Here is a 57,671-nt window from a genome sequence, read left to right as displayed (position 1 = left end):
CTTATGCTGTCGCCGCAAAAGCTTCGTCAGTAAAATCTACCGGCAATACATGTTGCTGGGTAGCAGCATAGTGCAAGCCTTGTACTACCTGGTCATTCAACGAAGTTGCAAAAAAACCACTTGACATTGCCAATAAAGCAACATCTGGATAATGCTGAATGATGGTACGATGGTTTTGCTCCCAAGCATCACGCGCTTGCTTATCCGGCACCAGGAAGCCGCCCGGAACGCGTTTGATTTGCGCAATCTCAGGAACTGCATCTGCGGTGATGAGTCGCATCTGCGCTAATTCAACCAATAACTTTTCGATAATGAACTTGTCATCCGTAGAGTCACCGTACAAGCGACGAAAGTAATCAGCATTAAACTCGGCAGCAATATTCATAAAATCACCACGATCATCAGCACATGCGGATTGATTGGTAATGCGGTACAAACTGTAATTCAAATCCACGATATTCAGGAAAGTATATACATGACGGATATCCGACTTTCTGATACGGAAGAAAGCAATCGCAATGGCCGATTTGGTTTCCTGTACCGTTATCGGTTGTAGCCCAAGACATTTGAGCAATTGCATTGGTTGATACGTCCACACCAGATCAGTCGCAAGTAATTTAGATTCGGTACAGCATACTTGCCACCCCTCTTCTGTTTTTTTGACTTGTTGCACCGCTTGTGTCACATAACGAATATTAGGATGCACCAGTATTTCTGTTTTTACCTTGCCGACCAATGATCCCACGCCACCTCGTTTTGGATAATGAAATACGGTGGGCGATAAACGACAAGGTTTACCTTGATAGCTTTCCAATAAGGTTTCTGGATAAAACAACGGTAACCACGCCACACGATGGTAGCGCGCCAGTATACGGTCCGCGCTCACACCCTGTGATTTCAGCAAATAAGAGGCTATCAGTCTTTCATGCATGGTTTTGCCGTGGTTAGCGACGGAAGCAGTGGCGTAATCCATGATTTCATAAGCGTCTCCTTTCGCTTTCTGCCTTGCATGGGTGGCAGCATTAGCTTGGAATTGTTGCAACTCCGCAATACAATCCCGTGCAAATGGTAACTGACCAAAACTATGGTAGGCGTTACTGAGCAACACATCGTCATAAACCGCGTCATCCACCATCATCTTGGGCATCTCAATCTGGTGTAATGGGGTATATTTCTGTACCCATTCATGTACGATTTTCAAGAATCGACCAACATCATTGCGCAATGTTGGGTCATAGCTTGCAAGCTCAGACCACTTGGCTTGGTTCAAATACCCATCCAACTCAAACTTCACTAGGCCAGCGTCAAACATCACACCATCAATCTGCAAACCTGCGAAATAACCTCCCAATGGACCTCCGGGGTTTATCAGCGTGACTTGTTTGCCCTGCTTTGCCAGTTCCAATGCGGCAATCATGCCAGCCAATGCATTCCCTACAATAACAGTGTGGTGTGTAGTCATGGTAAAAACTCCTTTCGTTGAAGATTAATGTAGATTTCTGATCCATGTTCAGGGAAGTGCTTAGTCAAAGACCATAAACCATCCAGCATGGCTTGCGTGGCAAACCCTGTTTGCATCAGTGTGTGCATTTGTGCGTGACTGAAAGGCTTCACAAAAAAAGAGCCTTCCGACATGACATCAAAACCTGTTAATACGGCTAAAGCTTTTAAGCTTTGCAAATCAAAAATACGTGGCTGTTTAAAGGTTTTTTGTAATCCTGACGGGACACATAGACTATTGATCAAACCCATTTCTAACGCCAATAAGCGATGTAGGGATTTTGCGTTAGGCACATTCACATGAATCAACGTATGGTCAGAACAAAGGGCTCTAGCACTTAATAACAAAGCTTCAGCATCGGGTACTTCATGCAACAAACTACTCAACAAAATCAGGTCGTAATTATCTTTCAATACGTCTATGGCATTTTCTAAAAATTCCCGCACCACCTTTACATTGCTATTGTGAGCCACATCATTTTTAGCTTTTTCGGCAAATTTACTGCCCGGCTCGACAATACATAGGTGCTCGAACCCCTGCCAGGCATTGGCGATGGTGTCCCAGCCACAGCCAACTTCCAGAATACGTTTGGGTTGACGCTGTTCCAATAATTCCAGCAACAAACGTTTGCGATACCGGGCCTGCATCTCCTCAAAACTACTGGCAGAGTACGCACTCTGATACGCTTCAATTTCCTGCTGTCTTGTCGTCGGATTACTCATACTCACGCAAACTCCAGTTCCAGCCATTGCAAAATGGTGGTTCTGCCACCGAACATCTCTTTTTGTGCAGCCAGTCCTTCGTTGAGTGATAAACCGTGGTTGTAGGTTGAAGCACCAAAATTGAAATAAGGTTTATGCACAAATACTTCTGAAATCAGGTGCTCTAATAACATATCGAGCGCACCTGTTTCACGCGCATCATCATTTAGCCCAATATATTGGGTGTGTGCCACCTGGTCATAGTCATAAACCACGACACCAGCAACGGGTCGTTTTGCAAGATATGCAAGATATAATTGAATTTGCGGAAAACGTGATGCCAGAAATTGCATCTCTTCCAGACTGTGCGTAGGTTTAGCTGCATACTTGTCGGCCAAGTTTTGTGTCAGTATTTTCCAGAAACTGACGTAATCATCACTTTTTTGCACACTGACCCCTGCCTTCCTGGCTCTGCCAGTAGCATACTTTCTGCCCTTTGCAAGCGGTAAGCGTGTTGCTTGTCTTATCGTGGTGGATACATCTACGCGAATCGTTTTCGCCCCCAGGCAATACAACGCATACAAATCTTCTTCACAGAAAATGCGATGATAAATATGAGGGATGGGTTTGTAGATTAGTTTGCGGACCCCGGAAGATACCAACCAATCTCTGAGCTGCTCAAAGATGATCTTGACATCCGCAGCACCTGTTTTATCGGCAAGTATCAAGCCACCAAATGTCAATCCAGCATGGGATACGACAGCATTACCATCACGATTGGCTGGTAGCACTGCAACCAGTCGACCGTTTTTTTCTATCATCAGGGAACAGTCACTGAAACGGTTTGCGTGATAATCCATGTAACATCGGTTCAGCAAAAATGTTCCATTTCTACTAACCGCAACCATGTTGTTCCACAGCATTCTCTGTTGTTGATAAGGAACAATTTTCATATACCTGATTGCATCATCCGTCCTTATTGACCGAGTACACGCAATGTTTCTTGCAATTTTTTAACTGTACAATTTGAGGCATAAAATGCTTTGGCTGCATTTGAATAATATGCATGATTCACCATCACCTTCCATAACCCTTCACGAAGGGACTCGATATTCGACCAATACACCGTATCAGAATTATGACCACCTATATTCAGGTGCCGCGGTCTATTCTCCTGGTTGTAAGCTAACAACGCATAGCCAACACCTTGCGCCTCAATAGCAGATTTAGCACCAATTATTGGCGCTGATCCGATGTAAATATGTGCATCTATTTCCAACAATGCTTGCCATAAGGAAGCAACGTTACCTTTATAAATAAATTGATGTGGATTACAGCCAGCACTCTCTATTGCCTGAGAAATATGTGCTAATTGCTCATCAGGAATATCACCGAAATGATAATGCCGACCATCAGTTACTTTGAGGGACTCAATAATGATGTCCGGCAAACTCAACGGGCCAGTCATTGAAAACTTTCCAAAAGAACCTGCCGTGACTGTCGAGTAACCTTGGACCGGATATTCGAATAATTTCTGACCTTGATCTGTCGCAGTTGTTGGCAGAAGTTGCGTATCGACTTGTAGATCCTCATAACAAAGTTTTGCCCTTTCCTCAAATAAATCAACGTGCCGTAAATGCTTTATATGACTGCCCAAAGCGGGATTATGGTCTGCATGGTGTATGAAATAATAGTTCACATCCAAGTTTTTCTGGCAGGCAGCTATCGCCACGCTATCATCATGATGTGACAGTAAAAATACGTTCTTCGCATAACTATTGATCAGTTTGGCTATTCTGAGCGCATTATTAATATAGTTATCTGTCGGTAAAATGAATATTGGGCATTGGCTGAACTGTGATGCTACTTTGGTAAACATATTGTTTCGTGCAAAGCGATTATAGATATCCGTGATAATTACAATCGGATTTTCAACCGTCTCAACAATTTCTTTAATAACTTTAGTGTGACCCCCAAAGTCATACATCTCGGTTGCAATAACTACATTGGCGGATTTGTTAGAGCGTGGCACGATATCTTTTATCTCCAGATCAAGCTCCTGTAAAATCTGATCAAAATACGGTATGTAAATTTTATGCCCAACAAAATCTGACATTAATTTGATACTGGCAGTGACTTTAAAAATCAGTGCCAATATTTCATCCTTAAGACCCGCACACTCAAATTTTGAAATTATCCCTTCAAACGACGCTGCATCTACATGTGGCGAGATCGGTTGGCCAGTTTGTATACTCATCTGAATATCGTCCATATTACACTTGAGCATTTGCTCAAAAGCGCGAGCAAGTTCATTGTTAGACTCAGAATACCGAATATCCGCCACATTCAATGCTTGCTCTTTTTTCGTAAATTCTGCTGTGAGCTTTTCAGCGGTCTCAGCTGTCAGCCCACTCTGTAATCCGCGTTTAATTGCAGAATGTCCTTCATCAATTCTGCCCGCCATCATCAAGGCATCGATATAGCTCACCCAGAACTGTTCAACACCCGGTTTTGCCATCACCGCCACTTCGAAACGTGGCAATGCAGTTTCAGCACCCAAGGTATGGGCCTCTATGAAACCCAGTCTATGATTCACTTCCGGGTGCCGAGGCCGATGTTCCAAGATAACGTGGTATAAGCGCGCTGCCGCGACGATCTCGCCTTGCTGTTCATACGCATGTGCTTGCTCATACATTGCATCGAAATCGTCTGCTTCATCCCATTTCTCGAGATATTGTTGGTATTTTTTCTGCCAGGCAGGAGTACCAAATGCGCCACCACTTTGATGGGTTAACTGAATAGGCCAGGTGCCCAATCTCAAACCAGCATTTCTGGCGGTTCTGCAAAAATCAAGGTCGTAAAAATGGAAATCGAACTGTGGATCAAAGGTGACTTGCCTGGCAATCAAGGTTTGTTTCCTGGCTGCCAGGAACAAGCCATCTATCAGTTCGCACTCTGCTGGCACGTCACCATATTCGGAGACTTTTCCGTAAGCAGATTGGCCATGCGCAACTTTACCGCTCAAATTGTCATGCGTATCACAAGTAAACTGAGTATCGAGAAAACACCATGCAGGCTGTCTGGGCAGTCTGCGTTTATTACCAGCTACACCGATAACATCGAATTTATCCAGGCCATTTAAAATTGCCTGGGCTATATCCGCCTCATCCAGCCAAACGTCATCATGCACGAATACCAGAACGGCATCGTCTTCTGCCTGTGCAATGGCGGCATTGAACACTTCGGATAAACCAAGCGTGTTTTCATATGCCACATTAATTTTGAATTTTGCGCCTTGTGTCAGATGACGGGCAAGGGACTGCCCCAATGCCGACTGCTGCCAGAAATCTTGTTCGCTCATGCGCGTAGCGCTCACGATTTCAATAGCCGTTGCTACGTTTCGCTGATTTCCATTTTGGGCAGGGTTTTGTGCATCCGTGGAGGATTGCGTATCCTTAACAAATTTTTTTGCAAGAATCGTACATTTTTCCTGCCACATTTCCTGCAAAGCAGTCTCAAAATGACGGGCAAATCTCGCACCATCGAATAAAGGTGATGTTTTTAGACGCGCTCTTAAGTCAGATCTCAATGCGGCAAGTCCAGTCAAATCTGTACTGAGCGAGATCGCTTTTTCTACATATTCCGCCTGGTTCATGGCAACCCAGTCGGGCAAGCCAGCTGCCGTCATCAGGCTTGCGCCCTGTCTTGCGATCATGGTGTTGCCAATCAGGGTCAGGGTCGGCACGCCCATCCATAATGCATCACACGTGGTCGTGCCACCGGTAAACGGAAAACTGTCCAGGTTCATGTCGACTTCTGCATAGGAAACAAAGTAAGCCTCGCGCGATGCCTGCCCCAGCAGTCTGATGCGTTCGATTTCAACACCATTTTTCTGCAGGCGCCTTTTTACTTCGGCAATAATGGCTTCATCGATGAACGATTTACATTGCCAGCGCAATCGTGCATTGGGGATTGCCTGCATCACCCGGCCCCACAATTGCATCACCGTATCGCCCACCTTGGCCAGCTGCTGATAGCAGCCGAACGTTACAAATCCATTTCTCATCGCGGGCAATGGCGCGACCTCAGCTGCAATCTCAGGCTCACTGAAGCACAGGCGTGTGTTTGGCAGGTATCTTATTTTTTCGGTAAATTGTGTCTGGCATGATGGGGGTAAGCTTATTTCATCTGTCAGACAATAGTCGATTTCTGCCACGCCGGTAGTCGACCAGTAACCGAGCCAGGTGGCCTGCACGGGCGCTGGTTGCCACGCAAAAATTGACAATCTGTTGCCGGCCGTATGGCCAGACAGATCCAGCAAAACATGAATACCATCGGCATGGATCATCTCCGCAGTGGATTGGTCATTCTGTCCAGCCAGCGATTTCCATTCCGCAAAATAGGGTCTTAATTCTCCGCTAACAGAATCGACACGCCCATCCGTCAAGTAGGCAACGAGCGTAATTTTCGAGGAATTAATGTGTTGGATTACATTTTTAAGAAAATACGCAACCGGGTGCTGGCGTAAATCACCTGAAACCACGCCAACACGTAAACGTTTATCTTTAGGACTGACCAGCCAGGTGTTAAATTTTTGATCTGCCTTTTGTGAAACAATGCATCCGAATTCGCGAGCAAATTTCAGCTGAAATTCTGGGCAATATTGTTCAGAACAGGTGGTTGAATATAATAAATTACTATAGGCACCCAGACGCTCCGGAGCTAGCATCATGCCCTGTTTGGCCGCTTCAATTGCCTTTTCAACCAACCCCTGATCAAGGTACACGTTACCCAGATTCAAATACGCATTGGCATGGCCATCATCCAGCTTGGTTGCCTTTCTCAAGACTGCTTCAGCCTCGCTTGACTTACCGACCATCCTTAACGTCACACTATAATTTGACAGCATGCCGGGATTATCAGGTTGCAGAGCCAGAGCCTCTTCAAAAGCCTCCTGTGATTCTTCACCCAGCTTCCTGGCTTGCAAGATCAGGCCCAGATTATTCCAGACGTCACTGCGGGTGGTATCCAGTGCCAATGCCTGTCTACAATAGGTTTCCGCTTCGACATAACGATATTGACTGAGTAACAACGCAGCCATGCTGCTCAAGGTTTCCACGCTCGATGGCTGAATACTGAGTGCTTTCCTGTAACAGGCTTCTGCTTCTTTTGGCTTTTCCATATCCCTGTACAGCAGCCCCAGGTTATTGTGAGCTGCAACATAGCCCGCGTCCAGCTCTATGGCCCTTAAACATGCAGCTTCCGCTTCCTGCAAATGGCCTTGCTCACTTAATATGATGGCCAGGTGGCTATAAGCACCCGCATGCTGCGGATCGATTACCAACGCTTTACGGCAAGATTGCTCAGCCTGCCCCAGATCGCCCAGTGCTCTATGACTTAGCGCCAGATGCAGATATAAATCCACATCATTTACACCCATTTGAAGCGATTTTTGGTACGACTTGAGTCCCTCTTTGAATCGTTTCTGTGCATACTGACACTGACCCAAATGAAAATGGATCTTTGCGTGTCGCGGTTCGATTTTCAGCCCTTTTTTGAAACTTGCTTCTGCTGACGCAAACCGCTTCAGATCTTTCAATACATACGCCAGGTTAAAATGTGCCTTGGCCAAATCTGGCGCCAACCTGATTGATTTTTGATAGCTGGCTTTCGCAGCTTCCAAGTGATCGATATCACAATAAAAATTGGCCAGGTTATAGTGCACCTCGGCATCTTTTCGCATAAGTGTTACCGCTTTTTTAAGTGCTTCACCCGCTTTCGCCATATGCTGTTCGTGATGATAAATAACACCCAGCACTTTCCAGGCCATGCCGTGTTTGGGAAAGGTTTGCGTGAGATTGGTTGCCAGTGCTTTTGCCTCCGTCAATAACCCTTGATTGAAGTCATTGGTGAGCTGTTTGAGCGCTGCGGCATTTGGGCTATTCTTTTTTTTGTTTGATTGCACTGGTTTTTTGGCATGTGATACTGCAGGACTGTTTTTTTCTTGCTGATCCGAATGTTCCTGCTCTGTAATAATCATGCCGATTCCTGTTTGTTATCCAATGAATAAATGCGGGCTATATCACGCCTTACTATTATTAAAAAACTTATAGCTAAAGCACTGCTTGATAAAAGGGATAAAGCAGGCTTAATTTGATTGACCGGACTAATTGACTACCTCATATGTTTTATGAAAAACGAGGTCTCCAGTGCGCCAAGCCAATAACCCGACATATCAACAGTCACATGGAGTAAAATAGCGCTCGGCGGGCCTCCCCGCATTGTAAGGTAGTGAACCTGGTCAGATCCGGAAGGAAGCAGCCACAGCTATTTTTACAAGTGCCGGGGGTTTGGCTCGCCACTTATTGTTGACTGTCGTACTTGCAGCCACAGTCTTTTGTTTTTATGCTAAAAACCCTCCTGCTTGCTGACACGAAGTAACTATCATCCGGAACATTATCTGTATCCGATAAGCTCGACACAAAACCTTGGCTCATTCACTCGTTCTTGCCCGAAAATGGCGTCCTAAAACATTTACTGAGCTCGTTGGACAAGCGCATGTCGTGCGCGCATTGTCGAACGCCTTGACACAGAACCGGTTGCACCATGCCTATTTATTCACGGGCACTCGTGGCGTCGGTAAAACGACTATCGCGCGCATTCTGGCTAAGGCGCTGAATTGTGCTGATGGGGTAACTGCCACTCCTTGTGGGCACTGCGCCGCCTGCCAGGCGATCGATAGCGGTAACTTTGCCGACCTGATCGAACTGGATGCCGCCTCCAACACACAGGTAGATGCCATGCGCGACCTGATGGACAATCTGCAATATTCACCGGTATACGGGCGCTACAAGGTGTATTTGATCGATGAAGTGCACATGCTGTCCAAATCAGCCTTCAACGCCATGCTTAAAACGCTGGAAGAACCACCCGCACATGTCAAATTTATTCTAGCGACCACTGATCCGCAAAAAATTCCTGTGACTGTGCTATCCCGTTGCCTGCAATTCTGTCTCAAGCAAATTACAACTACCCTGATCATTGCGCGATTGACGGATATACTGGCTGCTGAGCAGATCAGGGCAGATCAAACAGCATTGAAACTGCTGGCACACGCAGCCAAGGGCAGTATGCGTGATGCTTTAAGTCTGTTGGATCAGGCGATTGCCTTTTGCAATAATTGCGTGGAAGAAGCCGGTACCCGAGCCATGCTGGGCGTAGTCAATCAGGATTATCTGTTCGCTTTGCTGCAAGGATTGGTTCAGAAAGATGGTATCAAGCTGCTTGCCATCACCGATGAGCTCGAAGCTACAGGCGTATCCTTTGATTCTGTACTGCAGGATCTAGCTGCCTGGTTGCATCAGATTGCGCTGGCACAAACCGTGCCGCAGGCAATCGATGAAGCCCTTCCGCAATGCGACCAGCTGTTTGCACTGGCGGGCCAGTTTAGCCGCGAGGATGTTCAGCTTTTTTACCAGATCGCGCTGCATGGTCGGCAGGATCTAGGCCTGGCACCTGATGAATACAGCGGTTTCAGCATGACGTTGTTGCGAATGCTGGCTTTTTTACCCGATATGGGCGAAAAAACTGAACGAGTAGCGGAAAATACTGGCAAGTATTGCAAAACTCTCGTGCTGTGTGCAGATCAGCAGATACCCAGTAAGCCACAGACCACACAGACCATATCGCTTACACCCAACGAAGCCTGGTTGACGCTTGTCAAACAACTTAAATTGACGGGCATGACACGAATGCTGGCACAATACTGCGAAGCCAGTACATTCTCACCTGACAAGATAACGCTGTGCCTTGCACCGGAGCACCGGCATCTGCTGGAGAAAACCTACCAGGAGAAGCTGAAGGGGCAGCTGGAAGCACATTTTGGCAATTCCGTTGAGCTGGCCATCTCATTGGCAAGTATTAGCGGCGATACTCTCGCGACCCGCCAGGAAAATGAGAAGCGTACCAGACAGGCTGAGGCAACCAATGCCATAGAATCAGAGCCCTTTGTGCAGGAACTGATCGAGATGTTTGACGGCACTTTGGATGTGACTTCAATAAAACCAAACCCTTAATGGAGATTAAGCATGATGAAAGGAAATCTGGCCAATTTAATGAAACAGGCCCAGCAAATGCAGGAAAACATGAAAACCATGCAGGAAAAACTGGCAACAATCGAAGTGGAAGGGCAATCTGGCGCCGGGATGGTAAAAGTTATCATGACCTGTCGCCACGACGTCAAGCGTATCAGTATTGACAGTAGCTTGATAAGTGACGATAAGGAAATGCTGGAGGATTTGATTGCTGCGGCTGTCAACGATGCTGTGCGCCGCGTGGAATCAACCACACAGGAGCATATGGCAAGCATGACGGGTGGACTTGGTTTGCCACCTGGCATGAAGCTCCCTTTCTAACAACCACCTCCATTGCTAAATCAAGGAATTCAACCTATGCCGGATTATCGATTATCTGGGCAAAAAACTCGGCACAAGCGTGCAATTCCTCCTGGGCGAAAATCTTCCGCCCCTACATCAGAGCCTGGTGAGAGCATCCGTCTACAAAAATTGCTGGCACAACACGGGATTGGTTCGCGACGCGACATGGAAGCGATAATCGCTGCTGGCAGAACCAGTATCAATGGCATGATTGCGAAACTGGGAGATCGAGTTGCTCCTGGCGATGTGGTACGTATCGATAACAAGATTATCCGGCTAAGGCAGCACAACCGTTTGCCACGCATCATGCTTTATCACAAACCCGAAGGTGAAATCGTCAGTCTTGATGATCCTGAAGGGCGTCCCTCGGTATTTGACAAATTGCCGCAAATGAAAACTTCCAAGTGGATTGCCGTTGGCCGACTGGATTTCAATACCAGTGGATTACTGATCTTCACGACAGACGGCACACTGGCCAATCGTTTGATGCATCCCCGGTTCGAGATGGCGCGTGAATATGCGGTCCGGATTGTTGGCGAACTTACCCCTGAGCAAATAGTCCGTTTAAAGGATGGGGTTGAGTTGGCGGATGGTCTCGCAAAATTTGAACAACTACGGGATGAAGGCGGGATTGGCACCAATCACTGGTACCGAGTCGTGTTGAAGGAAGGCAGAAACCGTGAGGTACGACGCATGTTCGAGGTAATAGGATTGACGGTCAGCCGCCTGATGCGAGTGAGATTTGGTCCGATCGATTTACCGCCGCGACTGAAACGCGGTATGTTACTGGAACTGGACGATATCGAAGTCGAACGGCTATTGAAACTGGTTGATTTACCCAAACCACAATCGACATAAGGGCACCTCTAAACTGACTATCAATCGCCCTATCCTGCCGGAAAATCGCCACGCTTGATCATCACCACAAACTGATCTCCGCCACTGGTTTCCAGCCAAGTACAGGGCAACTTTGGAAAGGTCTCTTCGAATGCGTCACGATTGTGACCTATTTCCAGTATCAATAGCCCGTGTTTTGTCAGATGACGCGCCGCATGACTGATGATGTTACGAATGACGTCCAGGCCATCAACTCCACCAGCCAGTGCGATTTCTGGCTCATGTAGATATTCCTCAGGCAGACTGGCCATGGATTCGGTTTTGACGTAAGGTGGATTGCTGATGATGAGGTCATAGCGCTTTCCATTCAGCTGCGCAAAGAGATTCGAGTAGACCAGGTTGACTCTGTTAGTCAAATCATAGTTGGCAACGTTTCTGTGCGCCACTTCCAGCGCAGGTAAAGAGATATCACAGGCATCCACTACTGCGTTCTCGAAAGCATGTGCCAGCAATATCGCCAGGCAGGCCGATCCGGTACAAAGATCCAGCGCCTGATAAATGTCATCCGGATCCGTTACCCACGGTGACAGGCCGGTCTGCAACAATTCGGCGATGAACGAGCGTGGAATAATGACTCGCTCATCCACATAAAAATTAAAATCGCCCAGCCACGCCTCATGCGTCAGATACGCTGCCGGTATTTTCTCGTGTACACGCCGCTCTATCAGATGCAGAATCCGGGTACGCTCCTGTCGGGTCAGGCGTGCATCCATAAATAACTCCATTTGATCAGGCACTAGACATAAGGCGTGCAAAATCAGATGCGAGGCTTCATCGTAAGCAGATGGCAAACCATGCCCCAAGAACAGATCGGACTGGTTGAAGTAACTGACAGAAAAGCGCAACAGGTCACGTACTGTGCACAACTCTGCTGCCGCTTGTTCAAGTGTATCATCGGGTACTGTTGGCTGAATCAAATTCATTTTAATCGTCATGGTTTTTTGTGGGGTAAATTTAGCACAATATAACAGGCAGGAAGGAACAAGCAAATCAATGACTGAAACAGTAGATCATTATTTCATGCGACAGGCACTCGCCCTTGCCGTCGCAGCCCAAGCACGGGATGAAATTCCGGTGGGTGCGGTCGTAACCTGGCAAGGTGAAATTATAGGCCATGGACATAACCACCCGTTGGCACTAGCCGATCCGACTGCCCACGCCGAGATCATAGCTTTGCGCAATGCCGCACTGCGGTTGAATAATTATCGTTTGCCAGGCTGCACCCTTTATGTGACACTGGAACCCTGCGTCATGTGTATCGGAGCAATCTTCCATGCCAGAATTGCGCGACTAGTTTACGCGGCCAATGACCCCAAAACAGGTGCCTGCGGCAGCATAATCAATCTACCGGCCGACACACGTCTCAACCATCACCTAGCAGTGGAACGTGGCATACTTGCAGATGAAGCAAGCCTCCTGCTGAAACAGTTTTTTATCTCCAGACGCAAACACCAAGCTCATGCACATCAAAATCAGCATTGCCCATCAGCAATTGACCCTATTCGATGAACAGGCCCAGCCAGCTAAGAAATATCTGATTTCATCAGCAAAAAAAGGGATCGGACAGGAGTATGGCAGTTTCTGTACTCCCTTGGGCATGCATATCATTCGCGCCAGGATCGGTGAGCATCAGCCCGTCAATACCGTATTTGTGCGGCGGCGGCCTACCGGTGAAATCTACACACCAGAACTCGCAGCGCGCTTTCTCGAACGTGACTGGATACTGACGCGCATTTTGTGGCTATCTGGTTGTGAACGGGGTTTCAATCGCCTCGGCAGTGTAGATACTATGCGGCGTTATATCTATATTCATGGCAGTCCGGATAGCGTCGAAATGGGCAAGCCTGGGTCGATTGGTTGTATCCGGATGCATAATCGCGATCTGCTCGATTTGTTCGCGAGGGTTCCAGTGCGCACGAAAGTTGAAATTCAAGCCGAATAACGATACCAATACAAAAAATATATACGATGAAACCAATTCTACAAAAATACGGAAAGGCACTTTTGGACGATCCTGTTCTGAACAAATCGACCGCCTTTACCCGCAAAGAACGTGAACAGCTGGGATTACGTGGACTGCTGCCCTATCAAGTGGCAGACATCAAACTGCAACAGCAAAGAGTACTCGAGAATCTACGCAAAAAACCCAGCAACATCGAAAAATACATTTTTCTAAACAGCCTGCTGGAGCGCAACCAGCGCCTGTTTTACCGAACACTGATCGATCATATCGAGGAAATAATGCCGCTTGTGTATACGCCCACAGTAGGCGAGGCATGCCGCGAATTTGCCCATATTTTCAGGAAACCACAGGGATTCTACATCACCCCGGATGATCGGGGAAAAATCGCTACTATCCTGGATAACTGGCCAGAAGACGATGTGCGCGTAATTGTCGTGACCGATGGCGAACGTATCCTTGGACTCGGTGATTTAGGCGCCAATGGCATGGGCATTGCTATTGGCAAGATTGCCTTGTATGTGGCCTGCGCCGGTATTGATCCCCGTTACTGTCTGCCAGTGATGCTCGATGTTGGCACAAATAACCAGCTGCTACGCGAAGACCCCCTATACCTGGGATATCCTCATCCCCGCCTGACTGGCGAGGCCTACTTGTCGTTAGTGGATGAATTCATTGCCGCAGTTCAGCAAAAATATCCATTGGCCCTAGTGCAGTTTGAAGATTTCAGCAGCGATCATGCGTTTATGCTACTTGACCGCTATCACGAGCAGTACCGATGTTTCAATGACGATATTCAGGGCACTGCCGCTGTCACCCTTGCTGGCATTCTCGCTGCCAGCCGTATCACGAACAAGCCCTTCACCGAACAGAAAATCATGCTGCTGGGAACGGGCTCTGCGGCAACCGGCACTGCCGAACTGATCCTGTTCGCCCTGATCGACAGCGGCATGCCAGCTGAGACGGCGAGATCGAAGTTGGCATTCGTTGACCGCAAAGGACTCGTGACTACTTACGGCGAACAGCTCAAGCCTCGTATCCAGCCATTTGCGCAACCTCAGCCACCAGCGAGTTTCGTAGAAGCAATTGCCCGCATTCGGCCGGATGTTCTCATCGGTGCAACCGGTACGGCAGGCGCATTCAGTGAGGCAGTCATCCGCACAATGGCTCAGCATCAGAAGCACCCGGTCATCATCGCACTCTCCAACCCTACTTCGCATACCGAATGTACTGCGGAACAGGCTTACCGCTGGAGTGAAGGACGTGCAATTTTCGCAAGCGGCAGCCCTTTCCCGCCAACGGCCATTAACGAACAGCACTTTCATCCGGCGCAGGGCAACAATGCCTACATTTTCCCGGGAATAGGCCTGGGAATATTGGCAAGCGGCGCTAGCCATATTACGGAGCGCATGTTTCTGACTGCTGCAAATACATTGGCACAAACAGTTTTGCCTGAAGAACTGGCATACGGCTCGATCTATCCCGATCTTACTCGTGTCCGCATGGTCTCCCAAGCGATTGCAGTTAGTGTCTGTCAAATCGCACAGAGTGAAGCACTCAGTACGATCGAATTACCCGGCAACCTGCAAGCACAGATGTACGAGCCTGGGTATTAAACAAGCAGGAAAGAGTTACTACGATGGCAGCAAATTCAGAGGTACCCGCATGTAATTTCTACGAGCTGCAGCTCGATAATACGATGAATACCTGGATGAATTATCGACGATGCGAGATTAAGAGCGGCGCTTGGCTATTTAAAGTTTAAGCGGGAACCACAGGTTCTCATTTTTGGTACAGGTATCTGGTGGTTGGAGATGCGCTTGATGCCGCTGAAGATTTGGGATGGAAAGTAGCACGGTTGCCCGCTCAGAAAAGAGGCAGTGGCAATAATCAGTTTACCGCCGAGTTACTAACGACACTTGTGACACAACAACCTGATTTTATGCTCACAATCAATGATATGAGATTTGATGAAGCAGGTGTTCTTGCATCATTGTTGGAATGATATGCCATTCCAACAGCATCGTGGTTTGTGGATCACCCCATGCCTATCTTGGGGGAGCCAACAAAAATGCAGCCTCAAATTTACAGCTGTTCTGCTTCGAGCGCACCGCATTCTCATGGCTTAGTAAAAATGGTTATGGCAATCCGGTCTTTTTGCCAACCGGGGCAAATGGTCGATTCTTTAATATAGGAAAAATTAATCCGGCACAGATTACGAAGTTTCGCTTTCCTCTTTCATTTGCGGGAAATTCCTGGTGGCTAAAGGCCCGAGTTGAGCCATCGAAGCAGGTGCGCAAGGCCGCAAAAGAGCTTTGGCACAAGCAAAAGATTACTCGTCTTACTCTTGTCGAATCATGTGAGAAGTTGCTTGAGAATGGAGACAGGAAGCTGTTTGCTGCCGCTCAGGTAGCGCTAGCCGAGGCATCCATGGATACTCGAAAACAATTCATTGATCGTTTTAGCAAGCTGAACGTGAAACTATTTGGCGACAAATACTGGGAGAAGGTCAGCCCCGGCGTAAAGGTATCTCCCTATCTCGACTATCATGCCGAGCTTCCTGCATTATTCGTAGGCAGTAACGTAAATCTGAATGTTACTGCCGAACACATGCCCACTGCCGTTAACCAGAGGGTTTGGGATGTTCCTGCCGTAGGTGGGTTCCTACTCACTGATACCCAGGAAGACGCGCTAAGTGTATTTATCGATGGTGAGAGCATGGCATTTTATACCTCTCTTGATGAAGCTGCCTCGAAAGCGAAATTCTATTTGTCCCATGCAGAAATCCGTGCCCGAATCTCCCAGAAAGGGGCCGCCATCATCCATCAATCCCACATCATGACCCACCGACTGCAGTATATGTACAACGTGATGAAAAAACGGTTCGGATAAACAACAATGTATAGTCGCAGAATAAAAAGAATTTAATGCTCGAGGGCAGAATAAGGTGCTCCGATTTCCTATGGTAATCTACTCTACTGTCTGAAATCTACTCTGACTCGACCGAATACAGCGCCAGCACGGATATTGCACTATAAATTCCGAAAAATACTATGAAACACGAATCATTATTTATACTTCGGAACTAAAGCAACCACTGTATTCGGCACATCCCATGCCTATGCCTACTACAGGCCTCACAGTGCTTTGACCATACCCTCTACTACTTTTTTGGCATCTCCAAATACCATCATGGTTTTGTCCATGTAGAACAGATCGTTATCCAGTCCGGCATAGCCAGCTGCCATACTTCGTTTGACCACCATGACTGTGCGCGCTTTATGTGCTTCCAGAATAGGCATACCGTAGATAGGACTACCCGGCACGTTTGCTGCTGGATTGACCACATCATTTGCCCCCAATACCAGTACTACATCAGTAGTTGAAAAGTCACTGTTGATTTCATCCATTTCCAACACCTGTTCATAGGGGATTTCTGCTTCGGCAAGCAAGACATTCATATGACCTGGCATCCGACCGGCAACCGGGTGGATCGCAAAGCGTACATTAACTCCTTTTTTGTGTAGTGCTTCTGCCAATTCTTTCACTGAGTGCTGCGCGCGGGCAACGGCCAGTCCATAACCCGGAACAATAATCACGCTGTCCGCATTACCCAGCAGAAAAGCCGCATCATCTGCGCTACCGCTGCGGTAGGTTTTTTGAACGCCAGCAGCAGCTGACTGATCTGCTGTTTCACCACCAAAACCTCCCAGAATAACGGATAAAAATGGACGGTTCATTGCTTTACACATGATGTAGGAAAGAATCGCGCCCGAGCTACCAACCAGTGATCCTGCAATGATCAGCATGGGATTACCAAGCGAGAAGCCGATACCCGCTGCAGCCCACCCGGAATAGGAATTCAGCATGGAAATTACGACCGGCATATCCGCGCCGCCAATCGGCACGATAATCAGGAAACCCAGTAAAAAGGCAATCGCTGTCATGGCAGCAAAGGCTGTCCAGTTGGTTGCTTCACTGAAGAAGAACCACAATCCAAATCCGACCATCACGACTGCCAGTAATAGATTTACCATATGCTGGCCACTGAATACAATCGGTGCGCCACTCATGCGACCAGACAGTTTCAAGAAGGCAATCACGGAACCAGACCAGGTCATGGCGCCAATAAATGTACCCAGAAACAATTCCAGCTTGCTTCCGGTTGGCAGAACCTCCGGTAACCCAAGCGAGACAGGATTATTAACCGCAGCGATTGCAATAAATACCGCCGCAAGCCCCACCAGAGAATGCATGAAAGCAACCAGTTCCGGCATGGCAGTCATTTGAACACGTTTAGCAACAACTGATCCGATCAAGCCACCAATAGCGATACATCCCACGATCAACATCCAGTTTGCGGTAATGGTTAGCGTTGTGACCACGGCAATTGCCATACCCACCATTCCGAAAAAATTACCACGTCGGGCGTATAGCGGTGAACTTAATCCCTTGAGGGCGAGAATAAAAAATACAGCGGCAACCAGATAAGCCAGTGCAATGAAATTAGCAGACATTTAGGCGTTTCCTTTTTTGTCTTTTTTCTTAAACATTTCCAGCATTCGCTGCGTTACCAGAAAACCACCGAACACATTGACAGAAGCCAATACTACCGCTGCGGCACCCAGCCATACTCCCCAGTCCGATTCGGCAGAACCTGCTGCCAACATGGCGCCAACCAGGATAATACTGGAGATGGCATTGGTTACTGACATCAACGGAGTGTGTAGTGCTGGGGTGACATTCCATACGACGTGGTAGCCAACAAAAACTGCTAACACGAACACAGTAAGATGAATGATCGTAGGATCAATTTCGCCAATCATGCGCTTTCCTTTTATACATAAATTAATTCAAAATTACTGATTCAGCCAAAGCATTACTTTGGAATTTCGCCATTTACGCAGACCAAACTGCCAGCGATAATTTCATCCTGCCGGTCGATGCGCAGCTCGCCACTTTCCGGATCTAAAAGCAAGCTCAGGAAATTCAGTAGATTGCGAGCATACAATGCGCTGGCATCAGCCGCTACCAATCCCGGAAGATTGGCAATGCCAACCAGGTGCACGCCATGCTTGACCACAATCTGATCGAGTTCGGTTAACGGGCAGTTTCCACCAGCCTCTGCAGCCATATCAACTATGACCGAGCCGGGTTTCATCGCTTTGACCGTTTCTTCTTTGATCAAAACCGGTGCAGATCGTCCAGGAATCAACGCCGTAGAAATAATTATGTCGGCGGCAGTAGCTCGCTCGTGAATCAACTCCCCCTGGCGTCGCTTGTAATCTTCCGACATTTCGGTTGCATAACCACCCGCAGTTTCAGCCTTGGCTTTTTCTTCCTCAGTCAGCGTGACTTCTACAAATTTTGCCCCAAGGCTTTCAACTTGCTCCTTCACGGCCGGGCGCACATCAAAGGCTTCAATGACCGCACCTAGCCGTTTGGCCGTTGCAATGGCCTGTAACCCGGCCACACCAGCTCCCAGTACCAGTACTCGCGCTGCTTTAACCGTCCCGGCAGCCGTCATCAGCATCGGAAAGAATTTTTGGTAGATATTGGCTGCAATTATTACTGCCTTGTAACCACCTATATTCGCCTGTGAAGATAAAACATCCATATTTTGAGCACGTGAAATACGGGGTAGTCGCTCCATAGCGAATGCAGTCAACCCATGATTAACCAAGGCACTGATTCTATCGGCATCATGCGGCGACAGCAGTCCGATCAATACTGCATCCTTGCGAATCTGAGTAAGTTCTTCGGGTTGCGGGCCGCGGACCTTGAGAATAATTTGGGATTGCGAATATAGTTGGGTTACGTCGGTCAGAATAGTTGCGCCAGCTTCCTGATAGGCTTCGTCTGGAATACTGGCGCCTGCGCCCGCACCTGCCTGCACGAAAACTCGGTGCAAGCCTTTTGTGGTGATTTTTTTGACGGTTTCGGGCGTGGCCGCCACACGCGTTTCCCCCGCACGCGTTTCGGCAGGTATGCCTATCTCCATGAATACTCTCCCTTTCTACTCTGCTAGTTTAGTTAAAAATTGTTGAGTGTTGTCACAACCGTCGATAACACCCGTGCTTCTTTTCCGATAGGCGCTGATTATAAATCATAACCAATCTGACAGCACCCGGATTCGCCCGGTCAGCATCAGCTATCGTATAAATCAGTCAACAACGGCATCATGATGATGCAAGCAACGTGCGATCCAGCGATTGGTCAGTTTTTCCTGAAGACTATTCTGGCGAAGACGCGCTGCCAAACCATTGAAATCGACGCGATCCAGCGACTGATCCTGATTAAAGCAAGAAAAGACATACGTAATTTCCCCAGTCTGTGGATCCTTCTGCGGCTGTAAACACTGTGCACAGATTTCCTTCATCATGCATTGCATGGGCGAGTTGATCGAGCCAATCGCGAAATGACTTTTCTTCAGATAAGGCGCTAGCTGATGATGGCGTGCGGCTGCTACCGCTGCCATCATTCGGTCAGAGCCGATTGCGATCAGTCGATCGGTTGCCTGCAATGATATGGCTTGTTGGCCAAGTGCGCCATCTGCATAAGCAACCATTGCCTGAACGATGTTGCCAACGAAGCTCTTATCCCCCGGCCGGGTTGCTTCGAATCCTGGCGCTTCATCGCAGCACCATACGATGGTGTCCGCGGCTGCCTCAATTTCGGCAACTTTATAGCGATCCGCCAGTTTTTTATAACCAGCAAAATATAACACTTTGCAGTTGGCAGCTCGCGCCGCCGCACCAATCGAAAATAATACGGCATTGCCAAGCCCGCCTCCGACCAGAACGACCGTTTCATCGTTCCGAATTTCTGTCGGTTCTCCCGTTGGCCCCATGAGCACTACCGGCTCTCCCGGTTTGAGCAGCCTGCATAGATCAGCTGACCCGCCCATCTCCAGCACAACCAATGAAATCAACCCTCTCGTGGTATCAACTGATGCTCCAGTCAGTGCGATACCCTCCATGGCCAAACGTGTATTGTCAACCTTGGGCGATAATGTCGCAAAATTCTGAAAACGATAAAATTGGCCTGGACGGAAATGCTGAGCAGCCAGCGGTGCATGCACGACGACTTCAATAATATTGGCGGTTAATCTGATGACTTCATGTACCGTAGCACGCAATTGACGGCTCAAATCACTGAAAAACTGGTGTATTGTTTGAGCTGAAGCAGGCGTAATACTTTCCAGCACCTTGCTCACCGCTGGATAACCCTGTTTAGCGCTCGCCATGGCCTTGACCACATTGCCGGAATAACTGGGATGCAGATCACCAAAGAAACTGATAAAACGGTTATCGTCAAAACGATGCAATAACACCGCAGCAGTTACCGGTTTGGGATTCCCCTGGTGCACTTCCAACGGCTGACCTTGTTCATCACAGGCAGCAAAATAACGTCCATGAAGTTTAAAATTTTTCTCGTCTTCGCGGGCAAGTACTGTATTAGGTTGCGTTCCGGCCGCTACCAGAATGGCTCGAGCAGGCAGACGGGTCTCCTGTGAAGCGTTCCATTGCCCGGATTCATCCATGGTAGTGCTGGCAAAGACAATTGACTCGGCATGCCCCCACCGATCCACTTCAATACGCGCCGGGGAAAGTTCTTCTGCAAACCAAATACCCTCTTCGAGGGCTTTTTCGACTTCCTCGTGATTGAGTGTATAAGAGGGGCTATCAATCAGTCGCTTGCGATAGGCAACCGTTGCGCCCCCCCATGATTGCAACAGCTCGGCAATACGTGGCGTGCGATTTTCGCTTGCTGCCTGCACGCGTTCAGCCTGAAGCGCGCGAGCATGCGCCAAAAACTCCTCGGCAATCGTGCGTTCTTCTTCGTCCCATCCGGCACGGACAGTTTCCTCACCTTGCTCAGCCACCAACACGTCATAACGATGCAGAAATTTTTCAACTTGTACTGGATAGTAAGCCAGTGCTTCAGTTGCCGTATCAATCGCAGTCAGCCCGCCGCCAATCACTATCACTGGCAGGCGTAATTGCATATTGGCCAGTGAGTCAGTTTGTGCGGCCCCGGTCAGCTGCAGACCCATCAAAAAGTCAGAAGCCGCGCGTACCCCTCTGGCAAGACCATTTGGCAAATTCAATACAGTGGGGCGTCCAGCACCAGCAGCCAGCGCGATATGATCAAATCCCAACGCCATCGCATCATCTGCCGTCAGCGTACCGCCAAAACGCACTCCACCAAACAGTGCAAATTCGGCCCGCCGTTCCAACAGCAAGCGAATCTGTTTGAGGAAATTTTTATCCCAGCGTATCGTGATTCCGTATTCAGCAACACCACCAAACCCGGACGGCAGACGCTCATCCAGATTTTCCCGCAACGTTTCAACATTATGAATCGGTACAAAAGCAGTACGCGCACCGGTTGCATCCACACCGGAAATTTCGGGCGACAAAGGTTCTATCTTCAGACCATCCACTCCAACTACCGCATGGCCTTCATTCATCAAATGATGTGCAAGCGTATAGCCAGCAGGCCCCATGCCAACGACCAGTACCTTTTTACCAGTAGTCGCCTTGGGGTAAGGTCTGCGCAGATTCAGCGGATTCCAGCGTGTCAGCAGACTATAGATTTCATAACCCCACGGTAATTCGAGCACATCCTTGAGTGTGCGGGTTTCTGCCTGGGGAATATCAACGGGTTCCTGTTTCTGATAGATGCAGGACTTCATACAATCATTACAGATTCTATGTCCGGTTCCAGCACACATGGGATTATCCACCACAATCATCGCCAGACTACCCACTGCCAGACCCTGTGTTTTCAGTTTATGGAATTCAGAAATACGCTCTTCCAACGGGCAACCTGCCAGCAAGGCACCCAATTCACTCTTTTTAAAAACTGGCGGAGAATTCACCTCTTTGGATTTTTGCAACAGCCCCTTCGAGCAGGAATCCTTTCCTTGCTCATGGCACCAGATACAGTAGTTCGCTTCATCCAGGGCACCGACCAGATCGGTACCGGCATCAGTCAATAGCGAGAAACCTTCGCGATGCCGCAAGTGATCCAGTTTGTGAACGATATAGCCATCACGATTTTCTGTAACTAGTGATAACAGATGATAGGGATCGAGCTTAGCAGGCGACTTGAACAGTACGCCATTTTGGTTACGCAGCTGCCCAGCAGGAGTACGCAGCGCCCAAGCTGCATAATGGAGCGCATCCTCAAGCCCGGCAGCATGATTTGCTTCATCTTCCATCCATTGCGCAACATGGCGCGCAAAAACCAGTTCGCTGAAGGGTTCGCCGAAGAGAGTTTCCAGTTTTTCTTCGAGAGCAATGCCATCAATGGTAGCCAGCAGTTCCTCGTTGACCTTGGCTCTGGCTCGTCGCTGTACAAACTGGCGTTTACAAAAATAGAGCGGCGCCAATACATGATGCTTTTCCGCGAGCGTAAGCACTTCGCGCTCAATACCAAACAGCCTCGCAATAAAATCTTCAAGCCACGGCGCCAAATCTATCAATAGGGCAGATTCATCCTTCGGCACCAGCTCATCTGGAAATTGACGCGCACGTACCAGCCGGGTATGTAAATCAGTATCTGCTACCTGTAGAAATTCACAGAAAATCTGATCCAGTTTAACCAATCCCTCGCGATTGTAGAGATCCGCAAAATCAAGATCGAATCCAGGAGTAAAAGACATTCCGGTTTCTGGAGCACGCTGATCATTTGCTGATACGGTTGGATTCATAATACGATAATTTTTTAAACAGAGAGCGATACAAGTAAGAAATTGATTATATGAGACCAGCTATTTTTCAGCAGATCATGCCGGCAGCAACTGTATTGTTCGTGACTTCTTCAATAACGATAAAACTGCCTGTAATCCGGTTACGAGCATAACTGTCGAACACAATAAATTGCTGGGTTTTTATTGAGACCCGAGCGATTTCATTCATGGCAAGCGTATCAGCTGCTTCACGTTCGAGAGTGTTGATATTGACACGATAATCGATCTGGCTGATCAATCCCTTGAGCATTCTGGTCGTATGCTTGATGATATATTTGCGCGCTGGATCCAGCGGTTGTTCCGCAAGCCAGCAAACCATCGCGGCAAATTCTTTAGCGACTGTGGGTTGTTCACTGGTCTTGACCAACATATCGCCTCGTGAAATATCGAGATGATCCTCAATAGTGAGTGTGACAGACTGCGGTACCGAAGTTTCATTGAATGAATCGGGGTGCAGCAGGATTTCCTTGATACGCGAGGTTAGACCAGACGGTAAAACCGTCACTGCATCGCCTTTCTGAATCGAGCCCGATTCGACCCGTCCCATATAGCCACGAAAATCATGCATCTCTTCCGTCTGCGGACGACACACCCACTGTACCGGAAAACGAAAATCATCTGTATTCCAGTCATGATCAATATCCACGTTCTCCAGAAAATCGAGTAAGGTCTTGCCTTTATACCAGTCAAGCCTGTCGCCGCGCTCAACGACCATATCACCAGCCAGAGCGGATAGAGGAATATACTCGATACCCCGCAGGGGTAAATCCTTGGAAAATGCAGAAAAATCCGCACAGATCCGCTCGAAAACATCCCGGGAATATTCCACTAGATCCATTTTATTGACAGCCACTACCAAATGGGGAATACCCACCAGGCTGGCAAGATAAGCGTGACGACGTGACTGGGTCAACACGCCCTTGCGTGCATCAATTAACACAATCGCGAGATTAGCGGTGGAAGCACCCGTCACCATGTTGCGAGTGTATTGCTCGTGACCGGGAGTATCCGCGATAATAAATTTGCGTTTAGGAGTGGCGAAATAACGATAAGCAACATCAATAGTAATACCCTGCTCCCGCTCGGCTTGCAAACCATCCGTCAGCAGCGACAGATCCACCTTTTCCATACCGCGCTTGTTCGAGGTGCGCTCAATGGATGTTAACTGATCCTCAAATATGGATTTTGAATCATGTAACAAGCGACCAATCAGCGTACTTTTACCATCATCTACGCTACCTGCCGCGATAAAACGTAATAATTTTGCCTGCTCATGTTCGAGCCGAATTGAATCAATTACTGACATTTAACAGCCTTAACTAATATTTGTCTGAAAAAAGTACGCTTGCACGGTGTGTAAAGGTGTGTTGCAATGCAATCGCTTAAAAATAGCCTTCTTTTTTGCGTAATTCCATCGAAGCATCGGAAGTCTGGTCGTCCATACGAGTCGCTCCGCGCTCGGTGATGCGTGTGATGGCGGTCTCGGCAATGATTTCATCGATGTTACGTGCCGTGGAAGCCACCGGACAGGTGCAGCTCATGTCCCCGACGGTACGAAACCTCACCATGACACTCTCCAAGGACTCACCCGGTTTAGGCTGCACCAGATGCGATATTGGCATCAGCCCACCTTCCCGGCGAATCACATCGCGCTGATGTGCATAATAAATTGACGGAACTTCCAGCTGTTCCCGCCCGATGTACTCCCATACATCCAGCTCGGTCCAGTTACTGATGGGAAACACCCTAATGTTTTCACCGGGGTGCGTGCGGGCATTGTAAAGACTCCATAGCTCGGGACGCTGACTCTTCGGATCCCACTGACCGAATTCATCGCGGAAAGAAAAGATGCGCTCTTTGGCACGCGCCTTTTCTTCATCACGACGCGCACCACCGATACAGGCATCAAACTTGAACTCTGCAATGGCATGCAAAAGCGTAATAGACTGGAACGGATTGCGACTCTGATTATCGGAGCGTAAAACAACATGCCCTTGCCGAATAGAGTCTTCCATGCTGCGAACAATCAACCGCTCACCTAGTTCAGCTGCACGATGATCTCGAAATTCGATCACCTCAGGAAAATTATGGCCAGTATCGATATGCATCAGCGGAAAAGGAAAACGACCAGGGCGAAACGCCTTTTCTGCCAGTCGCAGTAACACCACCGAATCCTTGCCACCTGAAAATAGCAAAACTGGATTAGCGCACTCAGCTGCCACTTCGCGCATAATATGGATGCCCTCACTTTCCAAGACATCCAGATGTGTAAAAGATCGATGATTCATTCGATTAATTTGGTTATCTTTACTATTAATTAATGTAACGCCTGCGTATTCTTGACATGCAACCCGCATTCCTTGGCTTCCGCACTCTCCCACCACCAGCGCCCGGAACGAATATCTTCGCCGGGCGTCACCGCCCGGCTGCATGGGGCACAGCCAATGCTAGGGTAAAATTTGTCGTGCAACGCATTATAAGGGACATCCTGCTGTTTAAGATATTGCCATACCTCCTGGGTTGTCCAGTCGCACAGCGGATTGAATTTCTGTAAACCATGCACCTCGTCAAATGAGGACAGTTCCAAGCTATCACGAGTTAATGCCTGCTCACGACGCAATCCAGTTATCCACGCTTTTTTTCCCTGCAAGGCACGCTTGAGTGGTTCAACTTTACGAATATAACAACAGCTTTTACGCAACTCGACACTTTCATAGAATGCATTCGGACCATGTTGCGCAACATACCGCTCAACCGCTGCTGACTCCGGAAAATAAACCTGGATCGTCAAACCATAACGCTGTCTGATACGTTGCATCAGGTCATAAGTTTCCTCTGGCAAGCGACCAGTATCCAACGTAAACATGGAAATACCCGGGAAATGATGCGCAATCAGATCAGTCAACACCATATCTTCCGTCCCCAGACTATTAGCAAAGGCAGCGGGGTGATGATTTTGCTGTATATCCTCTAGCAATACACGTAATTGATCGATACGCGCCTGCAAATCAGGTTGGCACTCTGGTGGATTCATTTGCATCAATTACAAAAGGTAAAATTTGTCAATCAAACCACCGAAGCAGGTTGTTGTGAAGCCTGCTTCGTACGATCCGTGCCCTGCCGAGACTGAGGAAGTGATCCATACAAATCCAGTTGCCGATCAAATTCCATACAGACATCTGCCACCTGATTTGTCCATTCATCTATCTGGGCATACCAATCAGATAACTGTTGATCGGTTAACTCGCTGGCAGGTACAGCAAAATATTGCGCGAAACTGGTCAATGATTTTGCTAGTGCCGGCCTAGTCGGCAAAACATTCAACAGCTCCCCCGCCAATCCATCAAGAGTTTCATGTTGATGTCCGCCGACCAACTGGGTTAATCCCTGACCAATCAGGTAAGTAATCGCTTCAGCACATTTCAGAGACTCTTCGAACTTGCGCTGAAATTTCAGTGCATCCCGATAATTACGTTCATTGGCCGCATCAAAAAAGGCTGTACCAATCTGAACCTGCTTGGCACCGGCACATTCCCCGCCACCAAGTTGCAATACCTTAAAGTCATTATTAAAGCCATGATCACGAATAACCGAATGCATATCCTCTGGTTGTACTTCCATCAAATCTACCAGCAATTGTGAGAAATACTCTTTTCCTTTGCGCCGCGTCCAGTTGAAAAAGGACTCTGCTTCACTATGATCTGTATCAAAAGCGTTTTCGACACGTTCAATTGCTGCCTCAATCCGGGCGGATGGCACCGAAGGTCCTTTGAAAGCCAATCCACCAGCCGCCATGCCATTCCCACCAAAATACATTTGATAATGCGGCACTAATTTACCGTGCATACGTTTACCCTCACCGTAAATACCGATATCACCAGCCTCTGGCTGAGCACAACCATTGTGACATCCCGATACGCGAATGCGTAAATCGTGCTTGCCTCCCGACAACTTGCCACCAACCGTCGGGCTCGATGTAATTCCAAGCCGACAGGTCGATGTTCCGGGACAAGCAACCACATCATCGCCTGCCTGGGGCAGCCCAAGACCCAGCTCTGTCAATGCCTGGACTATTTCAGTCAATCTGGATTGCGGAACATGAGTCAGGAGCAGATTCTGATCCTGGGTAGTGCGGATTTCAGGCAAGTCATAGCGATCCAGCAACTCCTTCAATCCCCGCAACTGCGCAACCGTTAATTGCCCCAGACGAACACTGATTGGCAGGACATGCAAACCCGATTGCTTCTGTTCAATGGGTTTCCGTGGCGCACCTTGACCTGGGATCGGCGTATCTGTCCTGCCAGCAACCCATTTTCCCTGATAGAAAGGTTGGTCCTTCAGCGCCACTTTGATACGTGCCAGCTCCTCCTGATATTTTTCGATAAAGCCTGCTTCGCCAAACCGATCCACCAGAAATTTGATACGTGATTTGGCACGCTTGACCCGGTCTGAGTATTTGTTATGCACGGTCAGTACCGCCTCAATGACCAAAAAGAGATCCTTTTCTTCAACAAACGATTCAACCACAATGGCTTCATGTGGTTTATGCCCCAGTCCGCCACCTGCGAGAATCTTGAACCCGAACCGACCATCTTCATGCCTGACTGCAACGACGCCAAGATCATGGATCATACCTTGCGCGCAGTCCGATTCACATCCGGAAAAACTGATTTTGAATTTACGCGGCATCAGCTGGTTTAGTGGTTTACGTAAAAAATGTGTAACCGTAGCATTTAAATGCTCACGAATATTGGTATGCTCACGGGAGCACACTCCCGCCAACGGGCAGGCAGTAATATTACGAATTGTATTACCACAGGCTTCGCGCGTGGTCAGGCCACTTTTGGCCAACTCACGCATGACTTCTGGTGTATCTTGCAGCGGCACATAGTGCAACTGAATATCCTGACGAGTCGTAATATGTGCTTCATCATGCTGGGAATATCGTTCCAACACGTTCGCGATAGCTGCCAGCTGAACAACCGTCAAGTGTCCCCCAGGTATCTTGATGCGAACCATGTTGACTCCTTCCTGACGCTGACCATAAATCCCCATCTGTAAACGTGTCGCCATAAACCGGTCTGCATCAATCTGACCATCAAGCATTCCCCGTAACGCCTGTTCATAAGCATCAATTTCATGATTGTCGGCAAGATTACCCAAGTTACTCATTTCACCTCTCCTTGGCTTTCATTGGCGCTCGCGCCAATGAAATGAAATATTTTTGGTCAAAGGCTGCGTTAATTGCGCCAGCCTGCTAAAACCGGTTATTTTATCCGATATCGAGTTCTTACGTAACGCCATCATTCGCAAATCCCGATCCGGTTGAGTTGATGCGTAGCATAGCAAAATTTAGTTATAATATTAAATATTAATATATCATTTTCATATGAATTAAAAGCATAAAGATGAAACTGCAACAGCTACGCTATCTGCATGAAGTAGCCCGACAAGGATTAAACCTATCCAGAGCGGCGGAAAAACTCAGCACATCTCAACCCGGCATTAGCCGGCAAATTCAGCTACTGGAGAAAGAGCTGGGTGTAGAGATTTTTATTCGCCATGGCAAACGCTTCACCGGTATCACGCCACCCGGACAAACCATTCTGACCATTACCGAGAAGATGTTGCAGGAAGCCGAGAATCTGAAAAAAATAGGTGAAGAATTTAGCGACCAAGAAAGCGGCAGCCTGATCATCGCCACCACGCATACTCAAGCGAGGTATGCACTTCCTGTTGTAATCAGACGATTTATCGAACGCTACCCAAAAATAAAATTGACTTTACGTCAGGGTAGTCCGCTGGAAATCGCAACATGGGTAACAGCAGGCGAAGCAGATATCGCTATTGCCACGGAAGCCATTGAGCTTTTTGATGAACTGAACATGCTACCATGCTATCAGTGGAATCGCTCCATTGTCGTACCTCCAGGACACCCACTTTTAACAGATGAAACACTCACACTGGAAGCCATCGCGCAATACAACATCGTGACTTACGACTTTGCATTTACTGGTCGATCCAAAATCAATCAGGCCTTTGCCGCAAAAGGACTAACACCCAATGTGGTATTGAGCGCAATTGATGCCGACGTAATTAAGACTTATGTAGAGATCGGCCTGGGTGTCGGTATTCTTGCCTCAATGGCTTTTGATCCTCAGCGTGACAATAGGTTGCGCGCCATCAATGCCGCACATTTGTTTGAGCCAAGCACTACGCGTATTGGCATTAGCCGCAATTGCTACATTCGCAATTATATCTATGATTTTATAGAGATGTTTGCACCTCATCTGTCAAGACAAACTATTCAGCAGATACTATCTACAAAAATGAGAGAGAACGCCGGATGAAAATACCCGGCCCGGCTATAACTTTGCTCCTGTTCCTACCAGAAGTGCTGATGTAATCTTGTAAGAGAAGGTCTGCGGCTCAAGGCTGTCCTGCTGCTTACCCTCAATTTCAGCATGAGGATAAATGAAAAATGGCAATCTGCCAGCGGTACTGGTTTTACCAAGGTCTACCCCTTCCAGTTGATTAAATGCTACCCAGTTCATTTCCCAGGAACCAAACAATCTGTCTTTCAGCTGCTTGATCAACTCATGATCATACGGCAAAATATCGAGCGCCATCACTTGAGCAACATCAGCCGGGTCTACCGGCACCCAGCCAAATCCAGCCAGATAAAATTCAGCACGGCAGTGCTGAGAAATACTGACATCGCCAAACCCACCCAGATGTTGATTCAGCACTGAATCATTGATCCGTATACCAAATTGCTGCCGTGCCGGAATACCACTTGCACGCGCCAAACCAACGAATAGCGCATGAATATCTACAGATTTACCGTCAAGCTTTTCTTTAATTAACATGCTGCTGATATCTCCGCTGCCCTGCCCGCGCACTTTACTGTCATAGGATACATTAGCGATTATCCAGTCATAAATTGCTCTTGCCTTTTGTAGCGGATCCCGAGCATTAGCTTTGGCAGTAATATCCAACGCAGTTTTTTTGACTATACCACCCAACGGAATCTGTTTGGTCGGCTGCAGGTAGCGTCCGACATCCCGTGGTAGCGCAGATGAAGCAGGCGCGCGATAATGCTGCAGATCAATCGCGCGATCGGCAGTCTTGACGATGCTGCTGACTTTTACCGTTCGCTCACCAGCTCCCTGCCAACTGGCTGAGAATAATGGAAAATTAGTACCAGGAATAGTGCTGAATTGAGCTGAACTGGCATTACCAAGCCAGTTGCTGCCCTGTGTAAACTGATAATTCGAATCATCTGTATTGGGAAGAGGAAGCCACAACCGCGCGATTTTCCCGGCAGTTGGCAGGTTAACTTCATAGGTTAACCGGTAACTTCGCCATTTTGCGGGCAGCAAGGATTGAGCAACAACAGACGGCACAACGGGACACAGGGCAACTCCCGCCGCGCCTGCTCCCAATAATTTGACAAAATTTCTGCGTTTCATACGATTCCTTACGTGCGTTACTATAAAATGCAAGTTTGAGAAATTTAACGCGCCCACCCTAGCAAGTCAATTCCTAAATGGACCATGGCACCATATTCCAACACTCTGACCGCCATTGAAATCACAACCGGTATCAATCCCACCCACTCTGTAATATGGATGCACGGTTTGGGTGCCGACGGCCATGATTTCGTGCCAATTGCGCAAATGCTTGATTTACCGACTGGTATTCCATTGCGCTTTGTCTTTCCACACGCCCCACTACGAGCGGTCAGCATTAACGGTGGATTACGCATGCGTGCCTGGTATGACATCAAATATACAAATCTGGATAAAGGTGAGGATGAAAGTGGCCTGAGAGCATCTGAACAAGCCATTGCCACATTAATCGAACAGGAAAACCAGCGTGGAATTGCTTCCAAGAAAATCGTACTAGCCGGCTTTTCCCAAGGTGGCGCAATGGTTCTACAAACCAGTCTGCGCTATCCGGAAAAACTCGCAGGCATGATAGTGCTTTCGGCCTATTTGCCTCTGGCAAATACCGCCCTGCAGGAGGCACATTTTGCTAACCGGGAAACCCCCATCTTTATGGCTCATGGCGAACTTGATCCCATCGTTCCGATTGATCTGGCCATTGCTTCACGCCAGCATCTTCGCGCTGGGCATTATGCCGTGGAATGGCATCAATATCCCATGGCACATTCTGTATGTGATCAAGAGTTAACTGACATTTCCAAGTGGTTAGCTAAGATTTTACAGTAATTTATAACAACCACAATCCATCATATTGTTGTACAACATCAAAAAAGCTTACCACCGATAAAATAATGCTTCAGGGTTTTGGAATCAAATCTGCAACAGATTTGTCCAGCAAGGAATGAACAACCAAAACAATAAACCGGTACCGATAAACTCGGAAGTGAATTTACGGAACGGCGCCAGACCACCTTGCAGAACACAGATTAAAATATATGTCAACGGCCAACCGAAAAGATACGGCTCGTACCTCACACCCTACATGCTATCGTCAAAAACCAACACTAATGTTTCATAACATACCGAGAATCTGTGACGTTCTGGTAGCAATGTGGGCAGACAAGCAAGCCACGTTTATCAGGCAGTAATTTACTCAAAGAGCAGATTACCGCTTCCCGCCCAGCATGCTTCCCAGTATCCCGCGAACAATCTGACGGCCTACGCCACTTGCCATGCCACGAACGACAGTTTTTGCCATGCTTTGCACCAAACCATCGTATTGCCCACCACGGGGACCGGTACGGCCAAACAGGGTTTCGTTGATGATAGCACCCAATCCCCCTCGAGTCCGAGAGGATTGCGGGTTTGCTGTATCTGCACGGACAGTTGCGCTTCCTGATCCGGATGCTGCATGCGCCCGCAGCATTTCATAGGCGCTTTCACGGTCAACCATGTTCTCATATACGCCAGCAATCAGCGAATCCTGCAACAATTGCTGACGCTCTTCTGAAGTGATCGGACCAAGCTGACTTCCAGGCGGCAGCACGTAAACGCGCTCGGTTTCACATGGTCGACCTTTGTTATCCAGAAGGCTGATCAACGCTTCACCGACAGCCAGCTCAGTAATGGCGGTTTCAAGATTGAGACCAGCTTTGGATCTCATGGTTTGTGCCGCTGCCTTAACTGCTTTCTGGTCACGCGGTGTAAATGCGCGCAGCGCATGCTGGATGCGATTGCCTAGTTGGCCTAACACGCTATCGGGAATATCCAGCGGGTTTTGGGTGACAAAATAGACACCCACTCCTTTGGAGCGAATCAGTCTCACGACGAGTTCGATACGCTCCACCAGCACTTTAGGCGCCTCACTGAACAACAGATGCGCTTCATCAAAAAATAAAACCAGCTTTGGCTTTTCCGGATCACCTATCTCGGGTAACTGCTCGAACAATTCGGAAAGCATCCACAGTAGAAAAGCAGCATATAGTCGCGGGGAGTGCATCAGCTTGTCGGCGGACAGGATATTGACCACACCCTTATCATCCATTGTCTGCATCAGATCGTTGATATCGAGCATGGGTTCGCCAAAAAAACGATCACCGCCCTGCTGCTCCACCTGCATCAATCCGCGCTGGATGGCGCCGATACTGGCTGCGCTGATATTGCCATATTCGGTGGTGAATTGTCTGGCGTTATTCCCAATATATTGCAGCATGGCGCGGAGGTCTTTCATATCAAGCAACAGCAAGCCGTTGTCATCAGCAATCTTAAACACCAGGTTCAACACACCTGTCTGAGTATCATTGAGACTGAGCATGCGTGCCAGCAACAGCGGCCCCATATCGCTGATAGTTGCGCGTACGGGGTGTCCCTGTTCCCCGAAGACATCCCACAGGGTAACAGGGCATGCCTGCGGCTGAGGTATTGCAATGCCGCGCTCTTGCAAAATTGCGCTGATTTTTCCGGAAAAGCTACCGGACTGACTGATTCCAGTCAGATCACCCTTGACATCCGCCATGAATACCGGCACACCAATGGCAGAGAACCGCTCCGCAAGAGCCTGCAATGTCACTGTCTTGCCGGTGCCCGTTGCTCCGGTGATCAAACCATGGCGATTGGCCAGGTTCGGTAACAGTTCGCAGGTAACGTCAGAGTTTTGCGCAATTGGCATAGGGCCCATCGTCATATATATCATATCCTTTATGCGAGAATGTATTGGTCATCCAATTTTTTGTATTCCTGGAAAGTGCCAACAGTCCCGCTGAATTATACGGTTTTGTCGAAGCGGAATAACCGTTACTGCACTTGGCGCTTCAGTGCTGTTGCTAAACTCGTCACCGTCATGGCTTTCATCGATTAAAACATAGTCGGTTTGAGTCTGCCCAATCAGTGCGTTCGCCCGACCATACTTCGAAGCATGTTCTTTTATCAATCGCGGCCTAGCAGAATTACCCTGTACGATAAACCCGCAGTATGAAAAACAGAAACAAGAGGTTATTTCTCCCTGTCACTCAGCAATCACTAAATTGGCCCGACAACAGGGATTCTATTCGTATCCTGTCTTCATCAACCGACACATTCCTAATCGACATCAATTATTATATATATTCAACATAATATATAATTATTATAGAAATTACATTAATTATCTTCCGCAAATAATAACAATCTACAGAAGCCTGTTGAGTGGTTTCAGGTAAAATGACTCGGTCAGATTGATATGATCGGTAAAATCAGATGCCAATCAATCAGGCAGGGATTTCAACTTAGCATGAGCCAACACATTAATAGTAATAGGAGATTTTCATGAAAATTGGACGTAGCATTATTGTGGCAATGGGTCTTGGCGCGGTTCTTGCCGGTTGTGGCGGAGGAGCACTTCCCGAAGTCAGCGCGACAAATTGTTCGGGCAGAGGAATGGAAGCGGCATTAAGCGCCTTCTCAAGCGAAACAGAATCAGAACGCCAAGCATTTATCGATGGCTGTGAAGCATTGAACAAGCAAGATTAAGGTTGTCTTTTCTGACCACCATTGATGCAACAATTGCTATTGGAAGTTGTGCGGGCTAGCCCGCCAACTTTCGAGAATTTTGTAGTAGGCGTCAATCAGGAGTTGATACGTACCCTGATAGATGTGACTGGTACGCAAAAGCAAGAACGTTTTATCTATTTATGGGGCGAGAGCGGCTGTGGCAAAAGCCACCTTCTGCAGGCAGCAATACATGCATTGATCGACAAGCAGTTGCCAACACGTTATGTAGACTGCAGGCGGATTTCTGTAGCTGATTTTAATCCAGACGTGAATCAAGTGGCAATCGATGAGGTAGAACAACTCGACGATATTAACCAGATCCGTTTATTCAATCTTTACAATCATATCCGTGAGAATGGAGCGGGATTGTTTCTGGCCAGCGGCACCCAACCACCGGCGCAACTGGGTTTACGCGAAGACCTCACCACTCGCCTGGGATGGGGGCTAGTTTATCAGGTACACGCTTTGACGGATACCCAGAAAATTGAGGCCATGCAACATCATGCCACCCGGCGTGGGTTTGCGTTATCACAAGAGATTTGTGAATTTCTGCTGAAATATGCACCGCGCGACCTGTCATCGCTGATTGGGCTCATTGACGGTCTCGATCACTATTCGTTACAGCGGCAGCGCCCGGTTACACGCAGCTTGCTTTATCAATGGCTGCGCTCTCAGCAAGGCGACTGTCCAACCCTTCACACCCCTTCTTGACCTGGATAACAGTATTTACCAGAAAACAAGAGTTTCTGGCGGGCACTACGCACAAACCCGAAATTTGCTGTTTCAACCATATTTTTTGCGGTTGCGACGTCGGCGGCTGTGGGCCTGCCGCAGTTCTTTTTCGGTTGGAGGAGGTGCTTTTTTTTCTGCGTAAGGATTTTTTCCTGATCTGAACTCTACCCGTAAAGGCGTACCCTTCAAGTCAAAGGCTTTCCTGAGCGTATGTTCAAGATAACGCCGATAGGTTGCTGGCACGTGCTCCAGCATCGAACCATGAATAATAATTAGCGGGGGGTTGGAACCGCCCTGGTGCGCGTAACGTAATTTTGGCCGGGACATACCCCCGCGCGGTGGTGGTTGTTTAGCTACAGCAGCCAGCATTGTTCGCGTCAGACGAGGCGTCGGAATGTGTGCCATTGCGGCCGCATAGGCTTCATCAACCGATGGCATTAATCGCTTGAGTCCATGCCCATGCAGTGCTGAAATATAGTGCAAGCTGGCAAAATCAAGAAATGCCAGCTTGCGCCCCAATTCGTACTTGATTGTTTCGCGCGCATATTCATCCAGCCCATCCCATTTATTAACCGCCACCACTAACGCACGGCCTGTTTCAACGATAAAGCTAGCAATGTGGGCGTCCTGCTCGGAAATATGATTATGCGCGTCCAGCACCAGGATGACGAGATTGGCGGCCTCGATCGACTGCAGCGTCTTAATCACCGAAAATTTTTCCAGTGTCTCCAGCACCTTGCCACGACGGCGCAGACCAGCAGTATCAATTAAGGTGTATTGGCGTTGATTATATTCAAAATCAATATAAATGCTGTCACGAGTGGTGCCAGGTTGGTCAAAGGCAATGACGCGCTCCTCACCAAGCAAGGCATTAACCAATGTAGATTTGCCAACGTTAGGACGACCGACAATGGCAATTTTGGGATGCTGCTCTGCTGATAGATCCGTCTCTTCTTCCAGCGGAAAATCTGTCAGCGCCAGATCGATTAATTCACCAATATTGTCGCCGTGTATCGCTGAAACGGCACAGGGTTCACCCAGACCAAGCTCGTGGAACTCTGCGGTCATGATCGATAAACGCATGCCCTCAGTCTTGTTCACTACCAATAAAATCTTATCGGTTCGCTTGCGTAACTGCTCAGCGACAATCTTATCTTGTGGTGACAGCCCTTGCCGGCCATCCACTACAAACAGGATGACATCACCTTCATCCACCGCCAGCAAGGTTTGCTTGGCCATGGCATGCAAAATACCGGATTTCACCACAGGTTCAAACCCGCCGGTGTCCACCACCAGATAGGGTTTATCTCCTAATTTCCCATGTCCATAATGACGATCACGCGTTAATCCTGGAATATCCGCTACCAAAGCATCACGGCTGCGAGTAAGGCGATTGAATAATGTGGATTTTCCGACATTCGGACGTCCAACCAGGACGAGTGCAGGTTTCATGTTGATCAGTTAATGGTCAGTTGGAAAAGCAAATTTGCAGCTAATGACCAGATAAAATGAGGACTTCCAATCTATTAACAACGGTTTGGAATGCACAGCGCCGGGAAAAACCTCTATTACCAGGCAAACTATGGCAGAAAAAATGCAAACACTCCCCCTTTCTGAGTATGCACCACAAATCCATCCGGGAGAAATTCCGGCACAGACAGGATTGGACTGCCATCGGTAGGAGCACGTGCCAGTAAAGCGCCATCGTTACGGTTAAGTATCATGACATATCCCTCGTCATCGCCAATGACCAAGCGCGCACCACGCACAATCAACGGTAATGTAATCTTGCGGCCACCAAGCTTACTTTGTTTCCAGTCAGTGACACCACTGCTCCTGTCATAGGCCGCCAGTACTCCTCGCTCTTCACTGACATAAACTCGCTGATTGTCCATGACCAGTCCCGCGTTACTTGAGGCTTCCTTGCTCCAGATCTGGCTACCACTGGCAAGCTCAAAGCAGGCAACACGGCCACGATAAGCTACGGCACAAACGCTGTTCTGATCGATAGCAGGCAGGCTACTGATATCGGTCATACGTTCAAGTTCCGTCACCCCACGAGGTAGCGCAACCGTTGCCTCCCAACCCACATTGCCATCCTGCAGATTAACCGCGATCAACTTGCCTCCCGGAAAACCAGCAAAAACTGCGCCAGCAAACAGGGATACACCGGCATAACTTCGTACCGTCAAGGGTGGCGTGGCGCCTTGATAAACCCAGATACGTGAACCATCATCTGCATTTAGTCCAAAGAGCCTGCCGTCACCAGTACGCACCACAACAATTCCGCTAGTTACGTGGGGAGGGCTAAGAATTTCGCTACTCACCTGAGCTTGCCATAATAAACTGCCAGACTCATCAAAAGCTAAAACTTCGCCTTTGTAGGTTCCCAGCAGAATCAAGCCTTCACCAATACCGACGCCACCAGACAAACGTTTGCCGGTATCAATCTGCCAAACTTCTTCGCCTGAACTCGCATCCAGTCTGATCAGCGACCCATCCTCATCCGCAACGTACAGTCCGCCATTCTCATAGACAGGATAGAATACCGCTGTTTTACTCTCTGTCAGCTTTACCTGCCACAAACGTTCTATATTCGGTGCGGCAGCAAGAGCAGCTATCTCCGCCTCATCTATCTCAACTTCATCGGTATCTTTACTGAAAAGATCAGTGAAATGTCCTCCACCCAGACTACCCAAACCCAGACTTTCACAGCCACTTAACATGATCAGCATTAGGCCAATACCCGTACTTCGCAGCAATAAAACCGAAAAAAATCTGCATGAGCGCATGCTGATAGTCATCGACTAATCTCTTAACGCATCCATTTTCATTTGCACGATATTCTGGTAGGAACTCCGTTCATCCAGACGATCAAGTGCTTGCTGATAGGCTGCACGTGCCTCTTTTACATTTCCGGAAGCAACGAGCACGTCCCCACGCAGATCTGCATAAAGTCCCACAAATGAAGATCCGTGCTTTGCATTCAATAAGGAAAGCGCCTGCTCAAACTGTTGCTCATCCAGCAAGATTCCCGCCAGGCGTAAGCGTGCCAGATCCTTCAATTCCATCTCTTCGGATTTATCCAAAACCCATTGCAACATGGTCTTGGCAGCGGGAATATCGCCAGCCTTGAAGCTTGCCTGAGCTGAAATCAAAGCTGCACGCGAAGCGTAGCCGCTACTGGCAAAACCTTCTGTTAATAATAGTGCCGCATCCCGGATTTTTGCAGCTTCACCACCCTTATCCAACTGTTGTTGAAGTACTGCATACAAATCAGCCGCTTGCTCCGCCTGCTGACTTTTGTAATGGTGCCATAACCGGTTACCAGCGACACTGGCAACCAGAATCGCCAAGCTCAGCAAAATAATATTGCCATTGGCAGCCCACCAGGCTTTTAACCGATCAATTTTTTCCTGTTCCTCAAAATCAAGTGCTGACATCGTATTATTCCTTCCTGACGGATTAGTTTTTTGTCGGATTAATTTTTCTTACTAGTATGCTAATTTCTGCCATATCCACACTTACCTGCTCGGCTGGTTCACGTAACGGTTTAAGGCTGATTTTCCTGACTTGCGCTTCATCATCTCCGATAATAGCCGCAAACTGGGCGCCACTGGCATCAGCTTTTTTCATTTGTCCTTTGAAAGCCCCCGCGCCGTTATGCAAAATCACTTTTACTCCCTGATCACGCAAATATTCAGCAACCTCCCATGCAAAACCAGTTGCCATTTCACCCTGATGAACCACATAAACATCAGGACGGTTCGCTGTGTATATTCCATTCAGATCAGCCATCAGCGCCAGGATTCGCTCAATTCCCATAGCGAAACCACAAGCAGGCGCCGGCTTCCCTCCTACCTGCGCAATCAGCCCATCGTAACGACCACCCGCGCAAATGGTGCCCTGCGCACCAAGACGATCGCTTACCCACTCGAATACCGTACGATTATAGTAATCCAGCCCTCTGACAAGACGCGGGTTGATCGTGAAATCTACTCCACGATTCCGCAGAATGGTTTGTAGAGACTCGAAATGCGCCAGAGATTCCTCATCCAGGTCATCAAACAGTCTGGGAGCATCTTTCAATAGCTCCTGCACGGCAGGGTTCTTGCTGTCAAGAATACGCAGTGGATTACTGTGCAAGCGACGGCGGGCATCTTCATCAAGCTGATCAGTAAATCTTTCGAGATAATTAATCAATCTGGCACGATAAATTGTGCGCGACTCCAGATTGCCAAGCGTGCCAATCTCCAGGCGAACAGGCGTGATGTCTAATAGACGCCATAACCTGGCACACATAATAATGTGTTCGGCATCAATATCGGGGCCTGCAAAGCCAAGTGCTTCAACACCAACTTGATGAAACTGCCGATAGCGCCCTTTTTGTGGACGTTCATGCCGGAACATCGGCCCGCTGTAATACAGCCGCTGCGGCCCGGTGTACAGCAAATTGTGTTCAATAACCGCGCGCACACAGGAAGCTGTCCCTTCCGGACGTAATGTCAGCTGCTCACCATTGAGATGATCGATAAACGTGTACATCTCTTTTTCGACGATATCAGTGACACTACCAATCGAACGTACAAACAAGTCAGTCTGTTCCACCACCGGTGTACGTAAATTACGATAACCATAAGTAGCAAGCCAAGTACGAATCGTATCTTCAAAATAGCCCCACTTATCGCTCTCGCCCGGCAGGATATCATTCATCCCGCGGACGGCACGAATTGCACTAGACATTAACGCTTTTTTTCTGGTAACGAGCACGTACGTATTCGTCAACAATGGAACGAAACTCCCCGGCAATATTGTCGCCCTTGAGCGTTACGGTTTTTTGCCCATCGACAAATACTGGCGCGACCGGATTCTCGCCCGATCCGGGCAAGCTGATACCGATGTTGGCATGTTTGCTCTCACCCGGGCCATTGACGACACAACCCATCACCGCCAGTGTCATGTTTTCAACACCATCATACTGATCCCGCCAGTCAACCATCTCCTCGCGAACGTATGCCTGGATACTTTCCGCCAGCTCCTGAAAATACGTGCTGGTGGTACGGCCACAACCTGGGCAAGCAGCTACCAACGGCACAAAGGCACGCAATCCCATGGTCTGCAGTATTTCCTGTGCAACGATCACTTCACGAGTACGGTCTCCTCCCGGTTCCGGCGTTAGCGAAATACGAATGGTATCGCCAATACCTGAGAACAACAGGGTAGACAGAGCCGCCGTTGAAGCAACGATCCCCTTGGAACCCATGCCGGCTTCGGTCAACCCCAGATGCAAAGCATAATCACACTGCCTGGCAAGCTCGCTGTAGACCGCAATCAAATCCCGCACACCGCTCACCTTGCACGACAGTACGATATGGTCGCGTGGCAGCCCGAGCTCTTCCGCCTTGGCAGCACTTTCCAGCGCAGAGGTAATCAATGCCTTACGCATGACTTGTCCTGCATCCAGTGGTTGCGGCAAACGGGCATTCTCATCCATGATGCGTGCCAGCATTTCTGGATCGAGGCTACCCCAATTGACGCCGATCCGTACTGGCTTGTCATATTTACAAGCGATCTCGATCAAGGTTGAAAATTGCTCATCACGTTTCTTGCCATGCCCGACATTTCCAGGATTGATGCGGTATTTCGCCAGCGCCTGTGCGCATTCTGGATACGTACTCAACAACTTGTGCCCATTGAAATGAAAATCTCCAACCAACGGCACATCGCAACCCATCGCATCCAGTCTCGCACGGATACCGGCGACTGCTGCAGCAGATTCTGCATTATTGACGGTAATTCTGACCAACTCCGAGCCAGCTCGTGCCAGCTGCGCTACTTGCTGAGTCGTGGAAATTTCATCAGCGGTATCCGTATTGGTCATGGATTGCACTACGACTGGCGCATCACCACCAATGATGACCGATCCCACTTTAACTCCAACACATTTTCTGCGTGAACTGACAAATATATTTGTTAACATGAGATTATATAAGTAATTGAATAGTTTGGTACTTAAACAGCCTGTTCATCGTAATTGATTACTCTAGCGAAAAGCGTGCAACGTCATCGTTACCGCGGGTATAGGGAGCAAGATCCACTTTGCGTCCATCATAAGTAAGCGTTACTCCTGCTGCATTACCAATCACCAGATACAACGGCGGCTTCCCATTGATTGTATGTTCGGAACCACGTGCATGAATTTTTTCCAGAATGACTTTACCTTCGCTATCTTTCACCTTGACCCAGGAATCGCGTGAAAAAGAAAAATGCAATGATTTAGCTGCTTCATGTTCTTCTGCTGCAGCAGATTCATTCGATTGATCAGTGGGCGGTTTTGTTCCGGCTAAAGCCTCCTTCACTTGATCGGGCTGCGTAACGGGCGGCAGAGCAAAAGGCGTTCCCGTAGAAAGAGATGGCAAGGTTGCCGGCAAAGGTAGTTCAATTGCTTCCTGCCCATCCGTAAAGTCACTTCCGGGCAGGGAAGGCAAATCCAGATCACCCAGTAAAGCAGATGACTCTTGATCAAGCTTGTCTGATTGAAAAAAAAGGTAGCCCACCAGCAATACCCCTATTATCAGCAGCGAATACAGCCACTTCCCGCCTCCGCCATCATGCCCATAACTCGAAAGTGGTTTGATCGGCTGCATACTTCGCACCAGACTGCCATCTGCATGTACTTGTGCTGGCAGGTTATGTGGCAGCATCTGCAGCAATTGATCCACATTGGTAAGTCGCAGTATCCGTGCATAATTACGCACATACCCTCTCAGGAAGGTAGAGGTAGGCGAAGGTAGCGAAGCATAGGACTGTGATTCAATTGCCGAAACTTGCTGCTCCGATAAACACAGACGGCGCGCCACTTCACTGAGACTCAGCCCCTGCCGGATTCTTTCATCACGCAACAACTCTCCCAGCGAAGTCGTTATGTTTGTTTCTGTCGACTTCTCGACTGGCTGATCGCTGGACGCAAGATTGGCAGAATCAGATAATTCCTCGCCATTCTGGTGAAGATCCAGCATGACTTCATCATCTGATAGCGGTTTGTTCTTAGATAGATCGTCAGGTGGTACCTGAACAATCTCTGCATCCGCCGGAATTTGTGATTCGTTGTCCCTCTGATTTTCACTCATGATTTACCTTACCTGCACGCAGTGCTCTTGCTTCCCTGGAATCAGGAAAGCGTCTCTGTAATTGAAAAGCATAATTTGCCCGCGCATTCATATCATTGCTTGCCTGGGCGATCCGAACAGCCAGCCATAAACTCTCAGCTGTGGCGGGATAAGTCTTTAAATGCCGTGCGATTTCAGACTCAGCTGTTTCCAGGTTGCCTCTTTTCAGATCGAGCTCAATCAATCCAAGCCGGGCAAGCGCATAGCCGGGGCGAATAATTAGTGCTTCACGAAAAAATGTCCGTGCGCGATCGTAATCGGGTAATTTCAATATGCATAAACCCGCATTTGTATAACTTTTTTCAGGAACATCGTATAGGGGATCGCTGATCGCCTGCATAAAATGACTGACCGACTGTTCGATCCGGCTCTCTCTCCGCTGGCAAAGAAACCAGCCATAATTGTTGTGAGTATCAGGATCATTCCCTGCGATTTTAAGAGCGCGTTCAAAATTCTCCTCTGCGCGTGTATCTTCCTGCAAGTCCATATAAATCAAACCCAGCATATTGTAAGCGGGGGCATAATCCGGTTTGGATTTGAGCGCAATACCGGCTTCCTCGATTGCCACCCGGTACTGGCCCCGCTGATAATACTGTCCCGCTAGTTCAGTATGCACGACCGCACTCTGTAATGCCTTCTGTTTTAACTCTTCCGGCGTGGATTTATCAGCAATGGATGTATGTGCACAGCCTGTGAGGTAAATCAGACAGAAAAATAACCATCCTGCAGCTAATTTTTTTGCCATAAAATCTAGAGATTTCATTTTTCAGGGATATCCAATTTACCCCGCCACAATTGAATTCAGAGCTGTTCGGCGGGTTTTATCCTGCACTTGTCCGGCAAGTTGACCACAAGCTGCCGCAATATCATCACCACGAGTTTTACGTACCGTGTTAACAATACCGGCCTCTGACAGTACTTCACGAAAACGGTCAATTGCAGCCGTGCTCGAACGTTGATAGCCAGAATTGACAAATGTATTAAACGGAATCAAATTCAGTTTACACGGAATGACTCTGACCAGCTGTACCAGTTCGCGCGCCTGCTCGATGCTGTCGTTGATACCGTCAAGCATAATGTACTCAAACGTCACGAAATCCCGTGGCGCCTCTGGAAGATAACGTTCGCAGGCAGCCAGCAACTCCTTAATTGGATATTTTTTGTTGATGGGCACCAGTTGATCACGTAAGGCGTCGTTGGGCGCATGCAGCGATACTGCAAGTGCAACCGGGCAGCGCTCGCGCAATCGATCAATAGCGGGCACCAGTCCCGAAGTACTGACGGTAACACGCCGACGTGACAACCCATAAGCATAATCGCTCAGCATCAGATCCAGCGCCTGCACCAGATTTTCAAAATTGGCCAGTGGCTCACCCATTCCCATCATTACGACGTTCGTGACCGCTCGCTCGGAATTGAGTGATTGATCGGTGCTCAACAACCGATTTGCCAGCCACAACTGACCAATGATCTCCGCAACGGTCAGATTACGGTTGAACCCTTGTCGGCCGGTCGCACAAAAACTACAGGCCAGCGCACATCCGACCTGACTGGACACACAGAGCGTACCGCGATTGGATTCCGGAATGAACACGGTTTCAACTGCATTCTTCTCGCCAGTTGAAATCAGCCATTTGCGCGTTCCATCGAAAGCGGCATGGTCACTAACGACTTTGGGTGGTTCAATCGCAGCCGTTCCTGCCAGTTTCTGCCGTAACTGTTTAGCCAGATCGCTCATTTCGGCAAATTCTGTTTTACCGGACTGATGAATCCAGCGCAGCAGCTGCCGGGCACGATAGGGTTTTTCTCCTATTTCCCGGCAGAAATCGACAAGCCCTTCTTCATTGAAATCCAGCAAATTAAGCATCTAATGAACTCTCTTGCCAACTTGGCAAAATTACGTCAAACCAACCCGTAAAATCCGGCCAATACGCGATCAACGCGAATAAATACTCAACGCAGGGAAAAAGCAGGCAATCTCAATCGTGGCGGCTTCAGGTGCATCAGAGCCATGGACGGCATTGGCATCGATACTGTCGGCAAAATCCGCCCGAATAGTTCCTTTTTCTGCTTTTTTCGGATCGGTCGCTCCCATTAACTCACGATTTTTAGCAATAGCATTTTCCCCTTCCAGCACTTGGATCATGACTGGCCCGGAAACCATAAAATCGACCAGATCCTTAAAAAAAGGCCGATCTTTGTGGACCGCATAAAACTGTTCCGCTTCATTTTTCGATAAATGAGTCATGCGCGCCGCAATGATTTTCAATCCAGCCGCTTCAAATCTGGCATAAATCTGACCAATCACATTTTTAGCCACAGCATCCGGTTTGATTATGGATAAAGTCCTTTCGGCAGCCATTAAATTCCTCATAAAATTAGTTTGTTGGAAAAAGGTATTCTAACAAAATTCCTTGCCGGATTTGGCCAACTATACAAAATGAATGACGAACAAATTGTTTTCCTGGCGAGTTGCAACAACATACCAGGGATTGGATTTATTTAAATATCGTCAGATTACGTATTCAATACTTTCTAAAAGCCGTGAGTAAAAAATGTTGACGCAGCATATAACTGGCATGTTAGGGAACATTTTTTGTGAGCAATGAAGTATTGTGATGAGATGAGGTAAGCAGGCAATCCTCGAAAGGGATGCTCGCAAATATAAATTTTTAGAGGCACCTTAAAGTAAAATTAATGGCCTGTGTCTGAATATTTTTTGATTAGACCAGTTCATCGGAATGGTAATCCTGATTATCACTCTGAAAAATTGTGATAGAAAACTCATTTTCACTGCGTGCAACAATAGCTGCAACAACAGTATCACCCGTAACATTAACTGCGGTTCTGAGCATGTCCAGCAAGCGATCGATTCCCATGATCAATGCAATGCCTTCCAAGGGTAATCCGACCTGCTGAAACACCATTGCGAGCATTATCAGTCCCACACCGGGAACACCAGCGGTACCAATTGAGGCGAGAACGGTCATCAAGATGATCATCAGGTAACTGCCTAATCCTAGTTCGATCCCGTAAACATTGGCAATGAATACTGTCGCCACGCCCTGCATAATGGCAGTACCATCCATGTTGATGGTAGCACCGAGTGGAATGACAAATGAGGCAATGGAATTATTGATACCGAGGCGCTTTTCCGCAGTACTGAGTGTGACTGGAAGGGTAGCATTGGAGCTGGCGGTACTAAAGGCAAATATCAACAAGCCCCTTATTTTACGCATGAATTGCTTAGGGTCGAGTCGCCCAAGTAATTTCAGCAACAACATGAGGGTGCCGACTGTATGCAGGAGGAGTATCGCCACCACGCTGCCAAAATACCCCATCATTGGCAGAATCAAACCGGGGCCGTGCGTCGAGAAAGTTTTGGCCATCAGTGCAAACACCCCGTAGGGTGCAACATGCATCACCAGTTTGACGATCTGCATCATGACTTCATTTAATTGATCGAATAGCACAACGACGGGGCGGGCACGTTCACCGACAGCTATCAGGCCGGTCGCGAACAAAACCACGAAGAAAATGATCTGTAACATTTCGCCCTGGGCAAATGCGGCCACCGGGTTAGTCGGCACCAGATTGATCAGAGTCGTTACCAGTGATGGCGGAGCCTGAATATCAAGTTCGACAGTACTAGATGCGACCAGGTTAATTCCCTTACCGGGTTCCAGTATTAGTGAGATGCCCAGTGCCAACGTAATAGCCAGGGCTGTCGTCAGAATAAACAGTAAAAATGCCTTGAATCCGACGCGTCCAAGCTTGCGGATGTCGCCAACTGCACAGATGCCACTGATCAGCGAACAAGTTACTATCGGCACGACCAGCAGTTTGAGGAGGTTGATGAAAGTGGCGCCAACGATATGAAACAAGCCTTCCACCAGATATTCCTGAATCAGATTGACCTGGATGAAAAAGATATTGATCAGACTGCCAGTGGCAAATCCTGCGATCATCCAGATCAACAGCCTGGTAGTAAATTTCATGGTTGCGCACGCTGACTGGAGGAACAAAGAATGGAAGAACCAGGAACCCCTTGCCGGGGAGTGCAGATGAAGCGCTTACCAGCAAGCGTAATACAAATAAATCCTGTAAAACAAGCTACTAGAAAGCAGGTCTGCAGAGAATATCCCTGTTTTTTCCGGACAGGGATACACTCAGAATCAAATAATGCGGCCTGCTGGCAATAGCAGAAGAGTGTTACGGCTGCTTCTGATTCTGAAAGCGGTTGCCATATTTCTGGTTGAATTTTTCGACCCTGCCCGCAGTATCAACAATTTTTTGTTTGCCAGTATAAAAGGGGTGGCAGGCCGAGCACACCTCGATGTGTAAGGGCTTATTAAGTGTCGATCTGGTAACGAATGTTTCGCCACAACTACAAGTTACCGCTATTTCATTATATTCCGGATGAATCCCTGCTTTCATTTGTGTTTTCCTCATAAAGGCGGATTTTCTAAACCAGGCATTATTACTTAATAAACGTCCTGCTGCAACTACAGTATAGAGAACAAATAAACTGTCCTTGAAATCACTTTTTTGACTGGATCGAGATTTCCTTGGCCAGTACATAAACCGCGGGCAGGATGATCAACGTCAGTACCGTAGCCGAGACCATGCCGCCAACCATCGGTGCGGCGATGCGTCGTGTCACTTCGGAGCCAGTACCCGTGCTCAGCATCACTGGCAGCAGGCCTAAAACACTGCCCGCGATGGTCATCATGACCGGACGTATCCGGCTCGTCGCGCCTTCTGTTACTGCAGCATAAAGATCGCTGGTCGTGACAATCTCACCTGCGGCATGGCGCTTTGCCTGGATGGCTCCAAACGCCTGATCGAGAAAAGTCAGCATGACGACGCCCGTCTCTGCCGCAATCCCGATGAGACCAATGAAGCCGACTGCTGCCGCGATACTCAGGTTGTAGCCAAGCCAGTCCATCAGCCAAATACCGCCGACCACGGAAAAGGGTACTGACAGCATGACAATCAGAGTTTCGGTAAAACGGTTGAAGTTCAAATAGATCAGTACAAAGATAATCAGCAGCGTAAATGGCACCACTATTTTCAATTTTTCGGTAGCGCGTTGCATATACTCGAACTGACCACTCCAGACGGCATAGTAGCCAGGTGGAAATTGCACCTGATCAAGTACGGCCTGCTGCGCATCCGCAATATAGCTGCCGATATCGCGATCATGAATGTCAACAAAAATATAGGCGGCCAGTAGTGCATTTTCAGTGCGGATAGCAGGCGCGCCCTGCACCAGCCTGACTCGGGCAAGCTGGCCGAGCGGAATCATTGCGTCTCCCATGGCGGGCACCAGCACCTGCGTGGCAATGGCTTGCGGATCGCTGCGCAGCTCACGTGGGTAGCGCATCGTGACGGCATAGCGTTCACGGCCTTCCACCGTGGTGGTAATCGTTTCTCCTCCCAGTGCAGCGGTAATCACATCCAGCAAATCGCCGACTGCCAGTCCATAGCGCGCCAACGCCATGCGATCAGGTTCAATATCGAGATAATAGCCGCCGGTGGTCCGTTCTGCGTAAGCGCTGCTGGTGCCCGACACGGTTTTGACTGCCGCTTCGATCTGTTTTCCTAGCTTTTCCAGCTCCATCAGATCATTACCGAATACTTTGATTCCGACTGGTGTGCGGATGCCAGTGGTGAGCATGTCGATGCGGTTTTTGATCGGCATTGTCCATGCGTTGCTGAAGCCGGGAAGTTGCAGTGCCTGATCCAGCTCCGTGATCAGCTTGTCGAGGGTCATGCCGGGACGCCAGTCATTTTCGGGCTTCAGGTTGATGATGGTTTCGGTCATTTCCAGCGGGGCCGGATCGGTTGCGGTGTTGGCACGCCCGGCTTTGCCGAATACCGATGCCACCTCCGGAAAGCTTTTGATAATCTTGTTCTGGGTTTGCAGGGTTTCTGCTGCTTTCGTAACCGAAATGCCCGGCAGTGTCACGGGCATATACAGCAGCGTACCTTCATTCAACGGTGGCATAAATTCGGTGCCCAGTCTTTGCGCCGGGTAAATGGTTAATCCCAGCACCAGGAACGCTGCTACGAGGATCGTTTTTTTCCATTGAATAACCCGGGCAATGATAGGCAGGTATAACAGGATCATCAGCCGACCCAGCGGATGATCCTGTTCGCGCGGAATACGATCACGCAGTAACAGCATCATCAGTGCCGGCACCAGCGTAATGGAAAGTAGCGCGGCGCCTGCCATGGCAAATGTCTTGGTCAGGGCGAGCGGCTCGAATAAGCGTCCCTCCTGGTCCTGCAGCGTGAATATCGGCAGAAATGAAACAATAATAATCAGCAGGCTGAAGAACAGCGCCGGACCAACCTCCCGACAGGCGGCAATGATAGCTTGCCTGCGCGCTGCGGTAGATGCGCGGTCACCGAGTCTCGCGAGATGTTTGTGCGCATTCTCGATCATGACAATGGTCGCGTCGGTCATTTCTGCAATGGCGAGCGCAATACCTGCCAGGCTCATGATGTTGGAATTGATGCCCAAGTGGAACATGGCGATGAACGCAACGAGTACGCCGACCGGCAGCATGATGATCGCGACCAGAGCGCTGCGCACATGCATGAGGAAAATCGCACTCACCAGTGCGACGATGATGACCTGTTCGACCAGCACCTCGCTCAGCGTGGCAATGGCACGCTCGATCAAGCCGGAGCGGTCATAAACTGGCTGTATTTCAATCCCTTCCGGCAGACCTGGTTTCATCTCATCCAGCTTTGCTTCAACATTGCGGATGACATCGAGCGCGTTCTCGCCATAGCGTGCGACGACAATGCCTGAAACCGCTTCCCCTTCACCATTGAGTTCGGCAATGCCGCGACGCTCATTCGGCGCCAGCTCGATCCGGGCGACATCACGTAACAATACCGGTATGCCTTCATGCGCCTTCACCACCAGATGCTCAAGATCGCTGATGCCACGCAGGTATCCTTTGCCGCGTACCATGTATTCAGTTTCGGTCAGCTCGATCACCCGTCCGCCGACGTCGCGATTACTCTGGGCGACGACATCGATCACCGTTTTGAGCGAGATGCCAAAGGCTTGCAAATGCTGTGGATCAAGCGTGATCTGGTAGGTTTTCTCGAACCCGCCGACACTGGCGACTTCTGAAACACCCTCTGTTGCTGCTAATTGATAGCGCAGAAACCAGTCCTGGATACTGCGCAGTTCATCCAGCGAATGATCTTTGGCTGTCACGGCATATTGATACACCCAGCCTACACCGGTGGCATCCGGGCCGAGCGCCGGCTTGACATCCTTCGGCAATTGATTGGTGGCAAAACTCAGATATTCCAGCACACGCGAGCGTGCCCAGTAGATATCGGTGCCGTCCTCGAATATGACATAGATGAATGACGCGCCAAAAACCGATAAGCCGCGCACAACTTTTGATTTTGGCACACTCAGCATGGCCGTCGTGAGCGGATAGGTGATCTGATCTTCGACTACCTGCGGTGCCTGGCCAGGATATTCCGTGTAAATGATAACCTGGACATCAGACAGATCCGGAATGGCATCAACCGGCGTTTTCCATACGGCATATGCGCCCCAGATAATGATTGCAACGGTTGCCAGCAATACCAGAAAAACGTGCCGTATTGACCACTCGATGACCTTGCCGACCATCTCAGTGTCCTCTGTGGCCGCTGAGGGCAGGATTGTCATCGACTGGCCGGATGGCAACGATGACATACTCGCCAGCGGATTGCTCGATAAAATCGAATATCACCTTCTGCCCGGGTTGCAGCGAACGCAGCCAGTCCGAATCGGTTAACCGGAAATCCATTCGCATCGCAGGCCAGTTCAAACTGGCAATCGGCCCATGCGCCAGCGTGAGTGTGGCATGCGCAAAATCGATAGCTTCGATACTGCCTTCACCCTGGTGTATTGCCGTTTCCGATCCGGTGGCCGTAGCAGGTGGCGCGTGGGATTTGTCATCCGGCAACATGGAATGGCCGTCATGATCAAAACCGTTGAGCGCTGCTTTGAGATTACTTTCCGCATCGATGAGGAAATTTGCCTTGATCACTACGGCTTCCTCCGCTTCCAGTCCACCCAATACTTCGACATAGCCATCGGCGCGCGCGCCGAGCTTCACAGTGCGTGGTTCAAACCGGCCCTCACCCAGATCAACCAGTACCAGCTGCCGCGTACCGGTATCAAGCACAGCTGAATCTGCCACGGCCAGCACCTTGTTGTCACGGTGGAAAGAAGCGAATTCAACATGTGCATACATGGCAGGTTTGAGCAGGTCATCAGTGTTGGGTAGTTTGATGCGCACAGTGGCGGTGCGGGTCTCGGGGGTGATTGTGGGGTAAATGAAATCCACTTCTCCGTTGAGCGCCATGTCCGGATAGGCGTCGACCCGGACGGTTGCTGTTTGACCGGGATGGATCAGGCCGATGTCCTGTTCAAATACATCCGCCAGCGCCCATACACTGGATAAATCTGCGATCTGGTAGAGTATTTCTCCCGATTCGAAGCGTTTGCCTTCAATCGAAGGTTTTTCCAGTACCACACCGCTCGCCCGGGATCGAAGAGGCAGGTATTGCCAAATTTCGCCTTCCCGCTGCAAGCGTTGCAATTCAGTCTCCGCGATATCCCAGTTGCGCAACCGTTGCAAGGCACTCTCTGCCAGCCTTTCCATACCGGCACGGGCTTCAAGCCCGCCGCTCGCGACCCCGTGCATCCCTTTTCTGGCGAGCAGGTATTCATGTTGCGCGGTGATCAATGCGGGGCTATAAACTTCCATCAATAGATCACCTTTTTTGACGGCTTGACCAGTGGTATTGACATGTAGTCGCTGGATCCAGCCTTCGAATTTTGGAGTCAACGTGTATAACCGGCGCTCATCCGGCTGAATAGTCGCCACCGCTCTGACCGTGCGAATCAGTTGGCGCAATGTTACCGCTTCAGTTCGCACACCCAGTTTCTGTACTTTTTCGGTATCGATTCTAACGATACCGTCATCAGGAGACGGTGCTTCTCCTGCGTAAACAGGTAGATAATCCATGCCCATTGGATCTTTTTTGGGCGTCAGTGAGGTATCCGGCAATCCCATCGGATTGCGGTAGTAGAGAATTTCCCTGTCTGAAGGTGCGGGTGAGCTGGGCGCGCTGCTTGCAGTTGTGTCCGACCGGCTGCTGCCCCACCAATAACCGGCGGCCAGCGAAGCCGTAACCAGAAAAATGATGAACACGGTTCTGATAATAGATGTTTGCATAGAATCTCGTCAGTTTGCTTATATTTCAGGTAATCAATATGAAAGGTATTTTTGGAAATTCATACCTCACTACTCATGAAAAACATTTCCTCACATATAAACTATTTGCAGAATCAACATTTTTTACTCGCGACCCGAAGAATAGGGTGCTGAACCCGTAAGCAGGTCAATCTGCGCCAGCGCCTTGACGTGATTCGCCATTGTCGTCACCAGGTTGATCTCGTAATCGAATACGGCCAGCTGGCTATCGAGCAAGGTGAGAAAATCGACCTGCCCGACCTGATAAGCAGCGAGCGCGGATTCGACTGTCAATCTAGCTTGTGGCAGTATGGTCGTTCGATATAATTGAATCGACTTGAAATTCTGCTCGGCCGTGGCCACCTGCTGACGTAAATTGGCGGCAATTTCGTTACTTTGTGCCTGATATAGATCCAATGCCTGATGGTGCATCGCAAGGGATTCGGCGATACGAGGTTCAATTTTGTCGGCACGCCATAGCGGCAGATTGATTGCCACTGTCATCGTAACCATATCGGGACGCCGGCTGCCGTCGAGCATGCTGTCGCGCTGACCATACGACAAGCGCACATCGAAGTCCGGGTAGTAATCCTTGCGCGCCAGCTCCAGCGCTTTCTGGTTGCGTGCCGCGAGGCTCTGCAATGCAAGCAATTGGGGCCGTTGCGCCAGGGCTGTTTCCCGCAGGGATTCCAGATTCAGGGCGGTTGACTGTATGGATGGCGGTGCAGGATTCAGCGTCGCTGCGTAAGTACTCTGTCCCAGGGTGCGAATCAGCTCGGCTTCGATCACGGGACGTTCCCGCGCCAGTTTGAGCAACTCGTTCTGCATTCTGGAGACCTGTGTTTGTGCTTTTAGCGCATCGGCCTGACTTCCTATGCCTACGGCGTAATGTTGCTCGGCCAGATGCAGCAACCCTTCCAGCGTCAATTTGTTTTTTTCGATCAGCCGCGTCGTTTCCAGTGTCAGCCACAGGTCAGCATAAGCCACCTTAAGATCACGCACCACGCGGTTTACGGTCTCCTGCCAGGCGTATTCGGTCGATTCCGCATCCTTGCTTGCAACTGCCTTACGTAGCCCGCGCTTGCCGGGAAAAGGAAATCGCTGGGACAGACCGATCATTTTCATGGTCATGTCTTCGCGATTGAACGGCGAGGAAGTCAATGGCGCGTTGATTACGCCGGCCTCCAGCATAGGGTCATCCAGGGCTTCTGCGGGCGATATCCTCTGCCGAGCTGCTTCACGCTCTCGTAATGCAGCCTGGATTTCCGGATTGTTTTCCAGTGCTTCGGCGATCAGGTCAGCCAGCGGCGTAACTGGCCCGATCGTCTCTAGGGTGCTTTCTTGCTGCGATATGGGTGAATGCGTATGGTTTCCAGCGCTTGCCTGCTGCGGATCGAGCGGCAGGAGCAACCCAAGTAACCATACTGCGACATACCGTTTCGGGATGATGGAAAATATATTACTGGTGCATTTTTGGAATGGAGCCGCCATTTTATGAACCTTCTTTATGGATAGTCTGCATTATCTATTGAGCAGGTCGAATCGCCGTGATGACATATTCTCCACTCGTTTGCATGAAGATGAAGATTACCTTGTCATTCGCCTTGATTCCCTGTAAGCGCACGTGTTCACCGACTCTGAAATTCATGGTCATAGCAGACCAGTTGAGAGAATCAATCGGGGCATGGGCAAGTCTCGCGATACCCTTGTCCAGGTCGATCATCTGCACCGTTGCGACTCCCTCATGAGATTCGGCACTGGCATGGACAGACTGCATGGCGATTTCCCCAGCCAGCAAAAAAATCATAAAGATATTAATAAAAATAATCCGCAAATTTCTTTTCATGTCTTTGTTCCTGATACGTGCACAAATAATTCTGATGATTCAGGCAGACGGATGCTATTCGAGCCATTGGCAGGATGCAGCATGTTTTTCGCTTGATGATGCGCCCGGAGAAACAGCTAGAGGGCATCACTAGACAAAGATGTCTACCGAAATAAAAGATTCTTGCCTGCATCAATAAACAGGCAAAATTCTCGGCTATAGATAAGTGGAGCGGAAAGGAATGAAGAAACGAGAAAAAATTAGATACAAAGGCGGCCCGATGGCAGGCACAAAGACGGAATATGAAGTGACAGGTAAAAACCCGGAATTCAGATTAGCTACATGAATTATCGCAGGTAACCCCAGGATAACATCGAATAACGGGTTCTCATCGGCAAGCCTGGATTTGCTTACGGAATATTCGCAATACTCCAGGCAGAGTTGCGCAGTAGGTGCGGCGGGTTCAGCGCAGGGTCCTTCCATCTGTGCCATGCCTTGCTGCGCGGCTAACTGCGGCATGACAAAACACGCTTCCAGCATGATCTTGACCTGAACAGCAAGCAGGGCGAAGAGCAAAATGCAGCTTATTATCTGTTTCGGGGTACCAAATGATCGCCGACTGGCACCGGCAGGGATGAAAGCAGACCTCATCGTCGGTAGTGAAGTGTTAGCTCCATTCCACTTATGGCGTCATCAGTTTTGAGTCGGTTGCAAATTGCTTGAAGGTCGCGTCATACCCATCTCGTGGGGTGGGGTTGGATCAGTTGTGCCTGTACGCCGAAAACCAGTGAACACAGAATGATTGTTGCTAACAAACCAGCATGTACCCTCATGATGTTTAACTCCAATATTTTTTACAGCTTGGTGTCGGTTTGGTCGAGTGGATTTAATATACACCCAAGGCCATTGTTGTCAATGAATTCCTGATGCGCTGATAGGTGATTACTGTGACGTCGTATTGACATAAAAGAATCCATATATATTTTAATACGGACGTAAGTCTGATTGAGCCAGGCGGAAACTGACTGCATGGACCGATTGTACAGCGGTCAGATTACTAAACCATTCAATCCGGACAATACAACCTCAAGTTGCCGTTCCACATCAGATTTAAATAAAGTTTCTGAAATAGTTGACGTCATTATCTTTGAGAATGACTGTTGCCAACATAAAATCACAATGATGTCAGTTAGTTGGAATTCGGCATGATATCTATCAGACAAGTTGATATTTTTGTAAGGCAAATAATGTCGTATATATTACGTTAGGCTCCTGACCACATGGTGAAGATTCACACTCATTACGATAATCTGAAGGTGGCTCGTAACGCGCCGCCTGAAGTCATCCGAGCGGCATACAAAACGCTCTCGCAAAAATTTCACCCAGATCGAAACCCCGGAAATGCAGAAGCTGCGCGAATCATGGCAATTATCAATACTTCATACGAGGTGTTATCCGGCCCTGATAAGCGCCAAGAGCATGACCTATGGGTGGCACAACAAGAGCGAGCATCCGCGCAAACGACAAAGCCAAACAATCAACCGAAACAGACGCCACGACAAGTCCCAACACAGCCGCCACCACTTCCAAAGGCAAGCGCTGGTGGAGTTATTGCGCATGTCCTAAGAAATTGGCGTCTATACGGCATCGCTACCTATTTTGTTTGGATTTGGGCTACCGACAAGCCGAGTACGCCACCGCCAGGACCAAAACCGTATCAAGCAAATCCGGCGCCAGTGCACCCTGAATATGTAAGGCTAAGCACAGCGCCAAATGGTCAGCCTTGGCCAGTTTCCGCCGGTTATGTTGGAGGCTACAAGCGTTTGTACGCGGATGGTCTCTCAACGGTTACGGTAGATAACAGCCGAAACGATGCTGATGTTTTTGTTAAATTGGTTTCTCTGGACGGTGCGCAGGCTTATCCAGTCCGTCAGTTCTTTATCCCTGCGTTCGGCAGCTTCACTTTGAACAAAATTACTGCAGGAAGCTACGACATTCGCTACCGCGACCTTGGCAATGGCGGCCTGTCCCGCTCGGAGGCGTTTAATCTCGAAGAAATCCAAACTTACGACGGCGTTCAATACAGCAATATCACGATGACGCTGTACAAGGTGCAGAATGGAAACATGCAAACCTATAGCTTGTCTGAAGCGGAGTTCTGAGCTTAACGAGTAAGGTTAGGTCGTGCTAGCCACGACCTGAACATCTCGTTCAAGGTGGACGGCTACGTCGCCGCTCAACTCCAGCGTTAGCTCTTACGAAAATGTATATGCGCTATCAAGGAAAAATAACAAACTGGAAAGATGACAAGGGCTTTGGATTCATATACCCAAACGGGGGCGGAAATCAGGTCTTCGTTCACATTAGGTCGTTTTCGAATCGGCAGAGAAGGCCGGTCGGAGATGAAATCGTGACCTATGAACTCAAGGTCGATACCAAGGGTCGAGCGCAAGCTATGAATGTCGCATTCGTCGGAGAGCGTGCATCGTCAAATATTTCAACTGAGCGGCGCAATGCCCCACTCGTTTTGGTCGCCACTTTTCTCATTTTTGTGACAGCGTCTGCCTTTGTCGGCAAGTTACCCTTTGCTGTCTTATGGCTCTATCTCGCTGGCAGTGCCGTTGCATTCCTTGCCTATGCATTTGATAAATCCGCCGCAAGAAAAGACCAACGGCGCACTCCAGAAAGCACCTTACACTTCTACGCGTTAATTGGCGGCTGGCCCGGTGCCTTAGCTGCTCAAAGGCTGCTCCGTCACAAATCCAGGAAACAGTCTTTTCAAATTGTGTTTTGGGCCACCACCGTTCTAAATTGCTGCGCCCTTGCCTGGTTATTTTCGCCCTCAGGCTCCGAGGCGCTTCGTTCTTTTCTTGGCGAGGCGTGATAGAAAAAAAGGGCGCTACACTTTCTTATTGGATTCAGTTACAACCCATAAATACCAAGACTAAGCAGAACTGTATTTACCGGGATACCGCATCACATCACGCAGCGAAGAAACCGAAGAGAAAGAATAATATAGGGTAGCGGCCCCTTTTTATTTTGTAAGACAAATAATGTCATATATATTACGTTAGCCATTAAAGAAGGATGTGCATGACCGATTTAGTCACAATTGCCCAAGCCATAGCCATCATGATTGCATGCTGGGCAATTATTTCAGGTGTCGGAGCATGGAAACGGGAATTCATTGGTAAACGTAAGATCGAGCTGGCTGAGGAAACGCTAGCCGTATTCTTTGAAGTCAAGGATGCAATCTCATTTATCAGAAATCCATGGTCTAGCGGTACTGATGGCAGCACGCGCAAACGGGCACCCCATGAAACTGAGGCAGAATCTCAGCTACTTGATCGAGGCTATATCGTATTCGAGCGCTACGAATCGAAGAAGGACATATTTGTTCGGTTTAATACCATGAAGTATAAGTTCATGGCAGTATTTGGAACAGAAACGGAAACCATTTTTCAGGATACAAACAAAACTCTCAATTCAATTTTCTCGTCAGCAAACATGCTAGCCACGCATTATTGGCAACGTCAAGGCCACGTAAAAATGGAGCCTGACGAATTTCAGGAGCACCTTGATGAAATGCATAAGCATGAGGGTATTTTCTTGGATCGATACAACGAAAATGACGAAAGGGCACCTCGAATAACCCGAGGTTTTCAGTAAATCCTGCCGCAAAATGATGACCGCGGCCGAATTCGGTTCGATTTCCATGACAAATCGCCGCTTTTCCTGGCGATGTCGCGCCGTTTTTACCTCGAATCGCCCAGGACATTGGCGATTAGGCCCATTTCGGGTGTCACAAGGCCCTGATTCCTGTCTCTTCGAAGTAGACCAGTCGCTTCAGGTTGTAGCAGGCTGCCACCATCGTCATCGCAAAGTTGGCCCGCGCCTGACCGATAGTGCGCAGCAACTTGCCGCCCATCTGCTCGATAGCGCCGAACACGTGCTCGACTCGTGCGCGCGTCTTGGCAATACGTTTGTTGCGTCGCTGCTGGCACTCGGACAGCAGCTTGTTGCGCTTGCCCTTCCGCTGAATCTGGTTTCGGAAACCGTTCTCCTTGAGCCAGGCTTCGCGCTCCTCCGACGGGTAGCCTCGATCGGCATAGACATCACGACTCGTGTTGCTCGTGTCAAAGACGTTGTCAAAGTGCTGGCTATCGTGCGTGGAGGCGGTATCGGTCTCAATCCGGCGGATGATCTTGTGCTTCTTGTCGACACTGATTGACAGCTTGTAGCCGAAGTGGCTCTTGCCGTGTTTCTTCGTCCAGGTCGCGTCGGTGTCCTTCTGGCGCCGCTTCGCCGGCTTCCAGTCGGCGGGCATCGCGCCTTGCTTGATGAGTCCTTTCTCGCCTCGGCTGTTGTGCTGCCTGGGCGCCGGCACCAGCGTGGCGTCGATGATCTGACCGCCACGCGCGATGAATCCATGTT

General features: G+C 48.8%; 47 protein-coding genes and 1 other RNA gene. 16 read left to right on the top strand and 32 right to left on the bottom strand.

Annotated elements, in window-relative coordinates; all coding sequences use genetic code 11:
- Window position 1 precedes the first annotated feature (1 nt).
- The 4 genes from NSMM_RS14260 to NSMM_RS14245 all read right to left on the bottom strand — a co-directional run bounded on the left by NSMM_RS14260 (window position 2) and on the right by NSMM_RS14245 (window position 8,242).
- Complete coding sequence (locus NSMM_RS14260) at window positions 2–1,462, bottom strand: NAD(P)-binding protein (protein ID WP_090288487.1); 1,461 nt, start codon at window positions 1,460–1,462, stop codon at window positions 2–4.
- The gene (locus NSMM_RS14255) at window positions 1,459–2,223 is read right to left on the bottom strand and encodes a class I SAM-dependent methyltransferase (RefSeq protein WP_176753992.1); all 765 of its coding nucleotides are present in this window, start codon (window positions 2,221–2,223) and stop codon (window positions 1,459–1,461) included. The genes NSMM_RS14260 and NSMM_RS14255 overlap by 4 nt, the downstream gene beginning before the upstream one ends.
- Before the next feature lie 2 nt (window positions 2,224–2,225).
- A complete protein-coding gene (locus NSMM_RS14250; RefSeq protein WP_218121149.1) occupies window positions 2,226–3,023 on the bottom strand; it encodes a GNAT family N-acetyltransferase in 798 nt (265 codons plus the stop codon).
- Between the two features lie 155 nt (window positions 3,024–3,178).
- The gene (locus NSMM_RS14245) at window positions 3,179–8,242 is read right to left on the bottom strand and encodes an O-linked N-acetylglucosamine transferase family protein (protein WP_090288481.1); all 5,064 of its coding nucleotides are present in this window, start codon (window positions 8,240–8,242) and stop codon (window positions 3,179–3,181) included.
- 225 nt (window positions 8,243–8,467) lie between these two features.
- Between NSMM_RS14245 and ffs the strand changes: the two genes are divergently transcribed.
- From ffs to rluB, 4 genes are all read left to right on the top strand, one after another.
- An RNA gene (gene ffs / locus NSMM_RS14240) (signal recognition particle sRNA small type) lies at window positions 8,468–8,565 on the top strand.
- Window positions 8,566–8,690: 125 nt separating this feature from the next.
- Window positions 8,691–10,277, top strand: a complete 1,587-nt coding sequence (gene dnaX, locus NSMM_RS14235; protein WP_090288479.1) for a DNA polymerase III subunit gamma/tau — start codon at window positions 8,691–8,693, stop codon at window positions 10,275–10,277.
- 15 nt (window positions 10,278–10,292) lie between these two features.
- The gene (locus NSMM_RS14230; protein ID WP_245654837.1) at window positions 10,293–10,616 is read left to right on the top strand and encodes a YbaB/EbfC family nucleoid-associated protein; all 324 of its coding nucleotides are present in this window, start codon (window positions 10,293–10,295) and stop codon (window positions 10,614–10,616) included.
- Between the two features lie 36 nt (window positions 10,617–10,652).
- Window positions 10,653–11,495, top strand: a complete 843-nt coding sequence (rluB, locus tag NSMM_RS14225; RefSeq protein WP_090288474.1) for a 23S rRNA pseudouridine(2605) synthase RluB — start codon at window positions 10,653–10,655, stop codon at window positions 11,493–11,495.
- Window positions 11,496–11,524: 29 nt separating this feature from the next.
- Here rluB and prmB read toward each other — a convergent pair whose 3' ends face one another.
- Window positions 11,525–12,469 (bottom strand): 50S ribosomal protein L3 N(5)-glutamine methyltransferase, encoded by a 945-nt coding sequence (gene prmB, locus NSMM_RS14220; protein WP_245654829.1) that lies wholly within the window; start codon window positions 12,467–12,469, stop codon window positions 11,525–11,527.
- 58 nt (window positions 12,470–12,527) lie between these two features.
- Between prmB and tadA the strand changes: the two genes are divergently transcribed.
- From tadA to NSMM_RS14195, 5 genes are all read left to right on the top strand, one after another.
- Window positions 12,528–13,043, top strand: coding sequence for a tRNA adenosine(34) deaminase TadA (gene tadA, locus NSMM_RS14215; RefSeq protein ID WP_090288472.1), 516 nt, complete (start codon window positions 12,528–12,530; stop codon window positions 13,041–13,043).
- On the top strand, window positions 12,994–13,476 hold the full coding sequence (locus tag NSMM_RS14210; RefSeq protein ID WP_090288470.1) for a L,D-transpeptidase: 483 nt from the start codon (window positions 12,994–12,996) through the stop codon (window positions 13,474–13,476). Before tadA ends, NSMM_RS14210 begins: the two co-directional genes overlap by 50 nt.
- A gap of 26 nt (window positions 13,477–13,502) precedes the next feature.
- Window positions 13,503–15,110: an NAD-dependent malic enzyme gene (locus NSMM_RS14205; RefSeq protein ID WP_090288468.1), complete on the top strand. Its 1,608-nt coding sequence runs from the start codon at window positions 13,503–13,505 to the stop codon at window positions 15,108–15,110.
- Between the two features lie 188 nt (window positions 15,111–15,298).
- Window positions 15,299–15,499, top strand: a complete 201-nt coding sequence (locus tag NSMM_RS14200) for a hypothetical protein (protein ID WP_090288466.1) — start codon at window positions 15,299–15,301, stop codon at window positions 15,497–15,499.
- A gap of 20 nt (window positions 15,500–15,519) precedes the next feature.
- Window positions 15,520–16,386 (top strand): glycosyltransferase family protein, encoded by an 867-nt coding sequence (locus NSMM_RS14195; protein ID WP_218121148.1) that lies wholly within the window; start codon window positions 15,520–15,522, stop codon window positions 16,384–16,386.
- A gap of 245 nt (window positions 16,387–16,631) precedes the next feature.
- Here NSMM_RS14195 and NSMM_RS14190 read toward each other — a convergent pair whose 3' ends face one another.
- From NSMM_RS14190 to NSMM_RS14155, 8 genes are all read right to left on the bottom strand, one after another.
- The gene (locus tag NSMM_RS14190; RefSeq protein ID WP_090288460.1) at window positions 16,632–18,011 is read right to left on the bottom strand and encodes an NAD(P)(+) transhydrogenase (Re/Si-specific) subunit beta; all 1,380 of its coding nucleotides are present in this window, start codon (window positions 18,009–18,011) and stop codon (window positions 16,632–16,634) included.
- Window positions 18,012–18,320, bottom strand: a complete 309-nt coding sequence (locus NSMM_RS14185) for an NAD(P) transhydrogenase subunit alpha part 2 (protein ID WP_090288458.1) — start codon at window positions 18,318–18,320, stop codon at window positions 18,012–18,014. It abuts the gene before it with no gap.
- Between the two features lie 53 nt (window positions 18,321–18,373).
- Window positions 18,374–19,495: a Re/Si-specific NAD(P)(+) transhydrogenase subunit alpha gene (locus tag NSMM_RS14180; RefSeq protein WP_090288456.1), complete on the bottom strand. Its 1,122-nt coding sequence runs from the start codon at window positions 19,493–19,495 to the stop codon at window positions 18,374–18,376.
- Window positions 19,496–19,657: 162 nt separating this feature from the next.
- A complete protein-coding gene (locus NSMM_RS14175) occupies window positions 19,658–23,164 on the bottom strand; it encodes an FAD-dependent oxidoreductase (protein ID WP_245654836.1) in 3,507 nt (1,168 codons plus the stop codon).
- A gap of 115 nt (window positions 23,165–23,279) precedes the next feature.
- Window positions 23,280–24,557 (bottom strand): sulfate adenylyltransferase subunit CysN, encoded by a 1,278-nt coding sequence (gene cysN / locus NSMM_RS14170; protein ID WP_090288452.1) that lies wholly within the window; start codon window positions 24,555–24,557, stop codon window positions 23,280–23,282.
- 76 nt (window positions 24,558–24,633) lie between these two features.
- Window positions 24,634–25,539, bottom strand: a complete 906-nt coding sequence (cysD, locus tag NSMM_RS14165) for a sulfate adenylyltransferase subunit CysD (protein ID WP_245654828.1) — start codon at window positions 25,537–25,539, stop codon at window positions 24,634–24,636.
- Between the two features lie 29 nt (window positions 25,540–25,568).
- Window positions 25,569–26,285, bottom strand: coding sequence for a phosphoadenylyl-sulfate reductase (locus tag NSMM_RS14160; protein ID WP_090288450.1), 717 nt, complete (start codon window positions 26,283–26,285; stop codon window positions 25,569–25,571).
- A gap of 32 nt (window positions 26,286–26,317) precedes the next feature.
- Entirely contained in the window at window positions 26,318–28,423 is a 2,106-nt protein-coding gene (locus NSMM_RS14155) for a nitrite/sulfite reductase (protein WP_090288448.1), read from the bottom strand.
- A 236-nt stretch (window positions 28,424–28,659) separates the two neighbouring features.
- On the opposite strand from NSMM_RS14155, the gene cysB reads away from it, so the two are divergent.
- Window positions 28,660–29,601, top strand: coding sequence for an HTH-type transcriptional regulator CysB (cysB, locus tag NSMM_RS14150; RefSeq protein WP_090288446.1), 942 nt, complete (start codon window positions 28,660–28,662; stop codon window positions 29,599–29,601).
- A 15-nt stretch (window positions 29,602–29,616) separates the two neighbouring features.
- Here the strand turns inward: cysB and NSMM_RS14145 are convergent, their stop codons facing one another.
- Window positions 29,617–30,723 (bottom strand): transglutaminase-like domain-containing protein, encoded by a 1,107-nt coding sequence (locus NSMM_RS14145; RefSeq protein WP_090288444.1) that lies wholly within the window; start codon window positions 30,721–30,723, stop codon window positions 29,617–29,619.
- Between the two features lie 84 nt (window positions 30,724–30,807).
- On the opposite strand from NSMM_RS14145, the gene NSMM_RS14140 reads away from it, so the two are divergent.
- Window positions 30,808–31,485: an alpha/beta hydrolase gene (locus NSMM_RS14140; protein WP_090288442.1), complete on the top strand. Its 678-nt coding sequence runs from the start codon at window positions 30,808–30,810 to the stop codon at window positions 31,483–31,485.
- A gap of 379 nt (window positions 31,486–31,864) precedes the next feature.
- Here NSMM_RS14140 and NSMM_RS14135 read toward each other — a convergent pair whose 3' ends face one another.
- A complete protein-coding gene (locus NSMM_RS14135) occupies window positions 31,865–33,376 on the bottom strand; it encodes a helicase HerA-like C-terminal domain-containing protein (RefSeq protein ID WP_090288587.1) in 1,512 nt (503 codons plus the stop codon).
- A 626-nt stretch (window positions 33,377–34,002) separates the two neighbouring features.
- Between NSMM_RS14135 and trbK the strand changes: the two genes are divergently transcribed.
- Both trbK and hda read left to right on the top strand, forming a co-directional pair.
- On the top strand, window positions 34,003–34,206 hold the full coding sequence (gene trbK, locus NSMM_RS14130) for an entry exclusion lipoprotein TrbK (RefSeq protein WP_090288440.1): 204 nt from the start codon (window positions 34,003–34,005) through the stop codon (window positions 34,204–34,206).
- Window positions 34,207–34,230: 24 nt separating this feature from the next.
- Complete coding sequence (hda, locus tag NSMM_RS14125) at window positions 34,231–34,938, top strand: DnaA regulatory inactivator Hda (RefSeq protein ID WP_090288438.1); 708 nt, start codon at window positions 34,231–34,233, stop codon at window positions 34,936–34,938.
- Between the two features lie 72 nt (window positions 34,939–35,010).
- On the opposite strand, the gene der is transcribed toward hda, so the two are convergent.
- The 16 genes from der to NSMM_RS14045 form a co-directional block, all read right to left on the bottom strand.
- Window positions 35,011–36,411 carry a ribosome biogenesis GTPase Der gene (gene der, locus NSMM_RS14120; RefSeq protein ID WP_090288436.1) on the bottom strand — a complete coding sequence of 467 codons (1,401 nt, stop codon included), beginning with the start codon at window positions 36,409–36,411 and terminating at the stop codon, window positions 35,011–35,013.
- Between the two features lie 128 nt (window positions 36,412–36,539).
- Window positions 36,540–37,763, bottom strand: a complete 1,224-nt coding sequence (gene bamB, locus NSMM_RS14115) for an outer membrane protein assembly factor BamB (RefSeq protein ID WP_090288434.1) — start codon at window positions 37,761–37,763, stop codon at window positions 36,540–36,542.
- A 3-nt stretch (window positions 37,764–37,766) separates the two neighbouring features.
- Window positions 37,767–38,402 carry a YfgM family protein gene (locus NSMM_RS14110; protein WP_090288432.1) on the bottom strand — a complete coding sequence of 212 codons (636 nt, stop codon included), beginning with the start codon at window positions 38,400–38,402 and terminating at the stop codon, window positions 37,767–37,769.
- A 22-nt stretch (window positions 38,403–38,424) separates the two neighbouring features.
- Entirely contained in the window at window positions 38,425–39,702 is a 1,278-nt protein-coding gene (hisS, locus tag NSMM_RS14105) for a histidine--tRNA ligase (RefSeq protein ID WP_090288430.1), read from the bottom strand.
- Window positions 39,695–40,939, bottom strand: coding sequence for a flavodoxin-dependent (E)-4-hydroxy-3-methylbut-2-enyl-diphosphate synthase (ispG, locus tag NSMM_RS14100; RefSeq protein WP_090288428.1), 1,245 nt, complete (start codon window positions 40,937–40,939; stop codon window positions 39,695–39,697). The genes hisS and ispG overlap by 8 nt, the downstream gene beginning before the upstream one ends.
- A gap of 58 nt (window positions 40,940–40,997) precedes the next feature.
- Window positions 40,998–42,089, bottom strand: a complete 1,092-nt coding sequence (locus NSMM_RS14095; protein WP_090288426.1) for a RodZ domain-containing protein — start codon at window positions 42,087–42,089, stop codon at window positions 40,998–41,000.
- A complete protein-coding gene (gene pilW, locus NSMM_RS14090; protein ID WP_245654827.1) occupies window positions 42,082–42,891 on the bottom strand; it encodes a type IV pilus biogenesis/stability protein PilW in 810 nt (269 codons plus the stop codon). The genes NSMM_RS14095 and pilW overlap by 8 nt, the downstream gene beginning before the upstream one ends.
- 18 nt (window positions 42,892–42,909) lie before the next feature.
- Window positions 42,910–43,995 (bottom strand): dual-specificity RNA methyltransferase RlmN, encoded by a 1,086-nt coding sequence (gene rlmN, locus NSMM_RS14085; protein ID WP_090288422.1) that lies wholly within the window; start codon window positions 43,993–43,995, stop codon window positions 42,910–42,912.
- A gap of 69 nt (window positions 43,996–44,064) precedes the next feature.
- On the bottom strand, window positions 44,065–44,490 hold the full coding sequence (gene ndk, locus NSMM_RS14080; RefSeq protein ID WP_090288420.1) for a nucleoside-diphosphate kinase: 426 nt from the start codon (window positions 44,488–44,490) through the stop codon (window positions 44,065–44,067).
- Between the two features lie 361 nt (window positions 44,491–44,851).
- Entirely contained in the window at window positions 44,852–46,126 is a 1,275-nt protein-coding gene (locus NSMM_RS14075) for a dicarboxylate/amino acid:cation symporter (protein ID WP_090288418.1), read from the bottom strand.
- A 214-nt stretch (window positions 46,127–46,340) separates the two neighbouring features.
- Window positions 46,341–46,565, bottom strand: coding sequence for a 50S ribosomal protein L31 (gene rpmE / locus NSMM_RS14070; protein WP_090288415.1), 225 nt, complete (start codon window positions 46,563–46,565; stop codon window positions 46,341–46,343).
- A 103-nt stretch (window positions 46,566–46,668) separates the two neighbouring features.
- Entirely contained in the window at window positions 46,669–49,797 is a 3,129-nt protein-coding gene (locus NSMM_RS14065; protein WP_090288414.1) for an efflux RND transporter permease subunit, read from the bottom strand.
- Between the two features lies 1 nt (window position 49,798).
- On the bottom strand, window positions 49,799–51,394 hold the full coding sequence (locus NSMM_RS14060; protein WP_090288413.1) for an efflux RND transporter periplasmic adaptor subunit: 1,596 nt from the start codon (window positions 51,392–51,394) through the stop codon (window positions 49,799–49,801).
- Window positions 51,395–51,517: 123 nt separating this feature from the next.
- The gene (locus NSMM_RS14055) at window positions 51,518–52,903 is read right to left on the bottom strand and encodes a TolC family protein (RefSeq protein WP_090288411.1); all 1,386 of its coding nucleotides are present in this window, start codon (window positions 52,901–52,903) and stop codon (window positions 51,518–51,520) included.
- A gap of 34 nt (window positions 52,904–52,937) precedes the next feature.
- Window positions 52,938–53,258: a copper-binding protein gene (locus NSMM_RS14050; RefSeq protein ID WP_090288409.1), complete on the bottom strand. Its 321-nt coding sequence runs from the start codon at window positions 53,256–53,258 to the stop codon at window positions 52,938–52,940.
- Window positions 53,259–53,453: 195 nt separating this feature from the next.
- Window positions 53,454–53,888, bottom strand: a complete 435-nt coding sequence (locus NSMM_RS14045) for a hypothetical protein (RefSeq protein WP_090288407.1) — start codon at window positions 53,886–53,888, stop codon at window positions 53,454–53,456.
- 629 nt (window positions 53,889–54,517) lie between these two features.
- Here NSMM_RS14045 and NSMM_RS14040 point away from each other — a divergent pair.
- The 3 genes from NSMM_RS14040 (at window position 54,518) to NSMM_RS14030 (ending at window position 56,906) form a co-directional block, all read left to right on the top strand.
- Complete coding sequence (locus NSMM_RS14040) at window positions 54,518–55,399, top strand: J domain-containing protein (protein ID WP_090288405.1); 882 nt, start codon at window positions 54,518–54,520, stop codon at window positions 55,397–55,399.
- A 101-nt stretch (window positions 55,400–55,500) separates the two neighbouring features.
- Window positions 55,501–56,121, top strand: coding sequence for a DUF1294 domain-containing protein (locus NSMM_RS14035; RefSeq protein WP_342671800.1), 621 nt, complete (start codon window positions 55,501–55,503; stop codon window positions 56,119–56,121).
- Window positions 56,122–56,330: 209 nt separating this feature from the next.
- The gene (locus NSMM_RS14030) at window positions 56,331–56,906 is read left to right on the top strand and encodes a hypothetical protein (RefSeq protein WP_176753991.1); all 576 of its coding nucleotides are present in this window, start codon (window positions 56,331–56,333) and stop codon (window positions 56,904–56,906) included.
- A 133-nt stretch (window positions 56,907–57,039) separates the two neighbouring features.
- On the opposite strand, the gene NSMM_RS14025 is transcribed toward NSMM_RS14030, so the two are convergent.
- Window positions 57,040–57,671 (bottom strand): IS5 family transposase (locus tag NSMM_RS14025; protein ID WP_143001963.1); only part of this gene is annotated, 632 nt, incomplete at its 5' end.

This window comes from Nitrosomonas mobilis (assembly GCF_900103035.1).
GTDB lineage: Bacteria > Pseudomonadota > Gammaproteobacteria > Burkholderiales > Nitrosomonadaceae > Nitrosomonas > Nitrosomonas mobilis.
Note: the sequence above shows the minus strand (reverse complement) of the source record. Positions and strands in the feature narration are given on the sequence as shown.

Bases quoted from the DNA above. Each gene is read 5' to 3' on its own strand.
- NSMM_RS14175 (WP_245654836.1), bottom strand. From the start codon at position 23,164: ATGTCTTTTACTCCTGGATTCGATCTTGATTTTGCGGATCTCTACAAT.
- NSMM_RS14075 (WP_090288418.1), bottom strand. From the start codon at position 46,126: ATGAAATTTACTACCAGGCTGTTGATCTGGATGATCGCAGGATTTGCC.
- NSMM_RS14050 (WP_090288409.1), bottom strand. From the start codon at position 53,258: ATGAAAAGAAATTTGCGGATTATTTTTATTAATATCTTTATGATTTTT.
- pilW (WP_245654827.1), bottom strand. From the start codon at position 42,891: ATGAAATCTCTAGATTTTATGGCAAAAAAATTAGCTGCAGGATGGTTA.
- rlmN (WP_090288422.1), bottom strand. From the start codon at position 43,995: ATGCTTAATTTGCTGGATTTCAATGAAGAAGGGCTTGTCGATTTCTGC.
- rpmE (WP_090288415.1), bottom strand. From the start codon at position 46,565: ATGAAAGCAGGGATTCATCCGGAATATAATGAAATAGCGGTAACTTGT.
- NSMM_RS14245 (WP_090288481.1), bottom strand. From the start codon at position 8,242: ATGATTATTACAGAGCAGGAACATTCGGATCAGCAAGAAAAAAACAGT.
- NSMM_RS14230 (WP_245654837.1), top strand. From the start codon at position 10,293: ATGAAAGGAAATCTGGCCAATTTAATGAAACAGGCCCAGCAAATGCAG.
- NSMM_RS14095 (WP_090288426.1), bottom strand. From the start codon at position 42,089: ATGAGTGAAAATCAGAGGGACAACGAATCACAAATTCCGGCGGATGCA.
- tadA (WP_090288472.1), top strand. From the start codon at position 12,528: ATGACTGAAACAGTAGATCATTATTTCATGCGACAGGCACTCGCCCTT.
- NSMM_RS14210 (WP_090288470.1), top strand. From the start codon at position 12,994: ATGCACATCAAAATCAGCATTGCCCATCAGCAATTGACCCTATTCGAT.
- NSMM_RS14255 (WP_176753992.1), bottom strand. From the start codon at position 2,223: ATGAGTAATCCGACGACAAGACAGCAGGAAATTGAAGCGTATCAGAGT.
- NSMM_RS14045 (WP_090288407.1), bottom strand. From the start codon at position 53,888: ATGAGGTCTGCTTTCATCCCTGCCGGTGCCAGTCGGCGATCATTTGGT.
- NSMM_RS14185 (WP_090288458.1), bottom strand. From the start codon at position 18,320: ATGATTGGCGAAATTGATCCTACGATCATTCATCTTACTGTGTTCGTG.
- rluB (WP_090288474.1), top strand. From the start codon at position 10,653: ATGCCGGATTATCGATTATCTGGGCAAAAAACTCGGCACAAGCGTGCA.
- NSMM_RS14180 (WP_090288456.1), bottom strand. From the start codon at position 19,495: ATGGAGATAGGCATACCTGCCGAAACGCGTGCGGGGGAAACGCGTGTG.
- cysN (WP_090288452.1), bottom strand. From the start codon at position 24,557: ATGTCAGTAATTGATTCAATTCGGCTCGAACATGAGCAGGCAAAATTA.
- hisS (WP_090288430.1), bottom strand. From the start codon at position 39,702: ATGTCTAGTGCAATTCGTGCCGTCCGCGGGATGAATGATATCCTGCCG.
- NSMM_RS14260 (WP_090288487.1), bottom strand. From the start codon at position 1,462: ATGACTACACACCACACTGTTATTGTAGGGAATGCATTGGCTGGCATG.
- NSMM_RS14155 (WP_090288448.1), bottom strand. From the start codon at position 28,423: ATGAGTAACTTGGGTAATCTTGCCGACAATCATGAAATTGATGCTTAT.
- cysD (WP_245654828.1), bottom strand. From the start codon at position 25,539: ATGAATCATCGATCTTTTACACATCTGGATGTCTTGGAAAGTGAGGGC.
- bamB (WP_090288434.1), bottom strand. From the start codon at position 37,763: ATGACTATCAGCATGCGCTCATGCAGATTTTTTTCGGTTTTATTGCTG.
- NSMM_RS14040 (WP_090288405.1), top strand. From the start codon at position 54,518: ATGGTGAAGATTCACACTCATTACGATAATCTGAAGGTGGCTCGTAAC.
- NSMM_RS14190 (WP_090288460.1), bottom strand. From the start codon at position 18,011: ATGTCTGCTAATTTCATTGCACTGGCTTATCTGGTTGCCGCTGTATTT.
- NSMM_RS14205 (WP_090288468.1), top strand. From the start codon at position 13,503: ATGAAACCAATTCTACAAAAATACGGAAAGGCACTTTTGGACGATCCT.
- NSMM_RS14160 (WP_090288450.1), bottom strand. From the start codon at position 26,285: ATGAATCCACCAGAGTGCCAACCTGATTTGCAGGCGCGTATCGATCAA.
- NSMM_RS14055 (WP_090288411.1), bottom strand. From the start codon at position 52,903: ATGGCGGCTCCATTCCAAAAATGCACCAGTAATATATTTTCCATCATC.
- prmB (WP_245654829.1), bottom strand. From the start codon at position 12,469: ATGACGATTAAAATGAATTTGATTCAGCCAACAGTACCCGATGATACA.
- NSMM_RS14250 (WP_218121149.1), bottom strand. From the start codon at position 3,023: ATGATAGAAAAAAACGGTCGACTGGTTGCAGTGCTACCAGCCAATCGT.
- hda (WP_090288438.1), top strand. From the start codon at position 34,231: ATGCAACAATTGCTATTGGAAGTTGTGCGGGCTAGCCCGCCAACTTTC.
- ndk (WP_090288420.1), bottom strand. From the start codon at position 44,490: ATGGCTGCCGAAAGGACTTTATCCATAATCAAACCGGATGCTGTGGCT.
- NSMM_RS14030 (WP_176753991.1), top strand. From the start codon at position 56,331: ATGACCGATTTAGTCACAATTGCCCAAGCCATAGCCATCATGATTGCA.
- NSMM_RS14060 (WP_090288413.1), bottom strand. From the start codon at position 51,394: ATGCAAACATCTATTATCAGAACCGTGTTCATCATTTTTCTGGTTACG.
- NSMM_RS14140 (WP_090288442.1), top strand. From the start codon at position 30,808: ATGGCACCATATTCCAACACTCTGACCGCCATTGAAATCACAACCGGT.
- NSMM_RS14110 (WP_090288432.1), bottom strand. From the start codon at position 38,402: ATGTCAGCACTTGATTTTGAGGAACAGGAAAAAATTGATCGGTTAAAA.
- NSMM_RS14145 (WP_090288444.1), bottom strand. From the start codon at position 30,723: ATGAAACGCAGAAATTTTGTCAAATTATTGGGAGCAGGCGCGGCGGGA.
- trbK (WP_090288440.1), top strand. From the start codon at position 34,003: ATGAAAATTGGACGTAGCATTATTGTGGCAATGGGTCTTGGCGCGGTT.
- der (WP_090288436.1), bottom strand. From the start codon at position 36,411: ATGAAACCTGCACTCGTCCTGGTTGGACGTCCGAATGTCGGAAAATCC.
- cysB (WP_090288446.1), top strand. From the start codon at position 28,660: ATGAAACTGCAACAGCTACGCTATCTGCATGAAGTAGCCCGACAAGGA.
- NSMM_RS14135 (WP_090288587.1), bottom strand. From the start codon at position 33,376: ATGGGCCCTATGCCAATTGCGCAAAACTCTGACGTTACCTGCGAACTG.
- ispG (WP_090288428.1), bottom strand. From the start codon at position 40,939: ATGTTAACAAATATATTTGTCAGTTCACGCAGAAAATGTGTTGGAGTT.
- NSMM_RS14035 (WP_342671800.1), top strand. From the start codon at position 55,501: ATGTATATGCGCTATCAAGGAAAAATAACAAACTGGAAAGATGACAAG.
- NSMM_RS14065 (WP_090288414.1), bottom strand. From the start codon at position 49,797: ATGGTCGGCAAGGTCATCGAGTGGTCAATACGGCACGTTTTTCTGGTA.